This is a genomic window from Nitrosomonas sp. HPC101 (assembly GCF_009833125.1).
Lineage (GTDB): Bacteria > Pseudomonadota > Gammaproteobacteria > Burkholderiales > Nitrosomonadaceae > Nitrosomonas.
Window position 1 is genome coordinate 115,344 of record NZ_QRCC01000001.1, and the last position, 56,614, is coordinate 171,957.

At 51.4% G+C, this 56,614-nt stretch carries 59 protein-coding genes and 2 riboswitches (2 of these 61 only partly in view); of the genes, 23 read left to right on the forward strand and 36 right to left on the reverse strand.

Annotated features, from left to right (window positions below; translation table 11 throughout):
* From ABO04_RS11865 to ABO04_RS00515, 9 genes are all read right to left on the reverse strand, one after another.
* A protein-coding gene (locus ABO04_RS11865) for a DEAD/DEAH box helicase family protein (RefSeq protein WP_205012724.1) crosses the window boundary here: on the reverse strand, positions 1 to 242 show its start. It extends 1,510 nt beyond the left edge of the window; the window shows 242 of its 1,752 coding nt (coding positions 1-242); its start codon is at positions 240 to 242; its stop codon lies beyond the left edge, outside the window.
* Positions 239 to 1,327, reverse strand: a complete 1,089-nt coding sequence (locus ABO04_RS00485; RefSeq protein ID WP_160808657.1) for a PDDEXK nuclease domain-containing protein — start codon at positions 1,325 to 1,327, stop codon at positions 239 to 241. Before ABO04_RS00485 ends, ABO04_RS11865 begins: the two co-directional genes overlap by 4 nt.
* A gap of 8 nt (positions 1,328 to 1,335) precedes the next feature.
* A complete protein-coding gene (locus ABO04_RS00490) occupies positions 1,336 to 3,225 on the reverse strand; it encodes a site-specific DNA-methyltransferase (RefSeq protein WP_160808658.1) in 1,890 nt (629 codons plus the stop codon).
* A 61-nt stretch (positions 3,226 to 3,286) separates the two neighbouring features.
* Positions 3,287 to 4,696 (reverse strand): DUF2130 domain-containing protein, encoded by a 1,410-nt coding sequence (locus ABO04_RS00495; protein ID WP_160808659.1) that lies wholly within the window; start codon positions 4,694 to 4,696, stop codon positions 3,287 to 3,289.
* Between the two features lie 2 nt (positions 4,697 to 4,698).
* Positions 4,699 to 6,579 carry an ATP-dependent endonuclease gene (locus ABO04_RS00500; RefSeq protein WP_160808660.1) on the reverse strand — a complete coding sequence of 627 codons (1,881 nt, stop codon included), beginning with the start codon at positions 6,577 to 6,579 and terminating at the stop codon, positions 4,699 to 4,701.
* Positions 6,580 to 6,586: 7 nt separating this feature from the next.
* Positions 6,587 to 7,273, reverse strand: a complete 687-nt coding sequence (locus tag ABO04_RS00505) for a DUF4391 domain-containing protein (protein ID WP_160808661.1) — start codon at positions 7,271 to 7,273, stop codon at positions 6,587 to 6,589.
* On the reverse strand, positions 7,270 to 8,016 hold the full coding sequence (locus ABO04_RS11870) for a hypothetical protein (RefSeq protein ID WP_205012725.1): 747 nt from the start codon (positions 8,014 to 8,016) through the stop codon (positions 7,270 to 7,272). The genes ABO04_RS00505 and ABO04_RS11870 overlap by 4 nt, the downstream gene beginning before the upstream one ends.
* Positions 7,968 to 10,568 (reverse strand): SNF2-related protein, encoded by a 2,601-nt coding sequence (locus ABO04_RS00510; protein WP_205012726.1) that lies wholly within the window; start codon positions 10,566 to 10,568, stop codon positions 7,968 to 7,970. Before ABO04_RS00510 ends, ABO04_RS11870 begins: the two co-directional genes overlap by 49 nt.
* Entirely contained in the window at positions 10,568 to 10,771 is a 204-nt protein-coding gene (locus ABO04_RS00515) for a helix-turn-helix domain-containing protein (RefSeq protein WP_160808662.1), read from the reverse strand. Before ABO04_RS00515 ends, ABO04_RS00510 begins: the two co-directional genes overlap by 1 nt.
* A 210-nt stretch (positions 10,772 to 10,981) precedes the next feature.
* Between ABO04_RS00515 and ABO04_RS00520 the strand changes: the two genes are divergently transcribed.
* Positions 10,982 to 11,239, forward strand: a complete 258-nt coding sequence (locus ABO04_RS00520; RefSeq protein WP_160808663.1) for a hypothetical protein — start codon at positions 10,982 to 10,984, stop codon at positions 11,237 to 11,239.
* Positions 11,240 to 11,538: 299 nt separating this feature from the next.
* Here ABO04_RS00520 and ABO04_RS00525 read toward each other — a convergent pair whose 3' ends face one another.
* From ABO04_RS00525 to ispF, 6 genes are all read right to left on the reverse strand, one after another.
* Positions 11,539 to 13,464, reverse strand: coding sequence for a cytochrome c/FTR1 family iron permease (locus ABO04_RS00525; RefSeq protein WP_160808664.1), 1,926 nt, complete (start codon positions 13,462 to 13,464; stop codon positions 11,539 to 11,541).
* A gap of 161 nt (positions 13,465 to 13,625) precedes the next feature.
* On the reverse strand, positions 13,626 to 14,387 hold the full coding sequence (locus ABO04_RS00530; protein WP_345852737.1) for a uracil-DNA glycosylase: 762 nt from the start codon (positions 14,385 to 14,387) through the stop codon (positions 13,626 to 13,628).
* Between the two features lie 58 nt (positions 14,388 to 14,445).
* Entirely contained in the window at positions 14,446 to 14,916 is a 471-nt protein-coding gene (gene rimI / locus ABO04_RS00535; protein WP_160808666.1) for a ribosomal protein S18-alanine N-acetyltransferase, read from the reverse strand.
* Positions 14,917 to 14,918: 2 nt separating this feature from the next.
* Entirely contained in the window at positions 14,919 to 15,590 is a 672-nt protein-coding gene (gene tsaB, locus ABO04_RS00540) for a tRNA (adenosine(37)-N6)-threonylcarbamoyltransferase complex dimerization subunit type 1 TsaB (RefSeq protein ID WP_160808667.1), read from the reverse strand.
* Entirely contained in the window at positions 15,571 to 16,137 is a 567-nt protein-coding gene (thpR, locus tag ABO04_RS00545) for an RNA 2',3'-cyclic phosphodiesterase (protein ID WP_160808668.1), read from the reverse strand. Before thpR ends, tsaB begins: the two co-directional genes overlap by 20 nt.
* Positions 16,138 to 16,142: 5 nt before the next feature.
* A complete protein-coding gene (gene ispF, locus ABO04_RS00550) occupies positions 16,143 to 16,634 on the reverse strand; it encodes a 2-C-methyl-D-erythritol 2,4-cyclodiphosphate synthase (protein ID WP_160808669.1) in 492 nt (163 codons plus the stop codon).
* Positions 16,635 to 16,946: 312 nt separating this feature from the next.
* On the opposite strand from ispF, the gene ABO04_RS00555 reads away from it, so the two are divergent.
* The gene (locus ABO04_RS00555; RefSeq protein WP_160808670.1) at positions 16,947 to 18,119 is read left to right on the forward strand and encodes an acetate/propionate family kinase; all 1,173 of its coding nucleotides are present in this window, start codon (positions 16,947 to 16,949) and stop codon (positions 18,117 to 18,119) included.
* A gap of 111 nt (positions 18,120 to 18,230) precedes the next feature.
* Here ABO04_RS00555 and ABO04_RS00560 read toward each other — a convergent pair whose 3' ends face one another.
* The 8 genes from ABO04_RS00560 to ABO04_RS00590 form a co-directional block, all read right to left on the reverse strand.
* Complete coding sequence (locus ABO04_RS00560; RefSeq protein WP_205012727.1) at positions 18,231 to 18,371, reverse strand: hypothetical protein; 141 nt, start codon at positions 18,369 to 18,371, stop codon at positions 18,231 to 18,233.
* Positions 18,368 to 21,232: a DUF4118 domain-containing protein gene (locus tag ABO04_RS00565; RefSeq protein ID WP_240141351.1), complete on the reverse strand. Its 2,865-nt coding sequence runs from the start codon at positions 21,230 to 21,232 to the stop codon at positions 18,368 to 18,370. Before ABO04_RS00565 ends, ABO04_RS00560 begins: the two co-directional genes overlap by 4 nt.
* A gap of 24 nt (positions 21,233 to 21,256) precedes the next feature.
* Entirely contained in the window at positions 21,257 to 23,353 is a 2,097-nt protein-coding gene (gene kdpB / locus ABO04_RS00570) for a potassium-transporting ATPase subunit KdpB (RefSeq protein ID WP_160808671.1), read from the reverse strand.
* Complete coding sequence (kdpC, locus tag ABO04_RS00575) at positions 23,343 to 24,062, reverse strand: K(+)-transporting ATPase subunit C (RefSeq protein WP_160808672.1); 720 nt, start codon at positions 24,060 to 24,062, stop codon at positions 23,343 to 23,345. The genes kdpB and kdpC overlap by 11 nt, the downstream gene beginning before the upstream one ends.
* 13 nt (positions 24,063 to 24,075) lie before the next feature.
* Positions 24,076 to 25,137, reverse strand: a complete 1,062-nt coding sequence (kdpA, locus tag ABO04_RS00580; RefSeq protein ID WP_345852738.1) for a potassium-transporting ATPase subunit KdpA — start codon at positions 25,135 to 25,137, stop codon at positions 24,076 to 24,078.
* On the reverse strand, positions 25,041 to 25,781 hold the full coding sequence (locus ABO04_RS11965) for a potassium-transporting ATPase subunit KdpA (RefSeq protein WP_345852739.1): 741 nt from the start codon (positions 25,779 to 25,781) through the stop codon (positions 25,041 to 25,043). Before ABO04_RS11965 ends, kdpA begins: the two co-directional genes overlap by 97 nt.
* Positions 25,782 to 25,889: 108 nt before the next feature.
* Positions 25,890 to 25,988, reverse strand: a complete 99-nt coding sequence (locus tag ABO04_RS00585) for a potassium-transporting ATPase subunit F (RefSeq protein WP_160808673.1) — start codon at positions 25,986 to 25,988, stop codon at positions 25,890 to 25,892.
* A gap of 178 nt (positions 25,989 to 26,166) precedes the next feature.
* Complete coding sequence (locus ABO04_RS00590) at positions 26,167 to 26,358, reverse strand: hypothetical protein (protein WP_160808674.1); 192 nt, start codon at positions 26,356 to 26,358, stop codon at positions 26,167 to 26,169.
* 63 nt (positions 26,359 to 26,421) lie between these two features.
* Here ABO04_RS00590 and ABO04_RS00595 point away from each other — a divergent pair, with 63 nt between their 5' ends.
* Complete coding sequence (locus tag ABO04_RS00595) at positions 26,422 to 27,192, forward strand: adenine nucleotide alpha hydrolase (protein ID WP_240141353.1); 771 nt, start codon at positions 26,422 to 26,424, stop codon at positions 27,190 to 27,192.
* Here ABO04_RS00595 and ABO04_RS00600 read toward each other — a convergent pair.
* Positions 27,189 to 27,341, reverse strand: coding sequence for a hypothetical protein (locus ABO04_RS00600; protein WP_160808675.1), 153 nt, complete (start codon positions 27,339 to 27,341; stop codon positions 27,189 to 27,191). The two genes, ABO04_RS00595 and ABO04_RS00600, sit on opposite strands and share 4 nt — an antisense overlap.
* 65 nt (positions 27,342 to 27,406) lie before the next feature.
* Here ABO04_RS00600 and ABO04_RS11780 point away from each other — a divergent pair, with 65 nt between their 5' ends.
* Entirely contained in the window at positions 27,407 to 27,562 is a 156-nt protein-coding gene (locus ABO04_RS11780) for a hypothetical protein (RefSeq protein ID WP_164504191.1), read from the forward strand.
* A 49-nt stretch (positions 27,563 to 27,611) separates the two neighbouring features.
* On the opposite strand, the gene ABO04_RS00605 is transcribed toward ABO04_RS11780, so the two are convergent.
* Genes ABO04_RS00605 through ABO04_RS00615 form a run of 3 tightly spaced genes read right to left on the reverse strand, consistent with a single transcriptional unit; the run spans position 27,612 to position 30,186 of the window.
* The gene (locus tag ABO04_RS00605; protein WP_160808676.1) at positions 27,612 to 28,448 is read right to left on the reverse strand and encodes an SDR family oxidoreductase; all 837 of its coding nucleotides are present in this window, start codon (positions 28,446 to 28,448) and stop codon (positions 27,612 to 27,614) included.
* On the reverse strand, positions 28,445 to 29,431 hold the full coding sequence (locus ABO04_RS00610; protein ID WP_160808677.1) for a Gfo/Idh/MocA family oxidoreductase: 987 nt from the start codon (positions 29,429 to 29,431) through the stop codon (positions 28,445 to 28,447). Before ABO04_RS00610 ends, ABO04_RS00605 begins: the two co-directional genes overlap by 4 nt.
* Positions 29,428 to 30,186, reverse strand: a complete 759-nt coding sequence (locus tag ABO04_RS00615) for an acylneuraminate cytidylyltransferase family protein (protein ID WP_240141354.1) — start codon at positions 30,184 to 30,186, stop codon at positions 29,428 to 29,430. The genes ABO04_RS00610 and ABO04_RS00615 overlap by 4 nt, the downstream gene beginning before the upstream one ends.
* Before the next feature lie 285 nt (positions 30,187 to 30,471).
* Here ABO04_RS00615 and ABO04_RS00620 point away from each other — a divergent pair, with 285 nt between their 5' ends.
* Positions 30,472 to 32,721: an N-acetylneuraminate synthase family protein gene (locus tag ABO04_RS00620; RefSeq protein WP_160808678.1), complete on the forward strand. Its 2,250-nt coding sequence runs from the start codon at positions 30,472 to 30,474 to the stop codon at positions 32,719 to 32,721.
* Between the two features lie 101 nt (positions 32,722 to 32,822).
* The gene (locus tag ABO04_RS00625) at positions 32,823 to 34,226 is read left to right on the forward strand and encodes a surface carbohydrate biosynthesis protein (protein ID WP_160808679.1); all 1,404 of its coding nucleotides are present in this window, start codon (positions 32,823 to 32,825) and stop codon (positions 34,224 to 34,226) included.
* A gap of 266 nt (positions 34,227 to 34,492) precedes the next feature.
* Here ABO04_RS00625 and ABO04_RS00630 read toward each other — a convergent pair whose 3' ends face one another.
* The 3 genes from ABO04_RS00630 to metK form a co-directional block, all read right to left on the reverse strand.
* Positions 34,493 to 35,254 (reverse strand): methylenetetrahydrofolate reductase, encoded by a 762-nt coding sequence (locus ABO04_RS00630; RefSeq protein ID WP_160808680.1) that lies wholly within the window; start codon positions 35,252 to 35,254, stop codon positions 34,493 to 34,495.
* Positions 35,255 to 35,424: 170 nt separating this feature from the next.
* On the reverse strand, positions 35,425 to 36,861 hold the full coding sequence (gene ahcY / locus ABO04_RS00635; RefSeq protein ID WP_160808681.1) for an adenosylhomocysteinase: 1,437 nt from the start codon (positions 36,859 to 36,861) through the stop codon (positions 35,425 to 35,427).
* Positions 36,862 to 36,877: 16 nt separating this feature from the next.
* Positions 36,878 to 36,955, reverse strand: a riboswitch (S-adenosyl-L-homocysteine riboswitch).
* 37 nt (positions 36,956 to 36,992) lie between these two features.
* Positions 36,993 to 38,156, reverse strand: coding sequence for a methionine adenosyltransferase (metK, locus tag ABO04_RS00640; protein ID WP_160808682.1), 1,164 nt, complete (start codon positions 38,154 to 38,156; stop codon positions 36,993 to 36,995).
* 297 nt (positions 38,157 to 38,453) lie between these two features.
* Between metK and ABO04_RS00645 the strand changes: the two genes are divergently transcribed.
* From ABO04_RS00645 to ABO04_RS00655, 3 genes are read left to right on the forward strand one after another with little or no spacing between them, the layout of a single operon-like run.
* Entirely contained in the window at positions 38,454 to 39,152 is a 699-nt protein-coding gene (locus tag ABO04_RS00645; RefSeq protein WP_160808683.1) for an SDR family oxidoreductase, read from the forward strand.
* 49 nt (positions 39,153 to 39,201) lie between these two features.
* Positions 39,202 to 39,678, forward strand: coding sequence for a tRNA (adenosine(37)-N6)-threonylcarbamoyltransferase complex ATPase subunit type 1 TsaE (tsaE, locus tag ABO04_RS00650; protein ID WP_160808684.1), 477 nt, complete (start codon positions 39,202 to 39,204; stop codon positions 39,676 to 39,678).
* Entirely contained in the window at positions 39,642 to 40,982 is a 1,341-nt protein-coding gene (locus tag ABO04_RS00655) for an N-acetylmuramoyl-L-alanine amidase (protein WP_240141355.1), read from the forward strand. The genes tsaE and ABO04_RS00655 overlap by 37 nt, the downstream gene beginning before the upstream one ends.
* 48 nt (positions 40,983 to 41,030) lie before the next feature.
* Here ABO04_RS00655 and ABO04_RS00660 read toward each other — a convergent pair whose 3' ends face one another.
* From ABO04_RS00660 to aroQ, 5 genes are all read right to left on the reverse strand, one after another.
* Positions 41,031 to 41,783: a zinc-ribbon and DUF3426 domain-containing protein gene (locus tag ABO04_RS00660; RefSeq protein ID WP_160808685.1), complete on the reverse strand. Its 753-nt coding sequence runs from the start codon at positions 41,781 to 41,783 to the stop codon at positions 41,031 to 41,033.
* Entirely contained in the window at positions 41,780 to 42,712 is a 933-nt protein-coding gene (gene prmA, locus ABO04_RS00665; RefSeq protein WP_160808686.1) for a 50S ribosomal protein L11 methyltransferase, read from the reverse strand. Before prmA ends, ABO04_RS00660 begins: the two co-directional genes overlap by 4 nt.
* 35 nt (positions 42,713 to 42,747) lie before the next feature.
* Positions 42,748 to 44,106 carry an acetyl-CoA carboxylase biotin carboxylase subunit gene (gene accC, locus ABO04_RS00670; protein WP_160808687.1) on the reverse strand — a complete coding sequence of 453 codons (1,359 nt, stop codon included), beginning with the start codon at positions 44,104 to 44,106 and terminating at the stop codon, positions 42,748 to 42,750.
* A gap of 68 nt (positions 44,107 to 44,174) precedes the next feature.
* Entirely contained in the window at positions 44,175 to 44,636 is a 462-nt protein-coding gene (gene accB, locus ABO04_RS00675) for an acetyl-CoA carboxylase biotin carboxyl carrier protein (protein WP_160808688.1), read from the reverse strand.
* A 197-nt stretch (positions 44,637 to 44,833) separates the two neighbouring features.
* Positions 44,834 to 45,268, reverse strand: coding sequence for a type II 3-dehydroquinate dehydratase (gene aroQ / locus ABO04_RS00680; RefSeq protein WP_160808689.1), 435 nt, complete (start codon positions 45,266 to 45,268; stop codon positions 44,834 to 44,836).
* A gap of 205 nt (positions 45,269 to 45,473) precedes the next feature.
* Here aroQ and thiO point away from each other — a divergent pair, with 205 nt between their 5' ends.
* Entirely contained in the window at positions 45,474 to 46,607 is a 1,134-nt protein-coding gene (thiO, locus tag ABO04_RS00685; RefSeq protein ID WP_240141356.1) for a glycine oxidase ThiO, read from the forward strand.
* Between the two features lie 2 nt (positions 46,608 to 46,609).
* Here thiO and ispH read toward each other — a convergent pair whose 3' ends face one another.
* Positions 46,610 to 47,581, reverse strand: a complete 972-nt coding sequence (gene ispH, locus ABO04_RS00690; RefSeq protein ID WP_160808690.1) for a 4-hydroxy-3-methylbut-2-enyl diphosphate reductase — start codon at positions 47,579 to 47,581, stop codon at positions 46,610 to 46,612.
* Between the two features lie 289 nt (positions 47,582 to 47,870).
* Between ispH and ABO04_RS00695 the strand changes: the two genes are divergently transcribed.
* From ABO04_RS00695 to btuB, 13 genes are all read left to right on the forward strand, one after another.
* On the forward strand, positions 47,871 to 48,155 hold the full coding sequence (locus ABO04_RS00695; protein WP_160808691.1) for a hypothetical protein: 285 nt from the start codon (positions 47,871 to 47,873) through the stop codon (positions 48,153 to 48,155).
* A 39-nt stretch (positions 48,156 to 48,194) separates the two neighbouring features.
* Positions 48,195 to 49,274, forward strand: a complete 1,080-nt coding sequence (gene hisC, locus ABO04_RS00700; RefSeq protein WP_160808692.1) for a histidinol-phosphate transaminase — start codon at positions 48,195 to 48,197, stop codon at positions 49,272 to 49,274.
* Positions 49,275 to 49,316: 42 nt separating this feature from the next.
* A complete protein-coding gene (gene hisB, locus ABO04_RS00705; RefSeq protein WP_160808693.1) occupies positions 49,317 to 49,904 on the forward strand; it encodes an imidazoleglycerol-phosphate dehydratase HisB in 588 nt (195 codons plus the stop codon).
* A gap of 30 nt (positions 49,905 to 49,934) precedes the next feature.
* Complete coding sequence (gene hisH, locus ABO04_RS00710) at positions 49,935 to 50,573, forward strand: imidazole glycerol phosphate synthase subunit HisH (RefSeq protein WP_160808694.1); 639 nt, start codon at positions 49,935 to 49,937, stop codon at positions 50,571 to 50,573.
* Positions 50,574 to 50,655: 82 nt separating this feature from the next.
* Positions 50,656 to 51,402 carry a 1-(5-phosphoribosyl)-5-[(5-phosphoribosylamino)methylideneamino]imidazole-4-carboxamide isomerase gene (gene hisA, locus ABO04_RS00715; RefSeq protein WP_160808695.1) on the forward strand — a complete coding sequence of 249 codons (747 nt, stop codon included), beginning with the start codon at positions 50,656 to 50,658 and terminating at the stop codon, positions 51,400 to 51,402.
* 83 nt (positions 51,403 to 51,485) lie between these two features.
* Positions 51,486 to 52,262, forward strand: coding sequence for an imidazole glycerol phosphate synthase subunit HisF (gene hisF / locus ABO04_RS00720; RefSeq protein ID WP_160808696.1), 777 nt, complete (start codon positions 51,486 to 51,488; stop codon positions 52,260 to 52,262).
* A 124-nt stretch (positions 52,263 to 52,386) separates the two neighbouring features.
* Entirely contained in the window at positions 52,387 to 52,776 is a 390-nt protein-coding gene (gene hisI, locus ABO04_RS00725) for a phosphoribosyl-AMP cyclohydrolase (protein ID WP_160808697.1), read from the forward strand.
* Positions 52,773 to 53,111, forward strand: coding sequence for a phosphoribosyl-ATP diphosphatase (locus ABO04_RS00730; protein WP_160808698.1), 339 nt, complete (start codon positions 52,773 to 52,775; stop codon positions 53,109 to 53,111). Before hisI ends, ABO04_RS00730 begins: the two co-directional genes overlap by 4 nt.
* Before the next feature lies 1 nt (position 53,112).
* Positions 53,113 to 53,463 carry a histidine triad nucleotide-binding protein gene (locus tag ABO04_RS00735; protein WP_160808699.1) on the forward strand — a complete coding sequence of 117 codons (351 nt, stop codon included), beginning with the start codon at positions 53,113 to 53,115 and terminating at the stop codon, positions 53,461 to 53,463.
* An 18-nt stretch (positions 53,464 to 53,481) separates the two neighbouring features.
* Positions 53,482 to 53,730 carry a Sec-independent protein translocase subunit TatA gene (tatA, locus tag ABO04_RS00740; RefSeq protein WP_160808917.1) on the forward strand — a complete coding sequence of 83 codons (249 nt, stop codon included), beginning with the start codon at positions 53,482 to 53,484 and terminating at the stop codon, positions 53,728 to 53,730.
* A gap of 85 nt (positions 53,731 to 53,815) precedes the next feature.
* On the forward strand, positions 53,816 to 54,211 hold the full coding sequence (gene tatB, locus ABO04_RS00745; protein WP_160808700.1) for a Sec-independent protein translocase protein TatB: 396 nt from the start codon (positions 53,816 to 53,818) through the stop codon (positions 54,209 to 54,211).
* 91 nt (positions 54,212 to 54,302) lie between these two features.
* Positions 54,303 to 55,079, forward strand: coding sequence for a twin-arginine translocase subunit TatC (tatC, locus tag ABO04_RS00750; RefSeq protein ID WP_160808701.1), 777 nt, complete (start codon positions 54,303 to 54,305; stop codon positions 55,077 to 55,079).
* A 132-nt stretch (positions 55,080 to 55,211) separates the two neighbouring features.
* Positions 55,212 to 55,439: riboswitch (cobalamin riboswitch) on the forward strand.
* Positions 55,440 to 55,552: 113 nt separating this feature from the next.
* A protein-coding gene (btuB, locus tag ABO04_RS00755; protein ID WP_160808702.1) for a TonB-dependent vitamin B12 receptor crosses the window boundary here: on the forward strand, positions 55,553 to 56,614 show its 5' portion. 777 nt of this gene lie beyond the right edge of the window; only the first 1,062 of its 1,839 coding nucleotides appear in the window; it begins with the start codon at positions 55,553 to 55,555; its stop codon lies beyond the right edge, outside the window.

A 56,614-nucleotide genomic window follows, 5' to 3' on the forward strand; every position in this document is an offset into this window, starting at 1 on the left:
GGCAGGTTCTGTTGGTGCTGTACCTGCTGGATGTTGTCGAGCAGGGTTGCATCCGGCAGCACCAGATCGGCATTTTTGAAGCCCGCGTCGGAAAACAAGCTGTCGGTCTTCGCCTTGGCTTTGCCGGGGTCGATGCGGTAGCTGATCGCCTCGCTGGAGGCCGGCGGCTGCCCCTTGAAGCAGTCGACCACCGCCTGCACGGCGGCAGTCTGGTAGGCCTGGTTTTTAAACTTGAGTTTCATGCGTTACCACCTTTTAGTTCTTCTTCAATATCCTCAATACTCGGCAAGCTGCTTTGCAGGGTTTGCGGTAACGCACGGGTCAGTTCAAAACCAGATACCCCAATGGGTTTGGTCATATCACGCAGGGCATACTCGGCCAGCACGCGATCAGGCTGCTGGCACAGGATCAAGCCAATGGTTTGGCCATCGGTTTCGTGGCGCAGCAGATCATCGACCACGCTGCAATAGAAGTTCACCTTTCCCGCATACTCAGGCTTGAAGTCACCGCGCTTGAGCTCAACTACCACATAGCGGCGCAGCTTCAAGTGATAGAAGAGCAAATCGACATAAAAATCCTTACCTGCCACTTCCAGATGATACTGGCGGCCCACGAAGGCAAACCCCTGCCCGAGTTCCAGAAGAAATTTTTCCAGATGCGCGATCAACCCGGTTTCCAGCTCCCGCTCATGGAAACCTGCTTCCAGTGTGAGAAAGTCAAACAGGTAAGGGTCTTTCAGCGTTTGCTGGGCCAGATCCGAGTCAGGGGATGACAACAGCTGGGTAAAGTTGGTCACTGCGTTGCCCAAACGCTCATTGGCAATAGACTCAATCTGCATCAATAAAATATTACGGCTCCAGCCATGTTCGATGGCTGCCTGCATATACCAACGCCGCGTAGGCAAGTCTTTAACCTTGGCCATCAGCTCGGCATGGTGCCCCCAGGGCAAGGCACACAGCAGCTCAGCCGGGAAAAGTGCCACGGGCTGTGGCACTTCCAGACTCGGCCCCGTTTGTGCCACAGGCTGTGGCACAAATTGCAGATGCGGATATTCCCGGTAAAACGCCAGCATCCGCTTGATATTGCGCTCGGAAAAGCCCTTTTCCTCCGGCAATTCATTGTGTAGATCGCGGGCCAGTGTGGGAATCACTCCCGAGCCCCAGCCTTCCTGGTGCTGGCGAGCGTCGATCAGCGCACCAATCTCCCAGTACAGCCGGATCAGCTCGGCGTTGACGGCCATCACCGCCCGTGTCTGAGCGTGGCGAATCCGCTGTTTAATGTCGGTCAGCACCTGCCGGTAAGAGGCATCATGAGTAAGCTTTGTCATGGGCGGCCTCAGATGCTCTTCACTTCGGTGCCTGGCGAGAGCAGCTTGAAGATCTGTTCTACGTTGATCTTGACAGCGCTGTCCTTGAACCCGGCATCGCGGAACACCACGCGCAGCGGCTGTTGTTTGGCCAGTTCCTTGACGAAGGCTTCGTCGATACCGCCGTGGGCGTCAAAGCAGGCGGCGAGCGCGTCGCCGTCCACGAAGAACACATCCTTGCCCTGGATGGGCTTTTTCTCGATGGGCAGGGCGAGATCAACGCCCCAGTCCAGCATCACCTGGAACAGCAGATCTTCCGCCGTGCGGTCAGGCTTGATGTTGTCTACGAACAGATCGAGATTGGCCTTGTCCAGCGAGTCGGGAGAGTAATACACATCGGCCATGTTGGACGTGTCGATCTTGAGGACGCGGAAACCGATGTCTTTGTCCCAGTTTTCGTGGCTGGTATCTTCGAGAACCTTTTTTCCAATGCGGCGGATTCGCTCCTTACTCACTTCGGCAATACTCGTGAACCCTTGCTTCTCAGCCACAGAACCTGTCGCTGGCGATTCGGCGATTTGAACAGAAATGCAACGACGATTACCTCCATCCTCCTTATTCTGCTGAAGAACCGCAGCAGCCGTTGAACATGAGCCAGCAAAAAAATCGACAATTATCTCATTGCCTTGACCAGTTGTTCCAATTCCCAGTATTCGCTGAATAAGTCTCGTGGGCTTTGGAGTGTCAAATACCGCTGCACCAAACAACTCCTTAATTTCTGCGCCGCCATCATCGGTCGTTCCGCTAGATTTGTAATCCCAGACGTCAACTGGAACCATACCACCAGTCTGGTCAGACAAATATATCTTGAGCCTCGGATATTCCGCATCTCCATCTTTAGCCCAGTAGAGCCTGTTTTCTGCTACATGCTGTTTGTGCTCTGTTTGAGAGTATTTCCAGGCATGGGTCGGATGATGAACAATCGCACCAGTGATAGGATTCTTAATTCCATATACGAGGTTCGGACGAGCCTCCTTGGTTGCGGGGTTGACATATGAAGATGTAATCCATGCGCCTCGTGGATCATTGTCTGGGTTACGGTATCCTGAATCGGCCTTTTCAGAACGTTTTTCCTTGATAATATCCAGAGACTCCGAACACCGAAAGACAAGAATGTTGTCCTTCAATGAATAAAACCTCTTGGCATTATTCGATCTGGTGTACCGTTTTTCCCATGCAATCTGCGCCACAAAATTTGTGGCCCCAAAAATTTCATCACAACAATGACGCAGGCTAGCCACCTCACCATCGTCAATGGTGATAAATATCAAACCATCATCTCGCAGCAGGTTTCGAGCGAGGCGCAGCCGGGAATACATCATGGTTAGCCAATCGGAATGGAATCGTCCATTTGCTGCGGTATTGGCAGCCAGTCGATTTCCATCTTCATCCACTTGATTCGAGCGGCGCAGGTATTCACCTGCATCCTCAGCAAAGTCATCTTCGTAGATGAAGTCATTGCCCGTGTTGTACGGCGGGTCAATGTAGATCATCTTCACCTTGCCCAGATACGTCTCCTGCAACAGCTTCAACGCATCCAGGTTGTCGCCTTCGATGAACAGGTTCTTCGTCGTATCGAAGTCCACGCTCTCTTCACGGCAAGGTCGAAGCGTCTTGGCAATCGGCGCATTGGCCGTCAACAACGCCTCGCGCTTGCCCGGCCAGTTCAGGTGATACCGCTCCTGCGGTCCTTCGACGATGACGCTGGACAGTTCCTGCCTGAGCTGGTCGAAATCCACCGCCAGCCGCACACTGCCATCCTCGCCCCGCGCCTCAGTCACACAGCCCGGAAACATCTCGCGGATGCGGGCGATGTTGTCCTCAGTCAGGTTGGGGGAGTGCATTTTCAATTTATCCATTACTCAATCTCTTCTTAAACAGGCGTTCTCGGCCTTGACATGACAACAGGCTGCATGCGCCTTATTCGTCATCCTCGCCTTCTGATTTCTTTAATTCTGAAAACCGGGCTTTCATGGTGGGGTTGCCATGAGTCAATTTCTTGATCGTCACGTCCTGTGCCTTGTTGTTGGCCAGGCGTAGATTGCGATCGGTGCTCAGCAAAGCATCCTTGGTTTTCTGCAGATGATCAATCGACTTGTCAATCTCTTCTATAGCCTTCGTGAATTGTCTGGAAGCAAGATCGTAGTTTCTCTCAAACCCTGTCTTGAATGCCTCCAGCTTGCCTTCAAAATTGGTGATGTCGATATTCTGAGCTTTGACCAGTGCCAGTTCCGACTTGTAAGCCAGGGACTTCATCGCCGCGTTGCGCAACAAGGTGATGATTGGAATGAAGAACTGTGGCCGGATAACGTACATCTTTGGGTATCTATGGAATACGTCGACGATTCCGGTGTTATACAACTCGCTCTCAGGTTCGAGTAGGGAAACCAGAATGGCGTATTCGCAGCCCTTCTCTACGCGATCCTTATCCAGCTCCCTCAAGAAGTCTTCGTTCTTCTTCTTGGTCGCCGTTTCATCGCTTTCATTCTTCATCTCAAACATGATGGAGACGATTTCAGTGCCGTCCTCGTCCATATCGCGGAAAATATAGTCGCCTTTACTACCGCTGCGAGCGTCATTGTCTTTCTCGAAGTACGCTCGCGGAAAGGCTGTGGCGCGAATCCGGTTAAACTCGGTTTCGCAGTGTTGCTCCAAGGTTTCGCCGACCATTTTGGTCGATAGTCTGGCCTTCATGTCTCGGAGACGCTCGATGGCGTCATCTCGATCCTTGATCTGCGTCTCGTACCGTTCTTTCAGCGACTTTTCGGCAAGATTCTTTTCTAGTTCGATTCGCTGCAAATTATTCTTCAACTCATCGCGTTCTTTTTCGACAAGGCTGACGGCTTCGGTAACTGCCAGCTTTTGTGTGATGCTACTGGCTTCAAGCTTGGTTTTCAGTTCCTGAATCTCCGCTTCTTTCGCTGCGGTGGTTTTCTGTAGCTCGTTAACCAGCTTGGCCTCTGCCAGTTCCGTTGCTGCTTGCTGGCTACGCCTGACCTTCTCCAGCTCATTGGAAAGTGCATCACGCTCTTTTTCCACTGCGCTCAATGCTTCTGTAACAGCGAGTTTTCGCGCAACCTCAGCGGCATCAAGGCGGGCCTTTAGCTCCTGGAGTTCGGCATCTTTAGTAGCAGCTTCTTTTTGCAGCTCGCTGGCAATCTTGGCCTGCGCAAGTTCAATGGCATTACGCTTGTCCTGTTCGGCCAACTCCAACCGCTCATGCAGTTGCTTCTCAAAATCACTGTCGCGCACTTGCTTCAGAATGTCCGCGTAGCCAGCTTCATCAATCTTGAATGCCTTGCCGCAGTGAGGGCAGATGATTTCGTGCATAGTTATTCTCCCTTCGCCTTGGCCAGTATTTGCAGCAACATTTCGGGCACTTCACCTTCTGCCCTGAGCGTTGCCGTACGGTATGCGAGTTGATTTTTTGAGAGCTGAATACCCGTTTCAGTTTCGACGTTCTCACATGCGATAAACCACTCTGGCCAGTTTTCCGACAAGAACGACTCAAGGTGATCCTCGAAAATTGCCACTTCATCGGTTACGTTCGCAGAAGGAAAGTCCTCTTCTGGAAGGCCGAAATATTTCAACAGCAGTCGGTTTGGTTTTGCATGGCTCGTGCGCTCCGATTCTATTTTTTCTTGTGCTTTTCCATTGGCTATGGCGCGAGCTTCGAATCCACCATCTGAATCAAAGAGCGCATAAGCTGGAACCCCAATTGAAGACAGGATCGCATGCGCCAGAGGAATTGATGATTTTCCGTTTACGGAGACAATGGAGACACCGGCCGTTTCGAGTGAGCCCACCAGCGACCTATCGCCAATCCCATGGAACACGGAAGATTCGGTAGTTCCCTCAACAAGGAACGCTCGGTTCGCGAACAGAGCTATGGCAAGCTGATCGGCAACGTTATGATCAAGCCGACGGTCGACCACATCACCATCGACAACTCCCTGAAGCCTAGCCTTTACATCAGCAATTGTTGCATAGTGAACAGAAACGACAGGAGTCTCATCAGTCGATCTCGTCAGCCGCCTGACTTGATCAAAATGACGCGCTTCAAGAAAGTATGGGCTATGCGTTGCATAAGTTACTTGGATACGTTTTTCTGCATCCTCGGCCAACGAGCGGAGCACCTTTGCAAAGGCTTGTGCCTGGATTGGATGCTGAAAGAGTTCAGGTTCTTCAATTGCCAGGCAAATCACCCCTTCAGCTGACGCTGCACCAGACTGCGCCAAGAGCTGGAGTGTTGAAATCAGAATTGTGCGTTGAAAGCCATGACCTTGCCGCTCTACTGCGGTCTCGGTTGTACCATCAAGCACAGCTACTTCGAACGTCGTTTTCGGAGCCTTAAGCTCTACGTCTGCGGGAGAAACTGTTACGGAGCGGCCCGGCGAGTACGACGCGACAACCTCATTTAACTGAGCCGTGATGCCATCAAGCTGTTCTTTGAACTTCTCTTCATAAACTTGCTGTTGCTTCGCACGCGACTCCTCAACGATCTTCGCAATTTCCTCGTCAGCTGCGGCACGATCAACCGAACGCTCAAGAATCCTGCCAATGATGCTCGACTTACCGTCAATAGACTCTTCGCTTGCACGAAGATCGGCGGTAACCAAGACGAAGTCGAAGAGACCGCTCATCTTGCCGCCGCTGTTGAAGCCGAAAAAGTTGGTTTGCAGTGCTTCAGGTGCATCGACAAGCTGATCTGTGTGATCTGCTTCCCATGCTGTCATTGCTTGCTCAACGGCTGCGCCGCTGGTGGCCGCAGGTAGCTCTAGGTCTGGTCGATCACGCCGAAGCGAGGCGTACAAATCTTTCTTTGCTGTAGCGTTGCCTGCCGCCTTAATCGCATTGAAATCTGGAAAACCCTTTGCGTTAGCAGAGAGAATATCGGAGCCGTCAGGTGATCGACGCTTCCAAGCTGTAAACGTGGCTGCGCCTTCCGGTGCATACTTGCCAAGCGCCTCGCGATCTTTTTCTGTGAGGTCAGAAAATGTGATCTGGACTTCGATGTCTTCGTCGATCGCTCCAAATGAGCAGTCTTTCTCTGTCAGTGAGCCAGGTTTACCATTGAAAAACCAATCAAGCGCACGAAGCACGGTGGACTTGCCTGCCCCATTCGGCCCGATAAAGGTTGTAACAGAGTCAAAGGGAATGGTTACGTCTTTCAACGTGCGGAAGTTCTTAATTCGGGCGGATTGGATTTTCATTTTGGTTTCAGCTCCTTGAACCGGTCATCTGTGCTTCTTTGAGTTCGTTTAATTCAGTTTTTAGCTTCCGCAGTTCGGCATTGAGCTCCACCTTACGGTTGAACTGTTTTTCCTTGGCCAGCCGCGCCGACGCTTTCTCCACTTCTCGCTGCTTGGCTTGTACTCGCTCCACACGGGCGACCAGTTCAGCCAGTGTTTCCTGTGGTCTCGCTGGCAAAGGGACCAGGCGCTGCAGCAGTTGCTCGTACAGCCCGCCCAGATGCAGGGCCAGCGGCATGGCGGTGCGTTCGCTATCCATTGGCAGCCAGTCAGTTGCAAAGTAGTCCGAGAGCACCCAGCGGCTGGCATCGGCTTCGTTCGGGCGCTTGTAGGCGGCGACCACCTGCGTTCTACCATCGAAGGTCAGCTCGAACACGATGGGGAACGGGATGGCCCCGTCGATGCAACGCAGCACATCGCAGTGCAGTTCCGGCGTTTTGAGCTGGATGCTGAAAATCTGAATTTCCGGCACGCCAGGGTGCGCGGGCAGATGCACCGTCTCGGGGGCCAGTTTGTACTGCCAGACGATCTGTTCCACCTGTTTGACGAACAGGTCTTTGAGCCGGGTGTTGGCCCCGCTGTGCTCGTAGATTTTGTTCTTGGGCAGCACGCGCCCGAAGGCGGCCTGCTTGGGGTAGGCGATCAGCGCGCTCATCCGGCCTCCTGAATCACGAGGAAGCTGATGAGTTCAAAGTCGTCCAGCCCGGAGATGGTGCCTGTGAGCGCCGTCGTCTTGCCGCCGGTGAACAGGCTATCCAGATCCTTTTCCTCCTTAACCTCGATCATCGAGCGAATGGCCTTTCCCAGCAGGTCGGAGTAGGGCTGCATCTTGCGGCCATCCGCCGTTTCCTGATTGAAGCGCTGGAAGGCCTCGACGATGGGTTTATCCTGCCCCTTGCAGCAGCTACGCACCAGATCAAGCAGACGTTTTACCTCGGTGTGATCGTGGATGACTTCACCCTCGCGGTTGATGTAGACGAGGTAGTACGGGTGCAAGCGGTTGTGCTGGTTGATGCTGATCTCAGCGTTGCGATTGCGCAGCGTAAAAATCGCACCCGGCAACAGCCCCATCTCGAGTCTGGCAGGCACGACGGCGTGCATGCCGTTGGGCACGTTGCTCAATTCGCCGTGGTCCTTGACGTAGTTGAGCAAGTCCATGCGGAAGTCGTTCAGGCCCAGATCGGTGATGGAAACGCCGGTCTTCAGGTCTTCCAACTCAATGACTTCTTCTTGCAGGCGGCGCAGTTGCTCCTTGCGGTAGGACACGTCGTTGGCCTGCGCTGACAGCACGTTGTCGTCGCCGGTGGCGGTCACGTCGGCGATCATCATTCGGCTCTCGACGCGCTCTTTCAGGTTGATGTACTCGTCGAGCGAAATGTCCGGCCAGTAGTTGACCAACTGGATGCTGCTGTTGGGCGAGCCGATGCGATCCACCCGGCCAAAGCGCTGGATGATGCGCACCGGGTTTGGATGTCGTAGTTGATCAGGTAGTCGCAGTCCTGCAGGTTCTGGCCTTCGGAGATGCAGTCGGTGCCGATCAGCAGATCGACTTCGTGCGGTTCGTCCGGCAGCACCACGGCCTTTTCCTTGGAGCGTGGCGAGAATAGGGTGAGCAGTTCCTGAAAGTCGTAGCTGCGCTTGTGTGTGCCGCTTTTGATGGTGGATTGCGGCGCACCCTTGCCGGTGACCTTGGCAGTGTGGATGGAGAGATTGGCCAGCAGCTCCGGTGCGAGGTTGGCGTACAGGTAATCGGCGGTGTCGGCAAAAGCGGTGAAGATCAGCACCTTCCGGTTGCCGGGGTTGATGGGGTTGGCAATCTTGTCCAACACATGCGCCTTGAGGTGCTGCAACTTGGCGTCGTCGGGCGGCGTGATCTTGTTCATCGAGGCCAGCAGCGCATCGATGATCTGCAAGTCGGCCTTGAGTTCGTGCGCCCAGGATGGCAAGTCCATGTCGGCGAGACTGATCTTGATCTTGCCGCCGATGCTTCCAAACCCGTCGCCGCCCTCGTCGCCGGGCATAGTCAGGTCGTCGTCCTCGGCATCCAGCCCCTCCAGCACTTCGGTGAGGTCGCCCACCGTGGCCGCGCCGCCGGATTGATTGAACGCGGCGATCTTGGCGAGCGTGGCTTCGTTGTTCTTTCGCAGCGAGTGCAGGGTGAGGCGGAACGACTGCACCGAGCTTTCAAGGCGCTTGAGCAGGTTGACCGTCATCAGGGCCTGAAGGCTCTTTTCGCGGTCGGCCTGGCGCAGCGTGCCTTTGCTGCCCACCTTGGTGTCGTAGATTTCTTCGTACTTCTTCAGACGGCTGGGCAGGATGTAGCTGATGGGCGCGTACACGGCCAGCTTGAGCAGGGACAGTTGCTCGAAGATCTCGTTGAAGCCCAGAACGTCCGCCCGCTCGGTCAATGGGCAGTGAAACGACAGCGGTTTGCGGCGCTCGGGGAATTGGCCGATGTCCTTGGTATCGTAGAAGGTCTGGATGTGCTTACGCGAGCGTGCGATGGTGACGCTGTCGAGCAGCTCGAAGAAGTCGAAGTCCAGCGAATCCAGAATCGCACGAGCGGTGCGCTCCTCCGGCGGCAGCTTTGACCACGCGTTGAAGGCTGCTTGAGCGCCCCGGAAAATCTCCTCGACGCTTCTGCCCGTGCGCAGTTTCTTCGTGAGGTTCTCGGAGTCGCCTTCGTAGGCCAGGGCGAGTTGGTTGCGTAAATCGGTAAAGCGGTTGTTGACCGGCGTGGCGGACAGCATCAGCACCTTGGTCTTCACCCCTTCCTGGATCACCTTGCGCATCAGCTTCTGGTAGCGCGTTTCCTTGTCCTTGTAGGCGTCGTTGTTGCGGAAGTTGTGCGACTCATCGATGACCACGAGGTCGTAATTGCCCCAGTTGATCCGGTTCAGCGGCGTGCCGAAAGACTCGCCGCTGGTGCGGGAGAGATCGGTGTAGCAAAGGACGTCGTAGCTGAATCGGTCGCGGGCGAAGATATTGGTTTTGAGGTTGCGGTTGTAATTGAGCCAGTTGTCCGCCAGCTTCTTGGGGCAGAGCACCAGTACCGAGCGATTGCGCAGCTCGTAATACTTGACGACGGCCAGCGCGGTGAAGGTTTTGCCCAAGCCGACGCTATCGGCCAGGATGCAACCGCTGTAGGTTTCCAGCTTGTTGATGATCCCGGTGGCGGCATCCTTCTGGTAGTTGAAGAGCTTGTTCCAGATCAGGGTGTCCTGGTAGCTGGTGCGGTCGTTGGGCAGGACGTCCTCGTCGATGTCGTCGAGAAACTCGTTGAAGATGTTGTAGAGCATCAGGAAGTAGATACCCCCGGGTGAGTTCTCCTGGTAGACCGAGGCGATGTGCTCGCAGATCTGTGTGGTCACATCTTCCAGCTTTTCGGGGTCGTTCCAGATCTGGTCAAACAGGCTCAGGTACGTGGCCGCAAAGGGCGCCTCGTCCATCTTGTTGACGAGGTTAGAGACGGCGTTGCCTTGCTGGTAGCCGAGATCGACAGCGGTGAACCCGTGCAGGGGCATGTAGGCCGTGTCGGTGCTGCCAGTCTGCACGCACGCGAACTGCTGCATCGGTGCTTTGGTGCGGTTGCTGCGGAACTTGGCCTTGCGCCGTATCCAGTCGGCGCACTCCTTGGCCACTGCCCGCTGGGTGAGCTTGTTGCGAAGCTGGATTTCAAACTCGCTGCCGTAGAGGCTGCGCTCGCGGTCGAGCTTGGGGATGTGGAACTCCTTGCGCTCCTTGCGAATCTTGTCGCTGACCTCGTTGGCCACAAAGGTGGGCGAGGTGAAGATGAAGTTCAGCTCATCGATCTTCTCCAGCTCGGCTTTCAACGCCTCGAAGGCGTACATCGAAAAGCACGATGCGGCGACCTTGAGCCGTGCCCCTGGCCGGAGGGTTTGCTTGAGGTCATCGCCCAGCAAGCGGCTGATGTTGTCGATCAGTTCCATCAGTCGCCTGCCCCCGAATCCTTGTTGATCAGATTGGCGGCAATCCACTCATCCAGGTCTCTGCGACGGAAGCGCCACGTGCCGCCCAGCTTGAAAGCAGGGAGCTTGCCTTCGGCCGCAAGGCGGTAGACGGTGCGCTTGCCAGCCTTCAGGTAGGCAGCGACCTCGTCCAAGGTCAGGATTTCATTTTCACGCTCTTTCACCAGGATTCTCACAGTAACTTGCCAATTGTTGCCAATTTTCCTATAGAAAGCGAATCAGAAAGAAATAAATAAAAAGATAAAAGCCTCACACTAAAAGCTAACGTGGTTCCATCAGGGAATTTATGCGGCTTTTAAGCAAACAGATTTCTATGCCGAATATATAAACGATCTGATATAAACTCATTTATTCATTTGATGAAATAACATCAAATGAATGAGTTCATACATCAATGCAGCTATATGTTTCTATCTGTTTTTGTGGAAAAGCCGGGGGGTGTATGCTTGGATTTTTCTTTTGCTTGGATAAACAGTGCTATTTCAGGGATTTTTAGAGATGCTGACGTTAATTGCTACTGGGTCGGTAATATTGATGCTGCTGCTGGTTTTACCAAAAAGAGCAAGAATGTATTTGCTGAAATTGCTTTTGGTCGTGTTCTTGGTTTCTTTGTCTGCAATCGTAATAATTAAACTTTTGACTCTTTTCTTCAGAATTTTGTGATCCTATCGCAACTATTCCTTGCGCCGTGGAACCGTAAGCACTACCGTTGCCCTCTCTTCCTTTTCCACACAATTCAATGCTGGTTCATCGCTAGACACCACTTCAATTGAAACCTTTAAACATCTTTAGGGAATCTCTGAAAAACATTAGCGAGACAGTCCGCTCAAGGCAAAAGCCTGCAAAAAACGGAGTCTGTACGTGATAAATAAGCATTTTGAGCTGATTTTTAACGTAAAAAACAACGCAAATAGTTCTTCAGAGGTTTCTCTCAGGTCGATGTATTCTCGCGTTTGTTGTACAGATAGCCGATGATCAGCACCACCACCACAGCCAATTGCGACAGGAAAGTCTGCCAGGTTGGGAAAATGCCAAGCAGATCAATATGTGGAATCGGCGCCAGTGATACGTCAATCCAGCCAGCTTTCTGCAAGGCAGATACACCTTTCCCGGTAAGAGCAACCGCAAGAACAGCAATCAGTACTGAACTGGCCGCGAAGAACGTGGAAATAGGCAAGCGGCGACTGGTTCGCAACAATCCCCAGGCAGTCAGCGCCAGCACCAGCACAGCAGCGCCGATACCGCCCAGCAGCCAGACTTTCTGGTCTTCCTGCCACAAGGCAGCGTAAAACAGGATCGTCTCGAATACTTCGCGATAGACCGATATAAAAGCAAGGATAAACAGAAACCAGGCAGATTTTTTATTCAGCGCATCGCTCATTTTTTCCTTGAGATAAGTCTGCCAGCGATCTCCGGTACTCTTCTGATGCATCCACAACCCTACTGCCAGTAGAATCAGCGCAGCGAACAACGCTGATACCCCTTCGGTAAGTTCACGACTGGCACCACTAATATCAACCATATAATGTGCCACCGCCCAGGTCCCTCCCCCTGCCACCAGCGCGGATATCCAACCGGCATGAACGTAACGGAGCGTTTCGCGCTTGCCGGCCTTATTCAGAAAAGCCAGTAGGGCAACAATGATCAGTAACGCCTCCAGACCCTCACGAACCAGAATGGTAAAAGCTCCAAAGAACGTGGTTGTGGCATTCCCTGCACTGCTCGTAAGCTTTTGAGCATTTACCAGAAGTTCATCAACTTCTGTCGCCTGCTTCACAATACTGTCAATACCGATATCGTTAGAAAGGCCAGAGCGAAACGTGCCCATACCCAACTCTATACGAGCAAGCAATGCACTATCAATTGCACTGAGTTGCAATTCCACCGGCTCAACACCATCCAGATAGGCAGATCGCGCCAGCTGAATCGCTTCTTTGTTATTGCCTGCCCGGTAAGCATTGACACTGGCAGCCATCCGCCCGCGCGCAAGCGCAATACCGGTCAATGCCTGTTCCAATGCATCAGGCTGTGCGCGCAGATAGCCTATCAAGGCATGGGCCTGATCCTTGTCCAGGATTGCACTGATCTGATCTGCACGGGTGCGTGATAACTCATCAAGATTGCTGATGTGGGCACGTGCACCGGTATCCTGCTGCCAGAGCGCCCGTCCTCTTTCAATATCACCCGTATAAGCAAGCGTACCCGTGTAATAAGCGAGCGCCCAGCGATCAGCTTCATTCAATTGTTCAGCGTAGCTGATCATGGAAGTACCTTCCACCCCTTGAGAGATCGTCTGAAAAAACGATAAGGGACTGCGCTGGTCAGCACGCTCTACATCAGTAAAGGCAATAACAGGAGGATCCAATCCGACTGCAGCTGGCCCATCTCCACCACCACTGACGCCATGACAGCTTGCGCAGTGACTTTGATAAAGTGTAGCTCCCCGGGCAAGATCGGGTGCTGCAGCCGGTGAAGTTGGAATGGGATACGCGGCCAGTAAGGCATCCGCCAGTCGATGTGCCTGCAATGCAACTTCAGCAGCATCAGCCTTGTCTTCTACCAGCGCTGTCAAACCATCTGCCTGTATTAACAAAGATGCTTTATCAGCATGTTCTGGAAGTGCAACAATTTGTGTATGGATCACTGCCGAGAATTCCTGCATCTCGGCAAACTCGGGAGCATTGACGATTTTCCCCTGATCCACAGCCCCTGCATAGTCGGTTGCCAGGTAATCAAGCATCTGCCAGGTCTGTGGTACCAGTGAGATAACATTATCTGCCCGGACACCAAAATTTAGAGCCAGCAATAAAAAGAAAATGGAGAAACAAACTGAAGCATGTCGATTAATTGAGATCATGAAGCCTCATACCTGGTCGATTGATCTATAAAAACACCGGACAAACAAGCAATATAACATGATCGCAAATGCGTGTCATTATCACCAGATGGCCGTATTGCAGACATTCATAAAAGCAGATTTTTTGCACGCGGGTGGCTCATACTGAACCCGGGATCAGGTCAATTCGTAACCTGCCGGACGTTCAGCAAATTTTGCATGGTTTCGCGAGCGAAACACAGATCCTCCCATGCCTTGGCTTTATCAGTCAGTGAACGCAACAGATAGGCTGGGTGATAGGTCACAATCAATGGAATTCCTGCAAATTCATGCAATCTGCCCCGCAAACTGGCAATACTTTCACTCGTAGTCAGCAGGTTCTGAGCAGCCACCTTGCCTAGCGTCACAATCAATCTGGGCTGAATCAGCGCAATCTGACGCAGCAGATAGGGACGGCACTGCTGCGCTTCCGTATCCTGCGGATTGCGATTACCCGGCGGACGACATTTCACGATATTGGTAATGTAGATATCCCGATCACGTCCAAGGTTGATTGCCTGCAACATGTTGTCGAGCAGCTTTCCGGCCTGACCCACAAACGGCTCGCCCAACTCGTCTTCCCGGGCTCCCGGTCCTTCTCCGACAAACAACCAGTTAGCGTGCTCGTCACCGACGCCAAACACGGTTTGCTTGCGTGTCTGGCTCAGTGGGCAAGCAGTACAATTGCTGACCTTCTGTCGCAACTGCTCCCAGTTTGCACGCGCAATCAAGGTGAGATGATCATTGACTCCGGAAGATGCTGCAACTGTGTCTGCATGGATAAGCGGATTTTCACCCGTATCAGATGACATGGATGATGACCCGGATGGCTGTCCCGGGGAGATGTCCGGTCTGATGCGCCACACAGGTAATAGTCCAAGTTCTTTGAGTCGATCGCGGTCCACGGTTATATCTTTTCTGCTCAGGCAGAATGAAAAATTCGGTTGAAGGGGACTGCCAGGATCATAAATCCAGCCTCATGATCAATGCATCCTCGCTGCCGCACATCGCTGGATAATAACCCTTGCGCACGGCAATCTGCCGAAATCCTGACCGTCGGTACAAATTCGCCGCACCGGTATTGGATTCACGTACATCCAGCAATACAAATTCTGCCTGGTGTTTCCTGGAAAGTTCAATCAGATAATGCAACATTTTCCCGCCTGCCCCCTGATTCTGCCAGGCAAAACCAACGCCCAGTGTCAGTACATGCGCTTCACCTGCCCCGATCATCAGAATGCCATAACCCATCACCAGATCGGTACCCTGCTGTACCAGCACCCGACAGTGATGGCCCGCTCTGATCGAGTCGCTAAAATTGCCGATCGACCATGGAAAAAGAAAAATCTCGTGTTCGATGCGGATAACCTGCTCCAGATCACTTTCTCGCATTTCACGAATTTCGGCCTGAAAGGAGCGCGTCCCGCTCATCATCGTTACCGCTCGTTTTCCTTCAGCGCCACTTTGTTACGGATATACACCGGCAGCGCCTCTTCTGGTGGCCTGCCCTCACCGTTGGCAAATCTGATCGCTGCCAGTTGTGCGATTTCGCGTGCATGCGGGTAACAGCCAGGCATGATCCGCTGCAGATTGCCACCGTAAATTTCCGACAAAATTGGCTGATACAGATCAAAACCACTGCCACACCCTATCCACCCTTCCCCAACCACGCCCGGCGCTGCTTCCGGCCGACACAACAGCGGCGTATGCACGGGAAGCCAGCCGGTTTCCATTTTTTCATACGCTGCAAAATAGAGTTCCCCCATGCGTGCATCCAGTGCCACCAGTACCCGCGGCATATCTATCTGCTGCGCCAGGGCTTCCAATGTACTGATTCCGACCACTGGTATATTCTGTGCAAATGCCAGCCCCTGGGCGACACCGCTGGCAATGCGCAGCCCGGTAAAGGAACCCGGTCCTGCTCCGAAAGCAATGCCCTCAATCTCGCTCAGAACAACACCGGTTTCAGTCAGCATGGTTTGCAACGTCGGCAATAACAATTCGGAATGGTGCTGGCCTGCCAGCACTTCCCTGCTGACGACATTCCCATTCAGCCACAGGGCTAGAGAGCAATATTCGGTAGAGGTATCAAGTGCGATAATGTTCATCAGAATCCTGCGGTTCAAGCGCCCAGTCTGCAAGGGATTGATAGACTGATCCGTATGGTGTCTGCCGGGATTGTGTCAGCGACCACCGGGTCACCAGCCAATCGATTGCCTGGATTGAATCCGGCAATCCGCAGTGCCTGGCATTTCTCAACAATGTAACGTGTGGTGTAAATGGATGGGTATCGTCATACCCGATTTTCAGAGTGGCAAGCAAGTGCTGCAGATCCTGTACAAGCGAGATTAACTCCGATGGGCACTGGCTTGCCCCGGCGACCACGACGCCGGCTTTTTTCCAGAAACAAACCTTATCCAGAGTCAGCATGAATGAAGATTGCCGGATTGCCAGGGCTGCCTGACATAACCGGGAAATATTGCCACGGTCGATTTTGCCGATGAATGCCAATGTCAGATGCAGATTCTTCGGCTGAATACGACGGCCTGTACAATCATCAGCTAGCTGCCGCACCAGCTTGTCCAGTTGATTCCGTGCGGTATCCTGCGGCCACAATCCCAGAAACACTCTGATGGAATGAGTAGCGTCAGACATTACGGCTACATTTCATTTTTGTCGGCGATCAAACAGATCACTTCTGCCATGATGCCTTCGCCACGCCCGATAGCACCGAGCTGCTCGGCTGTTTTTGCCTTGATATTGATATCTCCGGCTGGCATGACGAGATCCTGCGCAATATTCGCAATCATCCCCGGAATATGGGGTGCCATTTTCGGTGCCTGAGCAATGATGGTTGCATCGATATTCACAACACGATAGCCCGCCTCAGCCAGCAACCGGTGAACCTCTCGCACCAGCTTGCGACTGTCAATATCCTTGTAACGCGCATCCGTATCGGAAAAATGCCTGCCAATATCGCCCAACGCAGCTGCGCCCAGCAGCGCATCGCACAAGGCGTGCAGCAGCACATCCGCATCTGAATGGCCAAGCAACCCTTTTTCATGGGGAATAATCACACCACCGATAATGAGATCGCGCCCGGTCACCAGCTGGTGAATATCAAACCCTTGTCCGATTCTGATTTTTTTCATGATAACTGGATAATATGTTCTGGAATAAACAGGCTGTCCGGACGCGGATTGGCAGCAAAAACCACCTGGCCGCCACTTCCCGTATTTCCCCGCACGAATGAAATGCGCGATTATCGCATGACTGATCTGCTTGCGAAACCCGGCGGAATTCCTGGCAATCTGCCGCGTTCAGAATCCTATACTTTTCCTGTTTGGAAGATTAGTATGAGTCAATTCCGCTGAGCAGATCAAAGCACTGGTTATGATTGCCTTCTTCTATCAGCTGCCCGGTCAAGCGCATTAATTCCGATCAATATCCTGTCGAAATATCGCATGAACGCAACCATCCTTGTCCTCAACGCCGGTTCATCCAGCATTAAATTCGGACTCTATCAAGCAATATACAGAGATCTATCAGCCATTTGTCAGGGGAAAATCGACATCCGCGACAATGCTTCCCTGTTTCAAGTCAAGGATTCCCAGAACCATTCGCTCTGGCAACAATCTGTTCACGCTTCCTGTCATGAGGATGCCATCCTAATACTATTACAGTGGTTGGAAACACACATGAGTGAGCACCCGCCGACAGCTATCGGTCATCGTATCGTGCATGGTGGCACCATGTTTGATCAGTCGGTTATCCTCGATGAATCGGTCATCCAGCGATTGTTTCAGCTGGTTCCATTGGCTCCTTTGCATCAACCTGACGGCCTGGCGGGAATCAGCTCGTTACAGCGCTTCAAACCGGATTTACGCCAGGTCGCCTGTTTCGATACCACATTTCACCGCACCATGCCAGAAACAGAACGTATCTATGCCCTACCCCGCCATTTAACAGACCAGGGAATTCAGCGCTATGGCTTTCATGGTCTTTCCTATGAATACATCGCTCATAAACTGCCTGATCATATGGGCAATCGAGCGGAAGGACGCATCATCGTCGCGCATCTCGGTAATGGTGTCAGCCTGTGTGCATTGAAACAGCGCAGAAGTATTGCCACCACCATGGGATTCACCCCACTGGAGGGCTTACCGATGGGAACACGCTGCGGTAATCTTGATCCGGCCGTTTTGCTCTACCTGATGCGTGAACAGAGAATGGATCATGACAATCTGTCAGAACTGTTGCATCGGCACGCCGGTCTGCTCGGTGTCTCCGGCATCAGCGCAGATATGCGCACATTACTGGCAAGTGACGCCCCTTGTGCCCGGCAGGCAGTCGATCTATTCGTATGGCAACTATGTCGTCATATCGGTGCCATGGCAGCCACACTCGAAGGAATCGACGGCCTGGTTTTTACGGCGGGCATCGGCGAACATGCATCAGAGATTCGTGCGCGAGTTTGCGCTCGATTGGGATGGTTGGGAGTCAGGCTTGATGTAAGCGCTAATCGGGCCAATGCGACCTGTATCCATACTGCCGAAAGTCATGTCAGCGTGCTTGTTCTGCCGACTGACGAAGAAATCGTTATTGCTCGCCACACACTACAGCTCATCACGCCCTAAGCAGCCGTTATTCTAATTTCCAACCCCTGGACGGTCTGAAATGCTCACTCCCATCTTGAAATTGAGACGTAAAAAGATTTATGAACGCTTTCGAAGCGAGATTAAAGAACTTTATGCAAGCCGTATCAGGGAAATCTGAACTGGCAGGCTGGTCGCTTCAAATATCTCGTAACCCTCGGTAGCCAGCGCCAGGCGTACAAAACGGCGAATATTTGTCTCATCCTCGACAATCAGGATACGTGCCTCATTCATGGGTTATCCCTGTCCGCCAACACTGCTTGCGCCTCGCTGCCATCATCCTGCGGCGGCTCCCCCCGCGGCAAAATGATGACGAATCGGGCACCCGCCACATGCCCCTGTTCAAACCGGTTTTCCCCATAAATTCTGCCACCATGCACCTGGACAATCGCGCGGCAAATTGCCAACCCGAGGCCGACACCATGAATAGCCGTTTCTCTGCTGCCACGCTCAAACTTTCCGAAAACCGATTCCTCGCGGCCAACGGGCAAACCGGGGCCTTCATCATCAATAGTAATGCACACGCTGCTGCCAAGCACTTTTGCACTGATGCGGATAGCCGTACCTGCCGGGGTATACTTAACTGCATTCTCCAGCAAGTTGGTCAGCACACGTTCAAACAACACCGCATCCAGATACAAAAGCGGCAGATCCTCAGCCAGTTGCACCTCAACAGGATGTCTCTCCGGCAGCGAAGTGCAAGCAGCAAGCGCACTTCCCACTATTTCCTCTAGTGGCAACCATTCGCAATGCAGCTGAAACTTGCCGGATTCCAGGTGCGCCATATCCAGGAGATTGTTAACCAGGATACTCATGCGCCGGGCAGATTGGCGGATGGCACCGGCTATTTCAGCTTGCGGAGCGGGTAATGGGGGTGAAACCAGATTCAGCGTATCGGCCAATCCCACAAGCGACGCCAGCGGGGTACGCAAATCATGCGAGATGGCAGACAGCAGGGAGTTTCGCAGCCGTTCCGATTCCATTTGCACGATGCTGTCCTGTGCCACTTGAATGTAATGGATACGCTCCAGGGAAATTGCCAGCAGTGAAGCACAGGTATCCAGCAATTGCCGTTGCTCGGGAGTAAACATAGTCTGCACCGGTTGCACTGCCAGCACCCCGCGCAAACGCATGGGGGCTTTCAGCGGCAACATCAGGCAGGCGCAGGAAGGCAGTGTATAAGTGCCGTGGCCGGCAGCTTCTCCTTTGTCAAAACACCACTGTGCCACCGCCATATCCACGTCTGTACTGGCCCCGGGCTGAATTTGCAGTTGATTGTTACGATCGGCCACCAGCAAGGCCGACTTGGCAGCAAATTCAGTCGCTATAAAATGTGCACTCACCTCGGCCACTTTTTCGGCAAGCAGTGCTGCCGATAATTCACGCGACATCTGGTAGAGCCCCCGTACGCGCCGCTCGCGCTCGGTAGCCACCTCGGCCTGGGAATGCAATCCCGCGGTAAGCTGACCAATCACCAACGCCACCGCCAGCATAACGGCGAAAGTGATCAGGTACTGGATGTCACTGACATTGAACGACAAATGCGGCGGCACAAAGAAAAAATCGAACAACGCCACCCCCAGAAACGTCGTCAGCATGGCCGGTCCGCGCCCGTAGCGCAATGCCACGCCCACCACTGCCATCAGGAACAGCATCACGATATTGGTCATATCCAGCGTACCGTGCAATAGTGTGGCCGCCACCGCTACCAGCATGCAAACGGCAATGGCAATGACGTAGCCCTGCCAGTAAACAAGCGCCGGATCCATCCTGAATCTGCGTGTTTGACTGCTTTTTCGCTTGTCATCCGGCAGCGGCACCTGAAGTACATCCATATCAGGGGTTTGATCTGCCAACTGCTCGATGAGCGAAGATCGCCAGTATCGCCGGCCTGATCGCCACCCCAGCACTAAACGCGAAAGATTGTTTTCACGCGCGTAACGTATCAGCACTTCTCCTGCATCGGTGCCCGCAGGCATGGCTATGGTTGCCCCCAGTTCCTGTGCAAGCTTGAGAACGCGCAATGCCTGCTGGCGCTCGTCTTCATCCACACGCCGCTGTGACGATGTATCGACGAATACCGCGTGCCACGGTAAATTGGTTTGTGCTGCAAGGCGTGCCGCAGTACGCACCACCGCTTCGCCGCCCATACCCGGCCCGACACAAGCCAGAATCGCATCACGCGTGGACCATAACAACCGCCCATCCGTCACACCCAATGTACGCCGCCAGCTCTGCATCTGGGTATCCACACGATCAGCGGTGCGGCGCAGTGCCAGTTCGCGTAGCGCAATCAGATTACCCTTGCGGAAAAAATTGGCGGCTGCATGCCTGATCTGTTCAGGAATATAGATCTTGCCCGCCGCAAGGCGAGCAAGCAATTCATCCGGCGGAAGATCAACTATCACGACTTCTTCAGCAGTATCAAACAATGTGTCGGGCACTGTCTCCCGTACACGAATGCCGGTAATACCGCCGACAATATCGTTAAGGCTTTCAAGATGCTGTACATTCATTGTGCTCCACACATCGATACCGGCAGCCAGCAATTCCTCCACATCCTGCCAGCGCTTGGGGTGGCGTGAACCGGCAATGTTACTGTGCGCCAACTCATCCAGCAGCACCAGCGGTGGCTCGGGTCCGCCTGCGTGTGCGGTACCAAAAGCCAGCGCAGCATCAAGATCGAACTCCTTGAGCGTATGGCCGCGATAGGAAACGACCTTGCGTGGCAATAGCGGCAAACCGACTGCCAGCGCTTCGGTCTCGGCACGGCCGTGTGTTTCCACCACGCCGATGATCAATGGCACACCCTGCGCATGCGCTGTGCGCGCAGCCGACAGCATGGCATAGGTTTTGCCAACACCAGCCGAGGCACCAAAGAAAATCTTTAGCCGGCCACGCTGCGCACGCGCTTCTTCCTGTTGCACCTGCTGTAACAGGACATCAGGATCAGGGCGTTGATCGTCTGGCGCTGCGGTTGGGAAGGAATCGGATACAAGATTCGTCATACCGGCCTGGCACCAGAATATATTTTCGGTTGCAGCTGCATCGCCATACGCTTCATCAAAACCGGCAACTGGAACCGGATAACCCATACATTTTTCATGATCTTTCTCTTTTCATGCCCACCCTAACCCGGAAATTACCCAATCAATAAACTTGATACCGATGAAGGGCACAATCAACCCACCCAGTCCATAGACCAGCAGATTGCGCCGCAGCAGTGCGGCAGCGCCTACTGCGCGATATTTCACCCCCCTGAGCGCCAGCGGGATCAAAAATACGATAATGAGCGCGTTGAAAATCACCGCTGACAAGATAGCCGACGACGGGCTGGCCAGGCCCATCACGTTAAGCGCACCCAGTTGCGGGTAAGTACTGACAAAGGCAGCCGGGATGATGGCGAAATACTTGGCCAGATCGTTGGCAATACTGAAGGTGGTCAGCGAACCGCGTGTCATCAGCATCTGCTTGCCGGTTTCCACGATCCTGATCAGCTTGGTTGGATTACTGTCGAGATCGACCATGTTGCCCGCCTCCTTCGCTGCCTGGGTACCCGTATTCATGGCCACGGCCACATCGGCCTGTGCCAGCGCGGGCGCATCATTAGTCCCATCGCCCGTCATTGCCACCAGCTGACCTCTGGCCTGGTATTCACGAATCAGCGCCAGCTTGGCTTCGGGTGTGGCCTCGGCCAAAAAATCATCCACACCCGCCTCAGCGGCAATGGCTGCCGCGGTCAGGCGATTGTCGCCTGTAATCATCACGGTTTTAATACCCATGCGGCGCAGCTCAGCAAAACGCTCTTTGATACCCCCCTTGACAATGTCCTTAAGCTCGACCACACCCAACGCATGGCTGCCATCGGCCACCACCAGCGGCGTGCTGCCTCGACGGGAAACATCATCCACAGCTTGTTGCAACGCTTGCGGGAATTGCCCGCCCAGGGCTTCGACATGGCGGCGTACAGCATCTGCGGCGCCTTTGCGGATGCTTCGGCCATCGGCCAGATCGACTCCGCTCATACGCGTCTGCGCCGTGAAGTGCACGAATTGTGCGCCGAGACTTTCGACATCCCGCTCGCGCAGGTTGAATTTCTGCTTGGCCAGTACGACAATGCTGCGCCCTTCCGGCGTTTCATCAGCCAGAGATGCCAGCTGCGCGGCATCGGCCAGCTGTTCCTCACTCACACCCCGCACCGGCAGGAAGCTGCTGGCCTGGCGATTGCCCAGGGTAATAGTACCGGTCTTGTCCAGCAGCAGTACATCCACGTCACCGGCAGCTTCTACCGCACGCCCCGAGGTGGCGATCACATTGGCCTGCATCATGCGGCTCATGCCCGCCACACCAATGGCCGAGAGCAAACCACCGATGGTCGTCGGTATCAGACATACCAGAAGCGCCACCAGCACCGTAACGCTAATCACCGAGCCATTACCCGCTTGCGACACGGCAAACCGGGAAAATGGCATCAAGGTAACAATGACCAGCACAAACACCAGCGTCAGTCCCACCAGCAGTATCATCAGCGCAATCTCATTGGGCGTTTTTTTGCGGCTGGCGCCCTCGACCATCGCGATCATGCGATCCACAAAGGTTTCACCCGGGTTCACCACGACGCGCACCACAATCCAGTCTGAAAGTACCCGCGTACCGCCGGTAACGGCAGAAAAATCACCACCGGATTCACGGATGACCGGGGCTGATTCACCAGTAATAGCCGATTCATCCACCGAGGCGACGCCATCAATCACCTCGCCATCGGCCGGAATCACATCCCCGGCCTCAATGAACACAATGTCCTCCTTGCGCAGCGCGTCGGCTTCAACGGACAACCACTTCAACTCGCTGCGCCCGGGCGCGCGTGCCTCATAGTTTTTGCCATCGAGCCTTTTGGCCCAGGTACGTTTTTTCAGTCTGCGCAAGCTGGCAGCTTGTGCTTTACTTCGGCCTTCGGCCAGCGCCTCGGCAAAATTGGCGAACAGCACCGTGAACCACAGCCACAGACTGATCGCCAGAATGAATCCTGCCGGAGCTTCACCCTGGCTGCCCAGCGCCCGCACAAATAGCAAGGTTGTGAGAATCGAACCCAGATAGACGACAAACATCACCGGGTTGCGCCACTGTGCCCGTGGCGAGAGCTTGCGCAAAGTATCCAGCAGCGCCTGCCGCATCAGAACGGGATCAAACAAAGACAAGGATTTTTTACCGGACATGGTGTTCTCCCCCGTGATTCACGTGCGCAGCCTCTGCGCCCGCCGCATCTGGTAGCATGTGCTCATCCAGCGCCAAATTCAAAAGCAGGACATTGACACGCGGCTCACCCAACAGCCCCAGCAAGCGCCCTTCTGTGTGCTGTGCCAGCAAGGATTGCACCTGTGCCAACGGCAGGTGGCGCGCGTTGGCAACCCGATCCATTTGTAATTGCGCATTGGCAACCGAGATATGCGGATCCAGCCCCGAAGCCGAAGCAGTCACGGCATCCACTGGCACGGATGCATCCGCAGGCAACCCATTGGTTGCGCGATAATCCTTCACCCTTTGCTGTACGGCTTCGATCAGTGCCGCATTGGTTGGGCCTTGATTACTGCCCGCCGAGGCACCCGCGTTATACGGCGAAGCTACGCGCTTGCTGCTGTCGACGGGATCAGCAGCCAGGGTGCTGCTCGGGCGTGGATGGAAATAGCGTGCCTCTCTGAAGTCCTGGCCAATCAGACGTGAGCCTACGACTGTGCTGCCTTGCTGAATCAGGCTGCCCGATGCTTGTGCAGGCAACAGCAGTTGCGCAACTCCCGTGACTGCCAGCGGGTAAGCAATGCCCGTGACCAGTGCGACGAAGACAGCACCGCGCAGGCAAGGCCCCAGCAGAGCGTGTAACGGTGAGATCTTCATATCGTTGTTTACAGGAGTGGAAGATATATTCATGTTATACCTCGATTCAGCGCTGAAGCTGGCCAGCCAGCATCTGCAAGTGCTCGACAATCGGCCCCAGCGCCAGCACGGGCAGAAAGGTCAGACCACCGACGATCAACACCACGAATATCAACAATCCCATGAACAGTGGTGTGGCGGTGGGAAAGGTACCGGGACCATCGGCCACGGTTTTCTTGGCAGCCAGCGAACCAGCGACTGCCAGCAAAGGCAGCAAGGTGAAATAACGCCCCACCAGCATCGCCAGGCCAATGGTCGTGTTGAAAAATGGCGTGTTGGCGTTGAAGCCGGCAAAGGCCGAACCGTTGTTGGCCGTGCCGGAGGTGTAGGCGTAAAGCACTTCGGTAAACCCGTGCGCGCCATGATTGGCAAGGCTGGCATCAGTTGCAGGCCAGAGCACGGCCAGCGCGGTAAAGCCCAGAATGGAAGCCGAGTGCGCCAGTATCGGGAGCATAACCAACTTGATTTCGCGCGCTTCGATCTTTTTGCCCAGAAATTCCGGTGTGCGGCCAATCATCATACCCGCCAGGAATACTGTCAGGATGGCGTACTGGATCAGGTTGATGAAGCCCGCACCATCGCCGCCGAATACACAGTTGAGCATCATCTGTGCCAGTGGCACGAAGCCTCCCATCGGCATGAGCGAATCATGCATGGCATTGACCGAGCCCGTGGTGGCGGCCGTAGTGGTGGTGACAAACAGCGCCGTCCCCGCGATGCCAAAGCGCATCTCCTTGCCTTCCATATTGCCACCCGGTTGGGTAGCAGACAGTGTCTGCTCTGCACCTACTTTCGCCAGCAAGGGATTACCGCTTTGCTCTGCAGCATACGCCCAGGCCAGAAAGCCGGTGAACAGCACCAAAAACGCGCTGAAGAACACCCAACCCTGCCGCCTGCGTGCCAGCATCAAGCCAAATGTGACGGTGAGCGCCGACGGAATCAGCAGCATTGACAGGATGTGCAAGGTGTTAGTCAAAGGCGTCGGGTTCTCAAACGGATGCGCTGCATTCGTGCCGAAAAAACCGCCGCCGTTGGTACCAATATGCTTGATGGTCTCGAAACCCGCCACCGGTCCAAGAATGATCTGCTGGCGCCCCCCTCCAGTGTGGTTACCTCCACTTGACCAGTCAGCGTTTGCGGCACACCTTGCCAAACATAGATCAGTGCTGCCACGAAACACAACGGCAACATCACACGCCAGAGAACGCGCATAAAATCCACCCAATAGTTGCCAATGTCCTGGCTGCCGGTGCGTGCCAGCCCGCGAATGAAACCACCCGCTGCCGCCACACCGGTGGTGGCGCCACAAAACATCAAAAAGGTGATGGCCAGCATCTGTGTAGCATTCGACAGACTGGCCTCACCCGCGTAAGCCTGCCAGTTGGTGTTGGTGATGAAAGAGGCTGATGTATTGAAGGCCAGGTCAGGCACTTGTGCCGGATTACCCAATTCGTTGAGTGGCAATACATCCTGCAAGCGCAGCACAAGATAGCCCAGTGCCATCATGGCAGCATTGGATAACAGTAACGCCAGACCGTAACGCGCCCAACCCATCCGCTCGCCGGGGTTGACGCCCAGTGCGCGATAGCTCAGGCGCTCCAGCGCCCAGTGGCGCTCATCTTCAAAAGCATGCGCCAGCCAGTGTCCGATGAGCACGGCAAACGCACCCATGATGGCCAGCACCAGAACAAAGCCTGCGATATTGCCTTCCATATCCCCTCCTCAAAGCCCGCGCAGCGCCAGCAGTATCCATACGGTGACGACAAAAAATGAAACCGACAGGCCGATGAACATTAGATCTCCCATGATGAGCCCCCGTGTTCAGAATCGTTCTGGGTGCAACAGGACGTAACCAGAATAGACAAACAGGCCCATTGCACCCGTCACAGCCAGCCAATGGACGAAAGCAGGTACAATCATGATCTTCCTCCTGAACAATTTTGCTTTAACTGGAAAAGTCTGAGGCCATAATTCTTTCAAATATATGGAGAAATGCTACGCCTTAAAAAATCAGGTTGTCGTAAAAATTGAAAAAGGTATATCAAGAAACCTGGAGGTGATTCATCTGCATGATGGCCTTCCTACGTCAGTATAATCGTCAAAATTTAGGGAAAGGCACCATGGACAAAGCGATTACGGTTTGGCTTTCAACGAGGAAGTGATCCGCAAACGGGCAATGCGTGATCAACCACAGGAACACCAGCCACACCCCATGTCCGCCGGCATCTCCAGTGAAATCCATAGTTGGAATATCATCTATCCGTCTGCTACCGTTCACGACGGGTGCCATTGCCCCCCTACCTGTTTCCGGATCTGTGGCTAGAGCAACCCCTGTCTGGAAGTACTGTTCCGAATGCTGAAATCGTCCCCTGTATCCGGACAAATTTTTTGTAAATCTGCCGACAGCCAGAGCCCGGGTGCTTTGAGGAGTAAAAGGACGCTCCTTTCCTGGAGTAGCGGCAAGGACTGTGCATGGGCGCTTCACAAGCTGCGGCAAGACCCGCATGTGGATGTGGTTGGACTGTTTTGCACAGTCAACCAGGCGTTTGACCGTGTTGTCATGCATGGCGTCAGAGTCGTACTTCTGCAGCAACAGGCAGCAAACACAGGATTGCCGCTCCATATCATCAGGATTCCATCCCCCTGCAGCAACAGCGAATATGCATCTGCCATGTCCGCATTCGTCGATTCCGTCAGGAGGGAAAACATCGAATGCTTTGCATTTGGCGACCTTTTTCTCGAAGATGTGCGCAAGTACCGGGAAGATCACCTGAAGGGAACCGGAATCACGCCGATTTTTCCGCTCTGGGGCATTCCAACCGATACACTCTCCAGAGAAATGATCGCCGGTGGATTAAAGGCCGTAACCACTTGTATTGATCCAAAGCGCATTTCAGACAGGTTTGCGGGGAGGATCTACAACGCATCCTTTCTGGAAGATCTTCCGGATAATGTTGATCCTTGTGGCGAATACGGCGAATTCCACACCTTTTCGTTCGATGGGCCCATGTTTGAAAAACCGGTTGGTTTCATTCCGGGAGAAACCGTCCTTCGGGATAATTTTGTATTCACAGACCTGTTACCACTCGCACCTGATATCGTTCCCCCCGGGCAGATACGTTAGATCACGAAGGGAAGCCATGCGCCTTCTGGTCGTTTTGGCAGAATCTGCGATTTGCCGGGAGCGGCTTTACTGTATCGCTTGTGCCGCACACGGTTAAGCATGGCAGACATAAAACGCGATCCGGTTTCCAATCCCTGTTTACTTGTCATATAATCCCGCCAGCCGGTCAGCAAGCTGAACTGCGCCAGCGCCGGCAGCCACCATCATTCTTACTATGAAAGCCTTATTTTCCTCCGTCATTACAACGATATCGATCACATCCCGGCCTTCATTCTGGCTGAATCATGAAATTGCCGCCATTTCCAGCAATCCCGCCATTTTCGAAGCTTTTGCCCGCTGCTGGGACAAACTGAAGCACCAGAGCAGCTGATAAAAGCACCGGCCTGCCTTGATCTACGCGGATCAGGCGAAAGAAATATTCACAATGCTGTCCATCCTCCATCGATGACCAGGTTGGCACCCGTCATATAACTGGAGGCATCCGAAACCAGAAAAATGATTGCGCCGTGATACTCCTCTTTCGCGGACATACGCCCCAGAATGGTTCTGGCCGAGTAGTTGCCGGCAAACTCAGTGTCATGTTTGTTCCAGACCCCGCTGGGGGTGAGCAGGTTAACGCGGATGGCTGTATCCATGTAATAGGCAGCCAGGAATTTTGTGAGTCCCAGCAACCCCGCCTTGCATACCGAGTAAACCGCTGGTTTATACGTCTGCGCTTCCTGCCCAGCCTTTTTGTAAATACGCTGATCCGGGCCCACGAGGCCATAATTGGATCCGAGAAAAACAACCGATCCCTTTCCGAATTTCTCCATGATTCTGCATGTAGCTTGAGCCAGCTGGAATGCGCCTGTCAGGTTGACATCGAAGGAAGTCTGCCAAAGTTCCAGCGGGAATTCGGTAAACTTTGAGAAACGGGTTGTATCAGAGCCTTGCTCAAATTTCGGATCGATCGCTGCGCTGTGAACCACAGCATCGATCCCGCCAAACCGGTTCTCGCACAATTGCGCAATCGATTGGCAGGAATCTGCACGGGTCACATCCAGCGTCTGAGTCAGGACTTGTAAATCCGGACAGGAAGAGATGATTTCATTTTTCAATAACGCCAGTCTGTCACCCTCCAGATCACCCAGCACCAGATTCGCACCGGCTGACGCCGTTGCAAGGGCAAATTCCCTGCCCAGAAGCCCTGTGGCGCCGCTGATGAGCACTGTCCGCCCGGTGAGATCGAAAGGTGTTCCTTTATAGGATGGATTCATGATTTGACTAATCGTTGGGTTTGAATTGATTTTTTGGCCGCCAGCGCAGTATTCAGCACATCGATACCATCCTGCAAGGTAACTCGCGGAATCGATCCATGGGAAATACCTTCGATAAACTCTTTCATCATGGACAGGAAAAGTTCGTTCCGATCCCAGGAAGGCGGCAGCGCCACTTCTTCCAGAATATGTCCATTCTGCTTGAGTGTGGTGAGACGCGAAGGATAGTCCCAGTCAACAATGGCATGTTCAGCAACGATGTTCATGTGCCGGACCGGTGGTTTACGCCAGTAATCCATGCGCAGCTGCACACAAACCCCCTGCTCTGTTTCAAACGAAATGAGGGCAGTGTCTTCTGCCGCCACTTCCAGCGAGGTTCGGTGTCCTCCGATGGCAAAGACATTCCCGGGTTTTCCGAAAAGCCAGTGTAAATAATCCAGTTCGTGGATGAGTGTGAGTATGACCCCCCCTCCCTGATCAGCCCGCGCCGCATAACTCTGCCGGTAATCCTCCCATGGATGCCAGTCGGGCAGGTATTCACCCAGATCGACCTGAACCGAATAGATTTTTCCCAGCCTGCCCTGCTGTATCCATTCGCCGATTTTCTGCAATCCCGGATGCATTCTGAGCTGACACCCCACCAGTACGCGAGGCCCGCACGGATCCACATGGCGCAGCAGCCTGGCCAACTGTCTTTTCTCGTGTGCGACAGGTTTTTCCACATACACATGGCATCCGGCCTTGAGTGCCTGGATAAGTGTGGCCAGGTGCAGGGAGGTTGGATTGGCTACTACCACAAGATCAAAATCCTGCTGAAGTGCGTAGTCAAGATTTTGGAATATCCTGACATTTTTCGGCACGATTTGAGTCGGAGGCGGCAGATTCCGGGTGCGCACCGCGCCCAGTTCCCGAACCCCGAGGGTATACAAGTTATTGAGATGCCTGACCCCGATGGAACCCAGTCCAACCACCAGCGCTTTCAAATGCCGATGCTCCGTTTTTCCATCAGGAATTCAGCCAATTGGAATGAGAATTCATCATCGATATCGATCGCATCCCTGCCATCGATCCTGAGTGGCAAGATACGGGTGCCCGTGAGTGATTCTTTTTCCAGAATCGTCCGGGTACGTATCAGATCCAGATAGCCCACCTGCCAATAGGCTTTGGGCAGACTTTGCCTGGGCTCGTTAAAAGGTTCCGGAATGCCGGGAATACTCAGTAACGGCTGCATAAAACCATTTTCATCGATGGTCCACATCTTGTAAGGATTTTGTGCCGGCTCGATCACACCGCGAACGGAATCAGCGTCCGGATGCTTCTTCAGAAGTTCGACGGCTTCCTCTATTTTTTCCACACGCCGTGCAGGGGAAGTCGGCCGGAACTGGAAAACAGCATCGGGGAGAGGAATATGGTTTTGTTTCAGCCAGTCCAGAAAATGCTGGAATACCGGCAAATCCCGCGTATCATCCTGTGCGAGACTGGCCGGTCTCAGAAAAGGCACTTCTGCGCCGGCACTTCTTGCGGTCGCTGCAATCTGTTCTGAATCGGTACTGACAAAGGTTCTGTGTACCGAAGGTGATTCGAGAGAAATTTCTATTGAGTGGGTAATCAATGGCTTACCGCATAAAAGCCGGATGTTTTTATGCGGTACCGCTTTTGACCCCCCCCGCGCAGGAATGAGAGAATAAATCAGCATTGGCCAGAATTTGACAAAATCAGACAGTCCGAACAAAAACATATGAGTGCAGCATGGCGGGCCATTCTACCGCTTAAGCATGCCTGGTGCACATAAAAGCTGTTTACAGCCTGGTTTTTATTCAAGGACGAATGGCCGCAATCGGCCAATCGGTATCAACCGGCACAGAAAATCTGCCAAGGTCACGAAACAATGGTATAAGACAAAAAATTCACCTCATGAACACCCGCAAAAACCACGGGTGGCGTGGCATATTCCAGAATATGAATTGTATGATTCCGTCACACAAGCCCGGCAATAATCATCCCCCTCAGACAGGATTGCAGCATGCGTATTGAAAAAAAGATCAAGGATTATCTGGTTTTTTCCGGGGACAGCATCCTTGATGCCCTGAAGCGCATCAACGACAACCAGTCCCGCATTGTTTTCGTCGTGCAGGATAACGGGGTACTGGTAGGCGCGGTCAGTGATGGTGATGTGCGGCGCTGGGTGACACAGACCGCTGATTTCGACCTGAATCTGCCGGTTGATCACGTGATGAACCGTAATTTCATTGCCCGCCCTGTTGCCGAATCACAAAATCAGATTGCGGATCATTTTGATCACAAACGCGAGATTATCCCGCTGATCGATGAGCAGGGACGTTTTGTCGCTCTGGCACGAAAATCTGCTATGGGCCTGCAGATCGGGGATTTTCTGGTGACTGAACAGAATCCTGCATTTGTGATTGCCGAGGTAGGAAACAATCATAACGGTGATATTGGCCTGGCAAAAGAGCTGGTGGATCTGGCAGTGGAAGCCAGGGCAGATTGTGTCAAATTCCAGATGCGGGATCTTTCCTCCCTGTATTCGAATCAGGGCAGAAATGCGGAAGCGGGTTATGATCTGGGATCGCAATACACGCTGGATTTGCTCAACAAGTTTCAACTGGGCCACGACGAGCTTTGTCAGGTATTCGATTACTGCAAACAGCAAGGCATCTTGCCACTGTGCACCCCCTGGGATCTGGTGAGTGTTCGCGTGCTGGATGAATACGGGCTGGAAGCCTTCAAAGTAGCCTCGGCAGATTTTACTAACTACGAAATGCTGGAAACCCTGGCCAAAACAGGCAAACCCCTGATTTGCTCAACCGGCATGAGCTCAGAAGCAGAAATCAAAGGTTCGGCAAATCTACTGCGGCGGCTTGGTGTATCCTTTGCCCTGCTGCACTGCAATTCGACCTACCCTGCCCCCTTCAAGGATGTCAATCTCAACTATCTGCCACGCTTGAAACAACTGGCTGGTACGGTAGTCGGCTATTCCGGCCACGAACGCGGATTTGCGGTTCCTCTGGCTGCCGTTGCCCTGGGCGCCCGTATCGTGGAAAAGCATTTCACGGTCAACCGCAATATGGAAGGCAACGACCACAAGGTCAGCCTGTTGCCGGAAGAATTCGCGGAAATGGTGCGGCAGATCCGTAATATCGAAGAAGCCATGGGACAAGGCGGCGAACGGACGCTCACCCAGGGAGAAATGATCAATCGTGAAAATCTGGCCAAGAGTCTGGTAATCAATTGTGATCTGCCACAAGGACAGCTGATCAGACGCAACATGATCGTGGTAAAAAGCCCCGGGCAAGGCCTGCAACCCAATCGCATCGATGAACTGGCAGGTAAGGTGGCACAGCGCGATTTCAAGGCAGGTGATTTTTTCTTTGAAACGGACATCACCCCCAAATCCGCAAAAAAACAGAGCTACACCTTTTCGCGCCCTTACGGGATTCCAGCCCGCTACCATGATTATCAGGTCCTGATCGAGGGAATGAAAATTGACTTTGTCGAATTTCATCTGAGTTATCACGATCTGGACGTAAAACTATCCGACTATTTCTCTGCCCCTCTGTCAATTGGCTACGCCGTGCATAGTCCGGAGCTGTTCGCCGGCGATCATATTCTCGACCTGGCCAGCAAAAATACGGAGTATCAAGCGCATTCGATTGCCGAATTAAAGCGTACCGTGACCGTCGCCGCCGAGTTGCGCCAGTATTTCCCGGCCACACCCAAACCGGTGCTGGTACTCAATGCGGGCGGCTGGTCTCCCCAGAATTTTCTGCCGATCGAAGCACATGCGGAACTTTACAGCAGAGTGGCTCAGACACTGGATAAGGTCGATTTGAGTTCCGTTCAACTTGCCATTCAGACCATGCCCCCCTTCCCCTGGCATTTCGGGGGGCAAAGTCATCATAATCTCTTTGTCGATCCGGATGAAATCGCAGCGTTTTGTAAAAGAACCGGCCATCATATCTGCCTTGACGTTTCTCACTCCATGATGGCCTGCAACTATTACCAGTGGGATTTCGGCGAATTTCTCGAGAAGGTGCTGCCCCATACCATCCATCTGCATATAGTCGATGCCAGGGGAGTGGATGGCGAAGGGGTTCAGATTGGCTATGGCGATGTGGATTTCACTCTGCTGCGCAACCAGTTGAACAAATATGCTCCCGGGGTGCAATTTATCCCTGAAATCTGGCAAGGTCACAAAAACAAGGGAGAAGGGTTCTGGGCGGCCCTGGAATTTCTGGAAAAAACAGGGCTTTGATTAAACGCAAGTCCCCATCAAAATGAGCCAACCTGATGACGGTATCAGCCGGTTGTAAAATACCGCCCCGATTAATAATGGAAAACTATTCTGATTGAACCATGGCAACCTCTTCTGCATCCACGCTTATCATCCCCGTTGAAAATCAGGTACGCGAACTGGACGCCAAGCTTCTGCTGGCTTGCGTAGCCGCTGAACGGGGGTTTCCGGTTGTGATCGGTTCACGTGCTTTCGTACATTTTGAAGCTGCATCTCTGCCTCGCGGCATCTATCTCGCAAAAAGCATGCGCAGCCTGAGTAACTCGATGTTCCGCATCCTTCGTATGCTCGGACACGAAATTGTGGCCTGGGAGGAGGAAGCGCTGGTTCATCCACCAGCCGACACCTACTACTCCCTGCGGATGTCTCCCACCACGATCGGCAATGTTTCCCATGTTTTTGCCTGGGGACAGGAAAATGTCGATCTGCTCAGGCAGTATCCGCAACTTCCGGAAAATCTGCCCATCCATTTAACCGGGAATCCGCGCGGAGATATCCTGCGGCCGGAGATGCGCGACTACTTTGCAGACGAAGTAGAGAAACTGCGCCAGCTTTATGGTGATTTCATCCTTATCAATACCAACTTTACCGATGTGAATCCGTTTATTCCCAATGTCGGGCTATACATCCCGACGAAGGACGGAGATAAAAAATCCCGGCGCGGACAAGCCGGGATTGGCATGAGTGAAGAATTTGCCGAAGGCCTGTGGTATCACAAGAAAGCCATTCTGGAGGATTTCAGGCAGCTTATCCCCGCGCTGGAAAAAGCCTTTCCGGACATGACGATTGTAGTGCGGCCACACCCGAGCGAAAATTTTCAGGTCTATCATGACATTGCTGCACAATGCCGGCGTGTAAAAGTCACGAATGAAGGCAACGTCATCCCATGGCTTCTGGCCTCAAAAACCATGGTGCACAATGGTTGCACAACCGGGCTGGAGGCTTATGCACTGGGCGTCCCCGCCATTTCTTACCTTGCTACTTTCAATGCGTTCTACGACTATGATTTCCAGGGGTTACCCACCCGACTAAGTTATCAGTCATTTAATTTCAGTGAACTCCAGGATACGCTCTCCGAAATTCTTTCCGGAAACCTGGGCGTTGCCGGAGGTGAGGAACGTCAGAAGCTGATTGATTATTATCTTGCTGCGCAAAATGAACGACTCGCGAGCGAGCGTATCGTCGATGTACTGGAAGAAAGCGGCTACAATCAGTCTCAACCGCCAGCAAGCCCTATCCCCGTATACCTGACAGGATGGGCGCTGGCAAACATCAAATCGGCGCTGACACAGCTGAATATGCGCCGACCGGGCCCCAACCGGCAGGCATACCACGATCACCGTTTCCCTGAAATTTCAGTCGGTCAGATTGAGCAGAAAATCGCACGATTTGGAAGCCTGCTGAACCGGTTTGATTCCATCAAAGTAAAGCAGCACTCTCGCCACGTGTTCAGAATTAATAGCTGACAAGCAAGACTATTTGCTCGATCGAGACTAAACATACCATCAGTCTCGAGGTAAAAGGATTCGATCTCCGCCTTCACTGACAGCCCACGACATCAGACGCTGTAACTCTCCCAATACGCGGCCACAGCGAATTTGCTGCTTCTTGCTATTGAATTTGGCTTTGACACAGGTGAGTTACACGATTTTTGAATCCAGAGTATTACAGGTAAGCACATTTCACCCAAAGCAGATGTTGGCCCCAGGTTTATTCAGTACTTCCTTATCGTTCATAACCCCAGACGCTGCCAGATCCGAGTGGTTAGCGCAGCCGAGTTGAGTGTATAGAAATGCAAGCCGGGTGCACCGGCTTCCAGCAGACGTGCGCATAATGTCGTGACAACATCCAAACCGAATGCTTGAATGGAAGGAATATCATCACCAAAGCTTTCCAGTTTTCTGCGAATCCAACGCGGGATTTCCGTCCCGCAGCCATCGGCAAATCTCGCCAGTTGAGAAAACTTGCTGATTGGCATGATACCAGGAACGATCGGGACGTTCAGATTCGCGGCCTCACACATTTCCACGAAATGCAGATAAGCATCGACATTATAGAAAAACTGAGTAATCGCAGCATTGGCACCCGCCTCGACTTTCCGTTTGAAATTAGCGAAATCCTCCAGCGCGGAACGTGCTTGCGGGTGATATTCCGGATAAGCCGCCACCTCGATCCAGAAGGTGTCGCCGAATTCCTCTCGGATAAATGTCACCAGCTCATTGGCATAGCGAAATTCTCCTGCTTGTGCCATACCAGAAGGTAAATCGCCACGCAGCGCGATAATGTGGCTAATGCCGTGACTGCGGTATTTTTCGAGGATAGAGCGGATATTTTCACGGGTGGAGCCACCAGCACCAAATGTCACTGAAAAGAACTTCGGATTGAACCGGGCAAGCTGTATGCGCGTTGCCTGCAGCTTTTCCATTCCTTCCAGTGTCTGTGGCGGAAAAAATTCGAAACTGAATGTAGGTGTAAAGTTTTTCTGGAATTGCATCGGAATTCACTTCTATGAGTTGCGCTCCTGTTTCAGGGGTAACGCTGAAAATCAATAAAACAAAGCCGGGGAATTCAACTGCAATTTCCCGGCTTTATCTGGCTGAGTGTGGCGATTCCGAAAAAGCAGCAAGAGGCGGTTAGACCTCAACGCGGCTTATCGGAATACGCTTAGTACCGGTACATTTCCGGCTTATAAGGCCCGTTCTTGTCGAGATTGAGGTAACGTGCCTGCTCATCAGTCAGTTCGGTCAGCTTCACACCCAGTTTGCCCAGATGCAGGCGCGCGACCATTTCATCCAGCCGTTTGGGTAGTACATACACTTTCTTCTGGTAATCTTTACCGTTTTGCCAGAGTTCCATCTGTGCCAGCACCTGATTGGTGAACGAGCTGGACATGACAAAAGACGGATGACCGGTGGCACAGCCCAGATTAACCAGACGTCCTTGTGCCAGCACGATAATGCGCCGTCCGGTAGGGAAAATCACATGATCTACTTGCGGTTTGATGTTTTCCCACGGGTATTTTTGAACCGAGGCAATATCGATCTCAGAATCGAAATGGCCGATATTGCATACAATCGACTGATCCTTCATCTGTACCATGTGGTCGTGGGTGATCACGCGTAGATTGCCGGTAGCGGTGACAAAAATATCCGCCTGGCTACAGGCATCATCCATGGTCACCACACGATACCCTTCCATCGCTGCCTGTAATGCGCAGATTGGATCGATTTCAGTGATCCAGACGGTTGCTCCCAGACCTCGCAATGACTGGGCGCACCCCTTGCCAACATCACCATAGCCGCACACCACCGCGATTTTTCCAGCGATCATTACATCCGTTGCGCGTTTGATACCATCCACCAGTGATTCGCGGCATCCATAGAGATTATCGAATTTAGATTTGGTGACCGAGTCATTAACATTGATCGCCGGAAATGGCAGCTCGCCTTTTTTTTCCATTTCGCACAGGCGATGGACACCGGTCGTCGTTTCTTCGGTTACACCGCGAATTGCAGCAAGATTACGTGAATACCAGCCCGGGTGACTGGCAAGACGGTGGCGGATGGACGCAAACAACGCTTGCTCTTCTTCATTGCCCGGGTTAGCGATCACGGAAGAATCGCGTTCAGCCTTGCTGCCCAGGATAAGCAGCAGAGTTGCATCTCCACCATCATCCAGAATCATGTTGGCACCATGCGAACCATCGCTGGCCCATTCAAAGATCCGGTGAGCATAGTCCCAGTATTCTTCCAGCGATTCCCCTTTGTAGGCGAATACCGGAATATTGCAGGCAGCAATCGCCGCGGCAGCATGATCCTGGGTGGAGAAAATATTGCAGGAAGCCCAGCGGACTTCCGCACCCAGCGCCACCAGCGTCTCGATCAGTACGGCTGTCTGGATAGTCATGTGCAGGGAACCAGCGATCCGCGCACCTGCCAGTGGCCTCTTGCCGGCGTATTGCTCGCGCAATGCCATCAAGCCAGGCATCTCGGTTTCAGCAATGGCAATTTCCTTTCTACCCCAGTTTGCCAGCGATAAATCGGCTACCTTACAGTCATTAAAAACAGGATTATCTGTGACAGGGTTGATTGTTGCACTCATAACACATCTCCTAAGAAATGAAAGAGCGCCGTTGTTGGGTTGTCCATTGGTACGAGCCTCACGGAATTTACCGCTGCAGCGCTCCTCGGTACCAGTGGAGCTTCATTCAGACTGAATGGTCGTGAAAATAATCAGATACCCGCATCTGCCTTGAGCTGCTCTGTTATGTCGGTTTTTTCCCAGGTAAAGTTGGCTTCTTCCCGACCAAAATGACCATACGCAGCTGTTTTGCCATAAATCGGACGCAGCAGATCCAATTCATGAATCATCGCTCTGGGACGCAGGTCAAAATTTCGCGTGATCAGCTCAGCAAGTTTTTCATCTGAAATCTTACCGGTACCGAAAGTTTCCACCATCAACGAAACCGGCCTGGCCACCCCGATTGCATAAGCTACCTGAACCTCACATTTACGTGCCAGGCCGGCCGCAACGATGTTCTTAGCCACATAACGAGCAGCGTAAGCAGCTGAGCGATCTACTTTGGAAGGATCTTTGCCGGAAAAAGCACCGCCACCATGATGAGCTGTACCGCCATAGGTATCCACAATAATTTTACGCCCGGTCAGTCCGCAATCTCCCATCGGCCCCCCTACCACAAAACGGCCGGTAGGATTGACCAGGTATTGCGTATGACTGCTCAGCACTTCCGCTGGCAAAACCGGCTTGATGATTTCCTCGACAACGCCCTCAAATAAGTTGCCATTGGAAATGTCCGGATCATGTTGTGTTGAAATAACGACCGTTTCTATGCTTTTGGGTTGTCCGTCGATATAGCGCACCGAAACTTGGGATTTTGCATCCGGGCGTAACCAGGGCAACTTACCGTTTTTTCTCAGTTTTGCCTGCTGTTCGACCAGACGATGCGCATAATAAATCGGCAACGGCATCAGTTGCGGTGTTTCATCACAGGCATAACCAAACATCAGCCCTTGATCTCCGGCTCCCTGATCCATCTCCTCTTCCTTGCTGCGATTCACTCCCTGGGCAATATCGGGAGATTGCTTATTGAAGGCAGTCAATACAGCACACGTGCTTGCGTCAAAGCCGATCTCGGAACTGGTATAACCAATTTCACGCACGGTATCCCGGGGAATGGCGTTGTAATCAATGGTGGCATGGGTCGTGATTTCACCTGATAAAACGATCAACCCCGTGCTGCACATGGTCTCGCAAGCTACACGTGCATGGGGATCCTGTCGCAGGATGGCATCAAGTATCGCATCCGATATTTGGTCGGCAACCTTGTCGGGATGGCCTTCAGATACGGATTCAGAAGTAAAAAGGTAGTTACTCATATTAGTTTTATTGATTGGATTGAGGTTATGAATGAGATAATACTTAACTCGTTCAAGAGTAAAGCCGGTTTCAGATTTCAGAGCTGAAGATAATAGTGGGTTATAGCAACATGCTGCGGAAATTGCCTTAGTGTGCTGTTGCATGAGCATCCGGATTATTCCAGAAATTCATATAAAAATCATGGTTCCTTTTATTGGATATACTTCAGCGCAGGAAATACAGATGTAATAATCTGTTATTTTCTCAATTTGATTCTTTGAAAAGAGCGTAATTTCGACCATTGATGGAGGTTTCCAATGAATACTGTTTTGATTACGGGAGCCAATCGGGGGATCGGCTTGGAGTTTGCCAGGCAATACGCAGCCGATGGCTGGAAAGTGGTGGCTTGTTGCCGGCAACCGCAGCAGGCTGAAGCACTGGGTCGGTTGGCTGATCAATACAAAGACCGATTCTTCATTTACCAGCTCGATGTCAGAGAACACGCGAAAGTCGATCAGCTGTCACATAAACTACGAGATTTACCTATCGATATTTTGATCAACAATGCCGGCGTTTACCCACTCGCACAAAACGGGGAATTCGGCCATATCAGCTATGATGATTGGATGGAGGCTTTCAGGGTCAATACATTTGCTCCTCTCAAAATAGTCGAAGCGCTGGCCGAACAGATTGCTCACAGCCAATTAAAAATTGTTGCCACCATCACCAGCAAGATGGGCAGTATCGCTGACAACCAGCGCGGAGGCAGTTATATTTACAGATCCAGCAAAGCTGCTGTCAACATGGTGGTCAAGAGCCTTGCTGTCGATCTGCAACCGCGTGGCATTATTGCAGTGCTGCTGCATCCGGGATGGGTACAGACTGATATGGGTGGACGCGGTGCACTGATTTCGGCACAGCAGAGTGTTACTGGCATGAGAAGCATCCTGGGCAAAGTAACCCACTCTGATACGGGCAAATTCATTGCCTATGATGGACAATCTGTACCCTGGTAACCCACTTTTCTGCCGGTTGATCAGGCAGTACGCTTTTATTTGCAACCAGATGTACTCATCCCATGTTGTAAAACTCAACGATGAAGCGGCAACTCTCTCCTTGGGGGAACAGCTTGCGGCTATACTTCATCCTGGTCTAACCGTATTCCTTCATGGCGAGCTGGGAGCCGGCAAAACCACGCTTGTACGCGGAATATTGAAAGGGTTGAAGCATCACGGCAAAGTAAGAAGTCCCACCTATAACCTGGTTGAAATCTATAAACTTCCAGCGCTATACTTGTATCATTTTGATTTTTATAGATTCAATGATCCGTTGGAGTGGGAAGAAGCAGGTTTTCGGGAGTACTTCAACCAGGATTCCATCTGCCTGATCGAATGGCCTGAAAAAGCAGGAGAATTTCTGCATGCAGCTGATTTGCATATATGGATCAGCTATTCTCAAATAGGAAGAATCGCTACATTTAAAGCGGAAACGGAGGCAGGAGAGCAATGCTTATCACACTGGCAAGAACGGGCATCCGATTGAACCAATCCGGAGTCAGACAAAGCACTCCCTTTTTACTCGTTATCCTGGCTATCTTTTTGCAACTGGCTTTATACAGTAGCGATACATCTGCCGGCACCCCAATTACAGCAGTACGCTACTGGGCCGGTCCCGAATATACCCGGCTAACGCTGGAATCACGCAATCCGGTCAAATACTCGGTTAGCACACTCCAATCACCCAGAAGGGTTGTGATGGACATGGAAAATGTTTCATTATCCGATGCGCTGAAGCATTTGTCGGGCAAGACCGAATCACAGGATCCGCTGGTAAGTGCATTAAGAGTCGGAAATTTCAATTCCCGAACTGTTCGGCTGGTTGTGGAATTAAAAACAGATGCCGTGCACAAAGCATTCGCGCTTGACCCTGTCGACCAGTTCGGGCACCGGCTGGTACTGGATCTTTATCCATCGAAACCCCTGGCAATAGAATCGCACGAACAGGATCCGCTCATCGCATTAATACAAAAAAACAAAAAACCAGAACCAGCTGCCCGTTCACGTAATGTAGTTGCCGATATAGCACCCAATGCTGCCCTGACAGCGATCAGTCGCAAACCCGAAAGAAAACGGAGTATTACTATCGCAATTGATGCCGGACATGGTGGTAAAGATCCGGGGGCGATCGGCCCACAAGGCTCCATGGAAAAAGATATCACCCTGTCCATTGCCAAAAAACTCAAGGCTAAAATCGACAAGGAGCCCGGTATGCGTGCTGTATTGATCCGTGATGGAGATTACTTCATCCCACTTGCCAGTCGTCGAAGCAAGGCAAGACAGGCCAACGCCGATTTGTTCGTATCCATTCACGCCGATGCCGCTCCACGGAAAGAAGCACATGGTGCTTCAATTTATGCATTATCAGAAAACGGCGCCACTTCCACGACAGCACGCTGGCTCGCCAAGAAAGAAAATGAAGTTGATCTGATCGGCGGGGTCAAGCTGGAAGACAAGGATCGCTACCTGAAGCAGACCCTTATTGATCTATCCATGAACGCCACAATCAATGACAGTATCCGGCTGGCCAATCACGTGCTGAATGAACTTGGAACAATCAGCCACTTGCACAAAAAAAATGTAGAACAAGCTGGTTTTGCGGTACTCAAATCACCTGATATTCCATCTGTTCTGGTTGAAACTGCATTCATCAGCAATCGGACAGAAGAAGCCAAGCTTAATTCAGAGGCTCATCAGAACAAACTGGTTGATGCGATATCAGTTGGACTCAAGCGCTATTTCAACAGCAGATCCTGGCAGATCCGGATGGATGTTGCTGATACCAGATAACCAGCTTCTACCGGTTCCCGGACCACGCTGTTTTTTGGAAATGTCCAATTATGGATAAAACAGCTCCAGTTTGTAACTCGTGGCGTTGAGCTGGTCCGTATTCAGGAAGCATTGAATTTGTATTTCACTTCCACCTGAAAATGCAGACTGATCGGCTGCAAAATCCAGATAATCTTTTGCAGTAAAAATACGGCTTGCCAGAGGTTTTGCATCAGAATCTGTCAATGTCAGCAACAATGCCGGCAATTCCTGTGGGAAAGGCGCATGATTGCGCATGATTGCAGAAAGCTCCACTACATCAGGATCAGCAGAAGAACGGACACGCAAATCTGATGATTCCAGACTCAATAAATGAAGATGACGCGGCCACTCAATCTTGCATTGCATCAGATTGCAATATTCATTCAGTACCGGCCGGAACGCAGGAAAAGCAATCAATATTTCAGTACGATAAGCATGCATCACCTGGCTCAGTAACAATAGCAGCAATACTGCATTGGGCACCAGCCAAAGCCGGGAAACTTTTGGCGCGGGAGGATGGATATCGAAATGATCAACAGGGGGAGGAGTTGCAGCAACCGACATTGCAGCCACATTATCCAGTCCGGGTTGAGCAGAGCCAGGCTGCGGAGAGATTGCAACCGGCTGGATACACACCTCCGGAACAGTCATCAGTACCGCAAAACCGTTGAATACTCGCTTACACTGCTCACAGCGCACATCGCCGCCATGTGAATACAACTGCATCCCCGTCAACCGGAAAATTGCATGACAGCTGGGACAGCGCGTCACCAGAGTCATGATGCGCTAGAGGCTGATTTTTCGCCTGTGAGAAGTACCCATCCCTGATCTTTTGCAGCAATCTGCATATCAAACCACTCACTGTAAACCTGCACAACTTCATCCGCCTGGGTTTCCAATATTCCTGAAAGTACGATACGTCCGCCTGGCTGCAAAGCTTGCATCAGAACAGGTGCCAGCATGATTAATGGGTTGGCCAGTATATTGGCAACCACTACAGTGGCGGAAAGCCGCCCGATATTATCCCACCCGGGCGAAGATAGCGCGGTGGTAAACAATAATTTATCCGGGTCACAGTAATTATTCCGGGCATTTTCGAAGCTAGCGGTAACAGCATTCGGATCAATATCCACACCCATCACCCGATCAGCTCCCAGTTTCAGCGCCGCAATCGCCAGGATGCCAGAGCCACATCCATAATCAAGTACGCTATCGCCCGGTTGAAGAAATTCATCCAGCCAGCTCAGGCACAATCGGGTAGTTGAATGACTGCCTGTACCAAAAGCCAGCCCTGGATCCAGTCTCAGGTTAATTGCGGCCGGATCGGGCAAATCATGCCAGGATGGAACCACCCACAATCGTGAGGAGATTTTAATCGGTTCGAACTGCGCCTGTGTCAATCTGACCCAGTCCTGTTCCACGACTCGTGTCAGCTGGTAGTCTGGCAATGCAGATATCCCCATAACCTGGGCTATTGCTTGCACGATTTCATCCACATTCACACTTTCTTCGAACAATACTGTTACTTCTGTCTGTCGCCAAAATTGCTCCGGAAGCGCTCCAGGTTCACCAAACAAAGGCTGCTCCTGATCAGTTCCTTCGGCTGCATCATGCACATCAACCGACAGCGCACCCAATTCCAGCAATCGGTCACTTACTGAATCAACGTCATCGGATCCAACTTTAAAGGTCAGAGAATGCCAGGACATAGCCGATTTTTGTCACGGGTTTTCTCACAGTCGTATCAAGTCGTTTTTTTGTTATACAGTGCAAGTTTGTTTTCAAGATAGTGAATGGAAGCGGGCTCAGACACAAAATTACAGTCCGCCAGAAGATCCAGATGCAACGGAATATTGGTTTTGATACCTTCAATAACCATTTCAGTAAGCGCAATACGCATACGCGCAATGGCAAGGTCGCGATTATCACCATAGGCAATTACCTTGGCAATCATGGAGTCATAGTAAGGTGGTACGCGGTAATTGTGATAGATATGGGAATCAACCCTGATTCCAGGACCACCTGGCGCGTGGTACTGTGTAATACGTCCAGCCGAGGGTGTCAGTTTATAAGGATCTTCTGCATTGATACGGCATTCTATGGCATGCCCCCTGGTCACGATATCCTTTTGTTGTACTGACAGCTTTTCCCCTGCTGCTACACGAATCTGTGCCTGAACCAAGTCAATACCCGTGACAGCTTCTGTCACCGGATGTTCAACCTGAAGCCGGGTATTCATTTCAATGAAATAAAATTCATTGTTCTCGTACAGAAACTCGAAAGTTCCCACTCCCCTGTAATTGATGCGCTTGCAAGCCTCGACGCATCGCTCCCCGATTTGATTACGCAATTTGGCAGAAATACCTCGCGCTGGCGCTTCTTCAATAATCTTCTGATGGCGACGTTGCATGGAACAATCCCTTTCCCCCAGATGAACGACATTGCCATACTCGTCCGCCAGCATCTGGAATTCAATATGGCGCGGATTCTCCAGGTATTTTTCTGCATAAACCACCGGATTGCCAAATGCAGCCTGCGCTTCATTGCGCGTTGTAATCACCGCATTCGAGAGCGCTGCCTCGGTATATACAACGCGCATACCGCGCCCCCCACCCCCTCCGGCCGCCTTGATAATGACCGGATATCCAATCTCCCTGATTATCTTCTTTACCTCATCAAGTGAATCCGGCAACGCTCCTTCTGATCCTGGCACGCAGGGAATACTTGCCTGCAGCATCGCACGTTTTGCAGAAACTTTGTCTCCCATCAAGCGGATCGTATCCGGCCGGGGGCCGATAAAGAAAAAACCACTCTTTTCCACCCTTTCCGCAAAATCTGCGTTCTCGGATAGGAAGCCGTAACCCGGATGAATGGCTTCAGCATCAGTGACTTCAGCAGCACTAATAATAGCGGGGATATTCAGATAACTTTGCGCAGATGCCGCCGGACCGATACAGACTGATTCATCGGCCAGTTTGACATATTTGGCTTCGGCATCCGCTTCCGAATGAACCGCTACGGTCTTGATACCCATAGTCCGACACGCTCGCTGGACACGCAGCGCTATCTCTCCACGATTTGCAATTAATATTTTTTCAAACATATAAATTAAATGATGAAAAATAGATCAGGACAAACTTCTGAGAATTCAGGGATTTATTTCCAGGCGGATTATTGTTCAATCACAAACAACGGCTCACCATATTCAACAGGCTGGCCATTTTCCAACAAAATGGCCTTGATTTTGCCCCCTCGATCAGCTTCGATTTCATTAAGTAGCTTCATCGCCTCAATGATACATAGCGTATCTCCCGGTTTTACTTGTTGGCCTACTTCAGCAAACGGCTTGGCTCCCGGAGCTGAGGCACGGTAAAAAGTACCTACCATGGGAGATTTGACGATATGGCCTTCCGGCAGACTCGGTTTCTCTTGCGCCTCGTTTTCATTGGCTGCAGATGCCGCTGATTCTGCCGGAATCGGGATCTGATATTGCGGTACAACTGCTGCAGTCGGTTGTGCCAGAGTCACGGATTTGCTGATACGTACTTTTTCTTCACCCTCAGTCACTTCCAGTTCGGTAATACTGTACTCTTCAACCAGTTCAATCAATTTTTTGAGTTTTCTCAAATCCATATTTTCCTCCGGGACAGATCCCGTCCATGAACATTTTGATGGCCCTCAGGCCTGAAATTTCTTGTTTCTTGATAACGACCGTTGACCGATCCGTAACTGAATCAGTTCATTTGATTTGCACTGTCATTTGTTTCGATTATCGAAATCTGTCTGATTGCGAGTGAATCTTTCCAGCAATATCACCCTGTCCATACTATTTATCCGGCCAAAGCAAACTGGAGCGCCAGCTCATATCCCGCCGCGCCTAATCCACTGATGACCCCGACTGCGATATCCGAGAAATAAGAAGTGTGACGAAACGATTCACGTGCATAGATATTGGAAAGATGGATTTCCACAAACGGCAAGCGGGTAGCAGCCAAAGCATCACGCAAAGCTATACTGGTATGCGTCAAAGCAGCCGGATTGATAATGATAAAGTCAGTGCCATCATTCATGGCTTTTTGTACACGGTCGATTAATTCATGTTCGGCATTGCTTTGGAACGTATTCAATATTGCAGAAGCCGCCTGCGCTTTTGCGACCAGATTCCTGTTAATATCTCCTAGCGTTGCATGTCCGTAAACAGACGGTTCTCTTTTCCCTAAAAGATTCAAATTGGGGCCGTGAACAACCAGAATTTTTGTAAACATTGCAGCTCTGCCAACCTTACAGTTTCATGACATGATTATGGCGCGTTATCGTAATATTGTACAGTTTTTTATGCATTTTCACCGAAGTTAAAGAATATTCAATCTCTACTGCTGGTTTAACTTTTTCTCTTCTGGAGCGTAAGATACCCACTCGGAAGGATGAGTTCCGGACGAATAGGTATCTGCGCCGGCACGATTAGCAAGTATGGTGAGAGCATGTATAAAGCAACACCCGGTAATCGGGATGGTGAGTGATTTCATAGTAATTGGAGCAGGCATCGTTGGTCTTTCCACTGCACTCCGATTACTAAAGGAAGGCGCATCAGTCACGCTCCTTGAACGTCACGAAGCTGGCCGTGAGGCATCATGGGCTGGTGGTGGTATTTTATCTCCTCTATGTCCGTGGAACTATCCGGATACTGTAAATCGCCTCGTCACCTTCAGCATGTCACTTTATCCGGAATGGATTGCGGCATTAAGTACAGCCACTGAAATTGATCCGGAATATCATGTATGCGGACTTCTTGTTCTTCCTCCCTATGACCTGGATAAAGCTGTCAGCTGGTGCACCGCTCATGCGGCGCCATTGATATATCAGCCTTTCCCGCTTTCTCCAAGCCACGATCACGCTCAACAGCAAACCGATCAGGCACTGTTACTTCCTGATATTGCCCAGGTTCGAAATCCATGCCTGTCACAAGCGCTATACAAACGCGTCAAACAGCTCGGTGGAAATATTATTGAACACTGTGAAGTCCAGAAACTGGATACAACCCGCCAGGAAATCAGATCCGTCCGGACGCCACACAAAACCTTCTCGGCCAATCGATACATCCTGTCAGCCGGTGCATGGAGCAAACAAATTCTTGGGGAACATGCCCTGAATATTGAAATAAAACCAATCCGAGGACAGATATTGTTATACAAATTTCCGGAAAGACCGCTGCATTCCGTTGTGTTGCAGCAAGGTCTTTATCTCATTCCCCGGTGTGACGGGCATTTACTCGTCGGCAGCACAATCGAGGATATCGGATTTGACAAAGGCATTACACCTGAAGCAAAAGACAAGCTGTCCGGATGGGCAAAACAGCTATTACCGGAGCTGCGTGGCATGTCACCGCTAAAACACTGGTCAGGCTTGCGCCCCGGCACACCCGACAACATTCCGGTAATCGGGGCACATCCATTCCTTAAAAATCTTTATATCAACAGCGGACATTTTCGCTATGGTGTCACAATGGCCCCCGGCAGCGCAGAAATACTAACGAACGAAATTATGAAACGCGCCCAACCTTTTGATACCACCCCCTATCAGCAGGGATGGAATTTGTTTGGATAATATCAGACATATTTATTGAAGCTGACTGGCTCAGCTTTTGGCAGTGGAAATGTTACTGATTCAAGCACCCCCGTCAATTCCTCCACTACCACGCTCTGGCTCGACTGCTTAGCCGCGATCTGCTCAAGACGCTCCAGCACCTGCTGAACCAGGATTTCCGGAGCAGACGCACCCGCAGTAATGCCGATACACCGCTTATTGGCTAACCAGCTTTCTTGTAACTGTGACGCCTGATCGACCATATACGCTTCCACATTCTCATTTCTGGCCACTTCACAAAGACGGTTCGAGTTTGAACTATTCGGCGAACCCACCACAATCACCAGATCACAAAGCTTAACCAGCTTTTTGACAGCATCCTGCCGATTCTGCGTGGCATAGCAAATATCATCCTTCTTCGGGCCAACAATCTTTGGAAAGCGCAACCTCAGTGCCTCAATCACACGCGCCGCATCATCAACAGACAATGTTGTCTGAGTAACATATGCAAGATTATCTTCATTCCCAACCTGTAACCCGGATACGTCTTCTGCGGTTTCCACAAGGTACATCGTCCCTTTTTCCTTCTCGATCTGCCCCATGGTTCCCTCGACCTCAGGATGACCCTGATGGCCGATCATGACGATTTCTCTGCCTTCCCTGTTCATCTTGGCCACCTCCACGTGCACTTTGGTCACCAGTGGACAGGTAGCATCAAATATCTGCAGTTTGCGAGCAGCAGCCTCTCTTCTTACTTCATGGGAAACACCATGCGCGCTGAAGATAAGCATACTGCCTTCTGGCACTTCCTCCAGATTTTCCACAAACACCGCTCCTTTTTTCTCCAGATCCTTAACCACGAAGCGATTGTGGACAACTTCATGTCTTACATAAATGGGAGCGCCATACATTACCAATGCACGCTCAACAATTTCAATGGCCCGGTCAACCCCGGCACAGAATCCCCTCGGATTTGCAAGCAATACCTTGATCATCAGCCTATTTCTCCATTATTTATGCGCAGGTTCGATTATAAACCCGCAGAGATTAATGCATACTCATTAATCCAATCCGAGGTTATTTATCTTCCCCCTACCCCACTTCACACCTGATCGGATCAGGCTGCAAACCGGGTAACAATTAAGCCCCAGACCTTCGTTGCATATAAAGTTCTTAAAATCCTTCCTCACTGGCTGTATACTTTCAAAACATATCACAGCACATGATACATAAAGAAACATTTAACCGGCTTCTAAACTTAATGGTTTTATCTAAATACTCCTGATGGGCGCACTGTTTTTCTATACTTTCATCTATTTCGTCGGGCATTATTCTGCGCTCGGGTTAAACATAATTACAAACAAAAAATTGCTCAACCATCGCCTGGTTGGTCTGATTGGTGTAATCCTTGTAGCAATCATGCACGCCTACAAAATTATCAGCAGCACGGGTCACGATGAAGACACGCTATATGCAGTAAGTTATTTCGTCATTTTCCCGGTAGTGGTCATCAGCGCAGTCCTTGTTTATCTAAGCGGCAAAGATAAAAACGATAACAACCCCAAGTAAATCTCAGGATTGGACAACTGCTCTTTCTTTTTTTGATACATGACTTCCTTGTCACCTGATCAGATCATTCGCCAGGAAATCCTTGCACTATCAGCCTATCATGTCCCGCCAGCAGAGAACATGATCAAGCTGGATGCCATGGAAAATCCCTATCGGCTTCCTTCATCTTTAAGCAAAGAAATCACCCGGATTACAGCAGACGCACATATCAACCGCTATCCCGATCCGAACGCCACTGCCCTCAAAAAAACGCTTCGGGCATCGCTAGCCATTCCGGATGGAATGGAAATCATGCTGGGCAATGGTTCAGACGAAATCATCCAGATCATCATGCTGGCGGCTGCAAAGCCGGGAGCGAAGCTGCTGACCGTTGAACCCGGGTTCGCCATGTTTAAAATAATTGCCACATTGACGAATATGGAATACATCGGCATCCCGTTGAAACCAGATTTTTCACTGGATCTTGATACGATGCTCACGGCAATTGCACGTCACCGGCCAGCCGTCCTGTTTCTGGCCTACCCGAACAATCCCAGTGGCAACTTGTTCGACGAGATTGCTCTGGATAAAATAATTCGGGCATCCCCGGGTCTGGTTGTAATAGACGAAGCTTATCATCCATTTGCAGGAAAAAGTTTTATCGAGAAACTCACAGACTATCCCAATTTACTGGTTATGCGAACGCTTTCAAAATTGGGATTGGCAGGGCTTCGCCTCGGACTTTTAACCGGCAGATTAGACTGGCTGCATCATCTGGAAAAATTGCGACTGCCTTACAACGTTAATGTAATTACCCAGCTTGCCGCAGAAAAAATCATGTACCACTACGATATACTCCGGCATCAGGCCGAAACAATCAAACAAACCCGGGCCAGACTCATGACTTTCCTTGAACATCTGAAAGGTGTCGAGCCTTATCCCTCTGATGCCAACTTCATTTTATTCCGGCTCGACAATGCCAGCCAGATTTTCAGGCAGCTTCAGCGACATGGTATTCTGGTAAAGAATCTTGACAACAGTCATCCCTTATTAAAAAATTGCCTCCGTGTAACAGTTGGCACACCTGAAGAAAACGATCGCTTCTGCAATACACTACAAGATCTGCTCACTGGAAATTAATCGGGAGATTAAACAAAACGTTCCGTTTGAATCTGAATACTCATGCGCAAAGCTCAAGTTACCCGCAATACTCAGGAAACACAAATTACCGTAGCAATCAATCTGGACGGCCAAGGTAAGGCACAGCTGGACAGTGGTGTTCCTTTTCTCGATCATATGCTGGATCAGATTGCCCGCCATGGCATGATCGATTTGAATGTCACGGCCCAAGGTGACCTCCATATCGATGCACACCATACTGTAGAAGATATTGGTATCGCATTGGGTCAGGCGCTGAATCGCGCCATTGGTGACAAAAAAGGAATATTGCGTTATGGCCATGCATATGTGCCTCTGGATGAAGCGCTGTCAAGAGTGGTCATTGATTTATCAGGCAGACCCGGTCTGCAGTTCAACACGCTATTCACGCGCGCGGCTATCGGCTCTTTCGATGTCGATCTGATTCAGGAATTCTTTCAAGGCTTTGTCAACCACGCTATGATAACGCTGCACATCGACAACCTGACCGGTAAAAATGCGCATCACCAGGCTGAATCTATTTTCAAGGCATTCGGACGCGCGTTACGTATGGCCGTAACAACCGATCCGCGCTGTGATAACCTCATTCCATCCACCAAAGGCGTATTGTAGGTCAAAAACGCTCAAACCCCTGATACGAATATGAACTCGATTGCCGTTGTAGACTACGGGATGGGCAACCTGAGATCGGTATCCAAAGCACTGGAACATGTCGATTCATCTACTGTGGTCACGGTAACCAGTGATCCAGATGTAATCCGATCCGCCTCACGCGTTGTAGTGCCCGGCCAGGGCGCAATGCCTCATTGTATGCAGGCTCTGGACGACCAAGGCTTGCGCGAGGTAATCGTTGAAGTCGCCCAAAACAAACCCTTTCTCGGCATTTGTCTCGGATTGCAGATGCTGTTCGGGGAAAGCGAGGAAGGCAATACCCCGGCATTGGGTATTCTGCCAGGCAGCGTAAAAAATCTGAGAGCAAATGACGTTGCTGATGGCGGCACGCAAAAAATCAAAATCCCCCACATGGGTTGGAGCCAGGTTCACCAGACCAGAGCACATCCATTATGGGATGGGATTGATACTGATACACGTTTTTACTTCGTTCACAGCTATTTTGTAGCAACAGACGCACCGGAAATCGTAGCAGGCAGTACCGACTACCCGACTCCATTCACATGCGCAGTCGCCAGGGATAATATTTTTGCCACCCAGTTTCATCCGGAGAAAAGTCACTCCGCAGGACTGGCACTATTAAACAATTTCCTGAAATGGACACCATAATCAACAGCCAGCATCGTACTACTTGGTATTTTCATCGTATGATCCATTTTTTAAGCCTGATCACTAACTTCGATAACTTCGTATGCTGATTATTCCTGCTATAGATCTGAAAGACGGGCAATGTGTCCGGTTGAAGCAAGGCATCATGGAAGATGCCACCGTGTTCTCAGAAACTCCTGAAACAGTTGCTCTGCACTGGCTGGATAACGGAGCCCGTCAGTTGCATCTGGTTGATCTGAACGGTGCTTTTGCCGGCAAACCAAAAAATGGTCAGGCCATTCGCGCGATAGTCGAAGCCATTGATGGAAAAATTCCAATCCAGCTAGGCGGGGGAATCCGCGATCTGGAAACGATTGAATATTATCTGGATAACGGTATCAGCTACGTAATCATCGGAACAGCAGCAGTCAAGGTACCCGGCTTCCTGCATGACGCCTGCTATGCATTTCCAGGCCAGATCATGGTCGGACTGGATGCCGTAAATGGAAAAGTGGCTGTGAACGGCTGGTCCAAAGTAACTGGACACGACGTTATTGATCTCGCAAAAAAATTCCAGGATTACGGTGTCGAAGCAATCATTCACACCGATATTGGCCGCGACGGCATGCTCAATGGTTTGAATATCGAGGCTACCGTAGAACTTGCCCGGGCACTGACTATTCCCGTCATTGCGAGTGGTGGCGTAACCAACCTAGGTGACATCAGAAAATTGTGTGAAGTCCAGTTCGAAGGCATCACAGGCGTCATCACTGGCCGGGCAATTTACCAGGGATCGCTTGACTTCAAGGAAGCGCAAACCCTGGCAGATCAGCTGGATTCAGCGAAATGATTGCTCTCACTCATAAAAATTTGCCCGTATTGTGCTCTTCATCCCCTTCCCTTTTCTATCCGACTTCTGACGAGCCCTGACCCATGGGATTAGCCAAACGTATTATCCCCTGTCTCGATATCAAAGATGGCCGGGTTGTCAAAGGTGTCAACTTTGTCTCTCTGCGGGATGCAGGAGATCCGGTCGAAATTGCCCGCAGCTATAACGAACAGGGTGCTGATGAACTGGTTTTCCTCGATATCACCGCAAGCGTAGAAAACCGCGATTTGATCCTGCATATTGTGGAAAAAGTTGCCTCACAGGTTTTTATTCCGCTTACAGTGGGAGGGGGTGTTCGCAAAACCGAAGACGTACGCAGACTGCTGAATGCAGGCGCCGACAAGGTCAGTATCAATACTTCTGCGGTATTGAATCCAATGCTGATCAAGGAATCAGCAGATCATTACGGTTCTCAGTGCATCGTAATTGCCATTGATGCCAGACAAGTATCTGATAGAAGCGTCGAGTTGCCACACTGGGAAGTGTTTACCCACGGTGGGCGCAAATCAACTGGGATTGATGCAGTGGAATGGGCGCAAAAGATACAGTCCCTGGGTGCCGGAGAAATTCTGCTGACCAGCATGGATCGCGATGGCACCCGCTCCGGATTTGATCTTGTATTGACACGCGCAATCTCCGATTCAATCGACTTGCCGGTGATTGCCAGCGGAGGTGTGGGCAGCCTGGATCATCTGGTGGACGGTATCTTACAGGGTCACGCCGATGCAGTACTGGCAGCAAGCATTTTCCATTATGGCGAATACAGCATTCGCCAAGCCAAGGAATATTTGTTATCACACGGTATAGAAGTGCGTTTGTAAGAATCTGTTCAAGACCTGTATTCTTGAACAACCAGGATTATTTTTTCCACAATACTTTCGTATTTTGCAAGCACCCCTGAAACTGTTAAGATCACCTTGAAAATAGAGAGATAAGGAGCAGTCAATGACAGACGAATGGCTTGACACAATAAACTGGTCAGCCGACGGCCTTGTCCCTGTAATCGTACAGGACGAAAATAGTGGAAAGATTCTGATGGTAGCCTGGATGAACCGTGAAGCACTCAAACGCACAGCCGAAACAGGTGAAGCAGTTTACTGGTCCCGCTCCAGAAAAAAGCTGTGGCACAAAGGCGAAGAATCCGGTCATACCCAGGCAATCAAGGCCATCCATCTGGATTGTGACGAAGACGTGCTCCTCCTCAGCGTGGAACAAAAAGGAGGAATCGCTTGCCATACAGGCAGACAAAGCTGCTTCTTCCGTCAATTGAAAAATAAGGAATGGGTCGTTACAGAATCTGTTATTAAGGATCCGTCACAAATTTATACCCAATGACAGCATCGACCATACTCCAGCGGCTGGCACGGACAATCGAAGCACGAAAAAGTGCTGATCCTTCTATCTCTTATACGGCAAAATTGCTGAACAGTACCCAGGATAAGGTGCTCAAAAAAATTGCAGAGGAAGCCGCTGAAACTATCATGGCCTGCAAAGACAATGACAGAAAACAGATCATTTATGAAACGGCAGATTTATGGTTTCATTGTCTGATCATGCTCACCCGGCACGATATTTCGCCGGAAGATATACTGAGGGAGCTGGAACGTCGGGAAGGAATATCCGGCATCGAAGAAAAATTATCACGATCCCAACCCAATAAAATCGAGTGAAATGGAAGACTGTCTATTCTGCAAAATCATCCGTGGAGAAATCCCGGCCACCAAGATCCATGAAGATGAGGATACACTGGCATTTCTCGATATCCATCCGGCGGCACCCGTACATCTGCTGCTGGTACCCAAACAGCATATCGGATCACTGAGTGAAGTCGACGCGAGCCATCAACCCTTACTCGGAAAAATGTTGTGGCTGGCCCCCCGGTTGGCAGCCAGTCAGGGATGTACGGATGGATTCCGAACTATTATCAATACCGGCCGAGTAGGCGGACAGGAAGTGTTTCATCTTCACCTTCACATTATTGGAGGGAAGGATCGTCTGCCCGCCATGATTCATCATGACTAACCGTTCAAGGAGCAAATGATGGGAAGTTTCAGTATTTGGCACTGGCTGGTTGTTCTGGCAATTGTCGTCCTGGTATTCGGGACCAAAAAATTACGCAATCTTGGCAGTGATCTGGGTGGAGCAGTTCGTGGATTTAAAGAGGGAATGAAAGGAGCTGAAGAAGAAAACACTGCACCGCCCCCTTCCCAGCAGGTAACCGACCATTCGATCAAAAACGAAATGGAAGAAAAAGACCAGGAGAATCAGACGAACCAAACGAAAGTGTGATCTGGCGATATGACTTTCTGCAACCATCAGAACCGGGTTTTCCGGATAATTCTGCAGTGCGGCTCAGCGGTATTCCAGTCTGGAAATGTTTGATATCAGCCTAGCCGAACTTATAGTCATTGGCATTGTGGCGCTGATCGTCATCGGGCCGGAGCGGTTACCGGCCGTTGCACGCACGGCAGGTTACTTCCTGGGACGCGCCCGGCGCTATGTCGATCAGGTCAAGCATGATCTGCATGAAGAAATGGAGCTGGACAGTCTGAGAAAACTCAGGGATTCCATGCACGAAACTGCCAATTCATTTGAAAATTCGGTACGCAGCGAAATAAACAAAATTCAGGAAACCATAGAAACTCGATCTGCGACCCTGCCGGATAAACAAACTCCATTTGAAAAATCTGCGGAAAATATCGAACCGATCAATACCAGTGAAACCAAAACTTCATCAACATCTGCTGAACCCCGGCAACCGAACAACTAGTTTCAAGGATTCAATCACTGCCGGTGATTGTGCCCTCATTCCCATCAAATCAGACAACCCAATCTAACGACAGGACGAACCACAGTAACAGATGGATGACGACACTACTTTTATTTCACATCTGGTGGAATTACGCTCCCGGCTGATCCGGACGCTTCTGGTACTGTTTCTGGGTTTTCTCCCCTGCGCCTTCTTTGCTCGAGAGTTATACAGTTTTCTGGCTTTCCCTCTACTGGAAAAGCTACCACAAGGCGGGCAGATGATCGCCACCGAGGTTGTCACTCCTTTCTTCATCCCGATGAAAGTAGCGCTGATGGTGGCATTTCTCGTCACACTACCGCATACGCTCTATCAGCTTTGGGCATTCGTCGCACCCGGTCTGTACAGCCACGAGAAACGCCTGTTTCTGCCGCTGGTATTCATCAGCAGCCTTCTCTTCTTCATCGGTATGGCATTCGCTTACTTTGCCGTACTGCCACTGGTATTTGAGTTCATCGTCTATTTTGCGCCGGAAGGAGTCGCTGTCATGACTGACATCAGCGAATACCTCGGTTTTGTCCTGTCTATGTTCCTGGCTTTCGGAATCACATTTGAAGTACCGGTCTTTGTGCTGATACTCATTCGAACCGGTCTCGTTTCAATCGAAAAAATGAGATCTATGCGCCGCTTTGTACTGGTAGGTGCATTCATCATTGGTGCAATTTTCACCCCACCTGATGTCATGTCACAGATCCTGTTGGCAATCCCTTTATACCTGCTCTACGAACTGGGCATCCTCCTGGCTGCCTTATCGATGAAACCATCTTCCCGGAAATCATCTCTACCCGTCACACAAAATCAGCGTAGCGATACCGGAGAAAATGAGTAGTCAATACTTCAGTCACTACGGACCATATCTTTTTCCCATTAATCAGCAGATCTTCCTTACATCACAAATAGTTACTTGTCCCTCACTCCGGATCAGGCATTGTACCTTGACACGGCCATAGTGCTGCTATAGTCTGCGCCCCTTGTTTGAGGTGTCCCAGATGTATTTTCACGAGGGATGAAACGGGAAGCCGGTGCGTACTGGAATCACCCAGCGCAATGCCGGCACTGCCCCCGCAACGGTAAATGAGTCAATGATCTGCACACGCCACTGTGCTGTAAGGTATGGGAAGGCGCAGAACCAGGGAAATACAGCTTCCGCTCATAAGTCCGGAGACCGGCCTAAAGCAATATCATGTTATTGCGGAGGGCAATACACGGCACTGAATCTCATTCCTGGTATTTAATCGCCCTGCTGTTTCTCCGCAATCTGTTTACAACCCGATCATCGCGCGGGTGTGCGTGGAGGAAACGATGTCCAAAAATTTTGCCCTACCTATACTGATTCTGTGGTTAGGCGCCAGTCTTTCTACCCTTTTATGGGCAGAAGAAATCAGTTATCTTGAGAAACCGGTAGTCGTTACTGCCAGCCGTACCGATCAAGCCACAGAAGATACACTTGCTTCGGTTACCGTTATTACACGAACTGATATCGAGCGCCAGCAAGCGCGCTCCATGCAAGATCTGCTGCACGGTATCGCAGGTATCAATATTGCTAATACCGGCGGACCGGGAAAATTGACCACACTCCTTCTGCGAGGGACAGAGTCTGATCACGTTCTAGTTCTGGTCGATGGCATCAGAATGGGCTCTGCTACATCCGGATTTTCTGAAATCCAGAACTACCCGGTAGAACTGATTGATCATATCGAAATTGTCCGAGGACCACGTTCCAGCCTGTACGGCCCGGAAGCCGTGGGTGGCGTAATCCAGATCTTCACACGCAAAGGCGGAAAAAAAGGACTGAAACCTACTCTCAGCTTCGGAGGTGGCAGCTACGGAACCATCAATGGCTCAGCCACTCTCTCCGGCAGTAGCGAACGCGCCTGGTTCAATCTCGGTATCAGCGGATCGGACACCAACGGCTTCAACGCCTGCAAAGGATTTTTTAGTGCGGGATGCTTCACCATCGAGCCGGACAAAGATGGCTACCGTAACATCTCCGGCTCAGCCCGTGCTGGTTACCGTTTCGAAAATGGATTAGATGTCGAAGCCAGTTTTTTACATACTGACGGACATTATGAATATGATGGCAGCTTTCAAAACAGAACCAAGCTAGCACAACAAGTATTTGGGGGAACAGCACGCTATTCACCCTTTGAACCTTGGCGTATCACGTTAACAGCGGGACGCAGTCACGAAGATTCCGATAATTTCAAGGAAAAAATGTTCATGACGCATTACCATGCCCGGCGCGATACGCTCTCCTGGCAAAATGACATAACCGTAACTCCGAATCAGCTTTTGACCATCGGCACGGATTACCTGTACGATCATGTTAACAGCTCGGAAAAATTTACCACCACCTCACGCTAT

Coding starts and splice junctions, on each gene's coding strand:
- ABO04_RS11780 (WP_164504191.1), top strand. CDS start 27,407: ATGAAAGCCTTATTTTCCTCCGTCATTACAACGATATCGATCACATCC.
- rimI (WP_160808666.1), bottom strand. CDS start 14,916: ATGATGAGCGGGACGCGCTCCTTTCAGGCCGAAATTCGTGAAATGCGA.
- hisH (WP_160808694.1), top strand. CDS start 49,935: ATGAACTCGATTGCCGTTGTAGACTACGGGATGGGCAACCTGAGATCG.
- ABO04_RS00485 (WP_160808657.1), bottom strand. CDS start 1,327: ATGACAAAGCTTACTCATGATGCCTCTTACCGGCAGGTGCTGACCGAC.
- aroQ (WP_160808689.1), bottom strand. CDS start 45,268: ATGTTTACAAAAATTCTGGTTGTTCACGGCCCCAATTTGAATCTTTTA.
- ABO04_RS00510 (WP_205012726.1), bottom strand. CDS start 10,568: ATGGAACTGATCGACAACATCAGCCGCTTGCTGGGCGATGACCTCAAG.
- ABO04_RS00490 (WP_160808658.1), bottom strand. CDS start 3,225: ATGGATAAATTGAAAATGCACTCCCCCAACCTGACTGAGGACAACATC.
- ABO04_RS00590 (WP_160808674.1), bottom strand. CDS start 26,358: ATGGCACCCGTCGTGAACGGTAGCAGACGGATAGATGATATTCCAACT.
- metK (WP_160808682.1), bottom strand. CDS start 38,156: ATGAGTAACTACCTTTTTACTTCTGAATCCGTATCTGAAGGCCATCCC.
- hisB (WP_160808693.1), top strand. CDS start 49,317: ATGCGCAAAGCTCAAGTTACCCGCAATACTCAGGAAACACAAATTACC.
- ABO04_RS00525 (WP_160808664.1), bottom strand. CDS start 13,464: ATGATCTCAATTAATCGACATGCTTCAGTTTGTTTCTCCATTTTCTTT.
- ABO04_RS00555 (WP_160808670.1), top strand. CDS start 16,947: ATGAACGCAACCATCCTTGTCCTCAACGCCGGTTCATCCAGCATTAAA.
- ABO04_RS00730 (WP_160808698.1), top strand. CDS start 52,773: ATGACAGCATCGACCATACTCCAGCGGCTGGCACGGACAATCGAAGCA.
- ABO04_RS00595 (WP_240141353.1), top strand. CDS start 26,422: ATGCTGAAATCGTCCCCTGTATCCGGACAAATTTTTTGTAAATCTGCC.
- ABO04_RS00655 (WP_240141355.1), top strand. CDS start 39,642: ATGCTTATCACACTGGCAAGAACGGGCATCCGATTGAACCAATCCGGA.
- ABO04_RS00565 (WP_240141351.1), bottom strand. CDS start 21,232: ATGGGTTATCCGGTTCCAGTTGCCGGTTTTGATGAAGCGTATGGCGAT.
- tsaE (WP_160808684.1), top strand. CDS start 39,202: ATGTACTCATCCCATGTTGTAAAACTCAACGATGAAGCGGCAACTCTC.
- ispH (WP_160808690.1), bottom strand. CDS start 47,581: ATGATCAAGGTATTGCTTGCAAATCCGAGGGGATTCTGTGCCGGGGTT.
- accB (WP_160808688.1), bottom strand. CDS start 44,636: ATGGATTTGAGAAAACTCAAAAAATTGATTGAACTGGTTGAAGAGTAC.
- accC (WP_160808687.1), bottom strand. CDS start 44,106: ATGTTTGAAAAAATATTAATTGCAAATCGTGGAGAGATAGCGCTGCGT.
- tatB (WP_160808700.1), top strand. CDS start 53,816: ATGTTTGATATCAGCCTAGCCGAACTTATAGTCATTGGCATTGTGGCG.
- ahcY (WP_160808681.1), bottom strand. CDS start 36,861: ATGAGTGCAACAATCAACCCTGTCACAGATAATCCTGTTTTTAATGAC.
- ABO04_RS00520 (WP_160808663.1), top strand. CDS start 10,982: ATGAATGAGTTCATACATCAATGCAGCTATATGTTTCTATCTGTTTTT.
- ABO04_RS00620 (WP_160808678.1), top strand. CDS start 30,472: ATGCGTATTGAAAAAAAGATCAAGGATTATCTGGTTTTTTCCGGGGAC.
- ABO04_RS00645 (WP_160808683.1), top strand. CDS start 38,454: ATGAATACTGTTTTGATTACGGGAGCCAATCGGGGGATCGGCTTGGAG.
- ABO04_RS00500 (WP_160808660.1), bottom strand. CDS start 6,579: ATGAAAATCCAATCCGCCCGAATTAAGAACTTCCGCACGTTGAAAGAC.
- ABO04_RS00615 (WP_240141354.1), bottom strand. CDS start 30,186: ATGTTTTTGTTCGGACTGTCTGATTTTGTCAAATTCTGGCCAATGCTG.
- kdpB (WP_160808671.1), bottom strand. CDS start 23,353: ATGTCCGGTAAAAAATCCTTGTCTTTGTTTGATCCCGTTCTGATGCGG.
- hisI (WP_160808697.1), top strand. CDS start 52,387: ATGACAGACGAATGGCTTGACACAATAAACTGGTCAGCCGACGGCCTT.
- ABO04_RS00630 (WP_160808680.1), bottom strand. CDS start 35,254: ATGCAATTCCAGAAAAACTTTACACCTACATTCAGTTTCGAATTTTTT.
- tatC (WP_160808701.1), top strand. CDS start 54,303: ATGGATGACGACACTACTTTTATTTCACATCTGGTGGAATTACGCTCC.
- prmA (WP_160808686.1), bottom strand. CDS start 42,712: ATGTCCTGGCATTCTCTGACCTTTAAAGTTGGATCCGATGACGTTGAT.
- ABO04_RS11965 (WP_345852739.1), bottom strand. CDS start 25,781: ATGGAAGGCAATATCGCAGGCTTTGTTCTGGTGCTGGCCATCATGGGT.
- hisC (WP_160808692.1), top strand. CDS start 48,195: ATGACTTCCTTGTCACCTGATCAGATCATTCGCCAGGAAATCCTTGCA.
- thiO (WP_240141356.1), top strand. CDS start 45,474: ATGGTGAGAGCATGTATAAAGCAACACCCGGTAATCGGGATGGTGAGT.
- tsaB (WP_160808667.1), bottom strand. CDS start 15,590: ATGAACATTATCGCACTTGATACCTCTACCGAATATTGCTCTCTAGCC.
- kdpC (WP_160808672.1), bottom strand. CDS start 24,062: ATGAATATATCTTCCACTCCTGTAAACAACGATATGAAGATCTCACCG.
- ABO04_RS00735 (WP_160808699.1), top strand. CDS start 53,113: ATGGAAGACTGTCTATTCTGCAAAATCATCCGTGGAGAAATCCCGGCC.
- hisF (WP_160808696.1), top strand. CDS start 51,486: ATGGGATTAGCCAAACGTATTATCCCCTGTCTCGATATCAAAGATGGC.
- thpR (WP_160808668.1), bottom strand. CDS start 16,137: ATGTCTGACGCTACTCATTCCATCAGAGTGTTTCTGGGATTGTGGCCG.
- ABO04_RS00600 (WP_160808675.1), bottom strand. CDS start 27,341: ATGACAAGTAAACAGGGATTGGAAACCGGATCGCGTTTTATGTCTGCC.
- ABO04_RS00585 (WP_160808673.1), bottom strand. CDS start 25,988: ATGATTGTACCTGCTTTCGTCCATTGGCTGGCTGTGACGGGTGCAATG.
- ABO04_RS00560 (WP_205012727.1), bottom strand. CDS start 18,371: ATGAATGAGGCACGTATCCTGATTGTCGAGGATGAGACAAATATTCGC.
- ABO04_RS00605 (WP_160808676.1), bottom strand. CDS start 28,448: ATGAATCCATCCTATAAAGGAACACCTTTCGATCTCACCGGGCGGACA.
- ABO04_RS00695 (WP_160808691.1), top strand. CDS start 47,871: ATGGGCGCACTGTTTTTCTATACTTTCATCTATTTCGTCGGGCATTAT.
- hisA (WP_160808695.1), top strand. CDS start 50,656: ATGCTGATTATTCCTGCTATAGATCTGAAAGACGGGCAATGTGTCCGG.
- ABO04_RS00495 (WP_160808659.1), bottom strand. CDS start 4,696: ATGCACGAAATCATCTGCCCTCACTGCGGCAAGGCATTCAAGATTGAT.
- ABO04_RS00505 (WP_160808661.1), bottom strand. CDS start 7,273: ATGAGCGCGCTGATCGCCTACCCCAAGCAGGCCGCCTTCGGGCGCGTG.
- ABO04_RS00625 (WP_160808679.1), top strand. CDS start 32,823: ATGGCAACCTCTTCTGCATCCACGCTTATCATCCCCGTTGAAAATCAG.
- ispF (WP_160808669.1), bottom strand. CDS start 16,634: ATGAAAAAAATCAGAATCGGACAAGGGTTTGATATTCACCAGCTGGTG.
- tatA (WP_160808917.1), top strand. CDS start 53,482: ATGGGAAGTTTCAGTATTTGGCACTGGCTGGTTGTTCTGGCAATTGTC.
- ABO04_RS00660 (WP_160808685.1), bottom strand. CDS start 41,783: ATGACTCTGGTGACGCGCTGTCCCAGCTGTCATGCAATTTTCCGGTTG.